General features: G+C 64.9%; 56 protein-coding genes, 1 tRNA gene and 3 pseudogenes (1 of these 60 running past the window's edge). 37 read left to right on the forward strand and 23 right to left on the reverse strand.

The features are described from left to right. From W823_RS58175 to W823_RS47580, 6 genes and pseudogenes are all read left to right on the forward strand, one after another. Window positions 1–586: pseudogene (locus W823_RS58175) on the forward strand (Fe-S oxidoreductase); the annotation flags it as partial. 39 nt (window positions 587–625) lie between these two features. Then, on the forward strand, window positions 626–1,879 hold the full coding sequence (locus tag W823_RS47560; protein WP_031332719.1) for a pyridoxal phosphate-dependent aminotransferase: 1,254 nt from the start codon (window positions 626–628) through the stop codon (window positions 1,877–1,879). Window positions 1,880–1,965: 86 nt separating this feature from the next. After that, window positions 1,966–3,759 carry an SDR family oxidoreductase gene (locus W823_RS47565; protein ID WP_023960070.1) on the forward strand — a complete coding sequence of 598 codons (1,794 nt, stop codon included), beginning with the start codon at window positions 1,966–1,968 and terminating at the stop codon, window positions 3,757–3,759. Between the two features lie 14 nt (window positions 3,760–3,773). Continuing rightward, window positions 3,774–4,652 (forward strand): metal-dependent hydrolase, encoded by an 879-nt coding sequence (locus W823_RS47570; protein WP_023960072.1) that lies wholly within the window; start codon window positions 3,774–3,776, stop codon window positions 4,650–4,652. Further along, window positions 4,649–5,785, forward strand: a complete 1,137-nt coding sequence (locus tag W823_RS47575) for a PDR/VanB family oxidoreductase (RefSeq protein ID WP_023960074.1) — start codon at window positions 4,649–4,651, stop codon at window positions 5,783–5,785. The genes W823_RS47570 and W823_RS47575 overlap by 4 nt, the downstream gene beginning before the upstream one ends. 26 nt (window positions 5,786–5,811) lie before the next feature. Next, complete coding sequence (locus W823_RS47580) at window positions 5,812–7,290, forward strand: NAD(P)/FAD-dependent oxidoreductase (RefSeq protein WP_023960076.1); 1,479 nt, start codon at window positions 5,812–5,814, stop codon at window positions 7,288–7,290. Here the strand turns inward: W823_RS47580 and W823_RS47585 are convergent. Beyond that, complete coding sequence (locus W823_RS47585; protein WP_023960078.1) at window positions 7,272–8,858, reverse strand: MFS transporter; 1,587 nt, start codon at window positions 8,856–8,858, stop codon at window positions 7,272–7,274. The genes W823_RS47580 and W823_RS47585 overlap by 19 nt on opposite strands. Before the next feature lie 121 nt (window positions 8,859–8,979). Here W823_RS47585 and W823_RS47590 point away from each other — a divergent pair, with 121 nt between their 5' ends. Continuing rightward, entirely contained in the window at window positions 8,980–9,573 is a 594-nt protein-coding gene (locus W823_RS47590) for a TetR/AcrR family transcriptional regulator (RefSeq protein WP_023960080.1), read from the forward strand. Between the two features lies 1 nt (window position 9,574). Here W823_RS47590 and W823_RS47595 read toward each other — a convergent pair whose 3' ends face one another. Further along, complete coding sequence (locus tag W823_RS47595; RefSeq protein ID WP_023960082.1) at window positions 9,575–10,621, reverse strand: hypothetical protein; 1,047 nt, start codon at window positions 10,619–10,621, stop codon at window positions 9,575–9,577. A gap of 200 nt (window positions 10,622–10,821) precedes the next feature. Here W823_RS47595 and W823_RS47600 point away from each other — a divergent pair, with 200 nt between their 5' ends. Continuing rightward, window positions 10,822–11,550: a MerR family transcriptional regulator gene (locus W823_RS47600; RefSeq protein WP_023960084.1), complete on the forward strand. Its 729-nt coding sequence runs from the start codon at window positions 10,822–10,824 to the stop codon at window positions 11,548–11,550. On the opposite strand, the gene W823_RS47605 is transcribed toward W823_RS47600, so the two are convergent. The 3 genes from W823_RS47605 to W823_RS47615 form a co-directional block, all read right to left on the reverse strand. Next, window positions 11,540–12,898 carry a UDP-glucose/GDP-mannose dehydrogenase family protein gene (locus W823_RS47605; RefSeq protein ID WP_031332721.1) on the reverse strand — a complete coding sequence of 453 codons (1,359 nt, stop codon included), beginning with the start codon at window positions 12,896–12,898 and terminating at the stop codon, window positions 11,540–11,542. The two genes, W823_RS47600 and W823_RS47605, sit on opposite strands and share 11 nt — an antisense overlap. Window positions 12,899–12,969: 71 nt before the next feature. Further along, window positions 12,970–13,539, reverse strand: a complete 570-nt coding sequence (gene dcd, locus W823_RS47610) for a dCTP deaminase (protein ID WP_023960087.1) — start codon at window positions 13,537–13,539, stop codon at window positions 12,970–12,972. A gap of 27 nt (window positions 13,540–13,566) precedes the next feature. Then, window positions 13,567–14,025 carry a carboxymuconolactone decarboxylase family protein gene (locus W823_RS47615; protein WP_023960089.1) on the reverse strand — a complete coding sequence of 153 codons (459 nt, stop codon included), beginning with the start codon at window positions 14,023–14,025 and terminating at the stop codon, window positions 13,567–13,569. Between the two features lie 94 nt (window positions 14,026–14,119). Here W823_RS47615 and W823_RS47620 point away from each other — a divergent pair, with 94 nt between their 5' ends. Next, window positions 14,120–14,998, forward strand: coding sequence for a sigma-70 family RNA polymerase sigma factor (locus tag W823_RS47620; protein WP_023960091.1), 879 nt, complete (start codon window positions 14,120–14,122; stop codon window positions 14,996–14,998). Here W823_RS47620 and W823_RS47625 read toward each other — a convergent pair. Beyond that, window positions 14,995–16,341: an HNH endonuclease signature motif containing protein gene (locus tag W823_RS47625; protein ID WP_023960093.1), complete on the reverse strand. Its 1,347-nt coding sequence runs from the start codon at window positions 16,339–16,341 to the stop codon at window positions 14,995–14,997. The two genes, W823_RS47620 and W823_RS47625, sit on opposite strands and share 4 nt — an antisense overlap. Before the next feature lie 126 nt (window positions 16,342–16,467). Between W823_RS47625 and W823_RS47630 the strand changes: the two genes are divergently transcribed. Continuing rightward, window positions 16,468–16,538, forward strand: a tRNA-Gly gene (locus W823_RS47630). Here W823_RS47630 and map read toward each other — a convergent pair. Continuing rightward, a complete protein-coding gene (gene map / locus W823_RS0129910; protein WP_031332722.1) occupies window positions 16,538–17,326 on the reverse strand; it encodes a type I methionyl aminopeptidase in 789 nt (262 codons plus the stop codon). The two genes, W823_RS47630 and map, sit on opposite strands and share 1 nt — an antisense overlap. Window positions 17,327–17,419: 93 nt before the next feature. Between map and W823_RS47635 the strand changes: the two genes are divergently transcribed. The 5 genes from W823_RS47635 (at window position 17,420) to W823_RS47655 (ending at window position 20,973) form a co-directional block, all read left to right on the forward strand. Next, entirely contained in the window at window positions 17,420–17,686 is a 267-nt protein-coding gene (locus W823_RS47635) for a helix-turn-helix domain-containing protein (protein ID WP_023960095.1), read from the forward strand. A gap of 169 nt (window positions 17,687–17,855) precedes the next feature. Further along, window positions 17,856–18,563 (forward strand): GAF and ANTAR domain-containing protein, encoded by a 708-nt coding sequence (locus W823_RS47640; protein ID WP_023960097.1) that lies wholly within the window; start codon window positions 17,856–17,858, stop codon window positions 18,561–18,563. A gap of 178 nt (window positions 18,564–18,741) precedes the next feature. Beyond that, window positions 18,742–18,963: a hypothetical protein gene (locus W823_RS47645; RefSeq protein ID WP_023960099.1), complete on the forward strand. Its 222-nt coding sequence runs from the start codon at window positions 18,742–18,744 to the stop codon at window positions 18,961–18,963. 15 nt (window positions 18,964–18,978) lie between these two features. Then, a complete protein-coding gene (locus W823_RS58460; RefSeq protein ID WP_023960101.1) occupies window positions 18,979–19,485 on the forward strand; it encodes a hypothetical protein in 507 nt (168 codons plus the stop codon). Next, a complete protein-coding gene (locus tag W823_RS47655) occupies window positions 19,486–20,973 on the forward strand; it encodes an NAD(P)/FAD-dependent oxidoreductase (protein WP_023960103.1) in 1,488 nt (495 codons plus the stop codon). Here the strand turns inward: W823_RS47655 and W823_RS47660 are convergent. Then, window positions 20,957–21,607 (reverse strand): nucleoside/nucleotide kinase family protein, encoded by a 651-nt coding sequence (locus W823_RS47660; protein WP_023960105.1) that lies wholly within the window; start codon window positions 21,605–21,607, stop codon window positions 20,957–20,959. The genes W823_RS47655 and W823_RS47660 overlap by 17 nt on opposite strands. A gap of 26 nt (window positions 21,608–21,633) precedes the next feature. On the opposite strand from W823_RS47660, the gene W823_RS47665 reads away from it, so the two are divergent. Beyond that, entirely contained in the window at window positions 21,634–22,284 is a 651-nt protein-coding gene (locus tag W823_RS47665; RefSeq protein ID WP_023960107.1) for a UdgX family uracil-DNA binding protein, read from the forward strand. Between the two features lie 2 nt (window positions 22,285–22,286). Here the strand turns inward: W823_RS47665 and W823_RS47670 are convergent, their stop codons facing one another. Then, window positions 22,287–22,856: a DUF4334 domain-containing protein gene (locus W823_RS47670; RefSeq protein WP_023960109.1), complete on the reverse strand. Its 570-nt coding sequence runs from the start codon at window positions 22,854–22,856 to the stop codon at window positions 22,287–22,289. Between the two features lie 108 nt (window positions 22,857–22,964). Between W823_RS47670 and W823_RS47675 the strand changes: the two genes are divergently transcribed. Together W823_RS47675 and W823_RS47680 are read left to right on the forward strand one after the other, a co-directional pair. Then, entirely contained in the window at window positions 22,965–23,819 is an 855-nt protein-coding gene (locus tag W823_RS47675; protein ID WP_023960111.1) for a hypothetical protein, read from the forward strand. Between the two features lie 209 nt (window positions 23,820–24,028). Beyond that, window positions 24,029–24,805, forward strand: coding sequence for a lytic transglycosylase domain-containing protein (locus tag W823_RS47680; RefSeq protein ID WP_023960113.1), 777 nt, complete (start codon window positions 24,029–24,031; stop codon window positions 24,803–24,805). Here W823_RS47680 and W823_RS47685 read toward each other — a convergent pair. Together W823_RS47685 and W823_RS47690 are read right to left on the reverse strand one after the other, a co-directional pair. Further along, a complete protein-coding gene (locus tag W823_RS47685) occupies window positions 24,799–25,404 on the reverse strand; it encodes an HdeD family acid-resistance protein (protein ID WP_023960115.1) in 606 nt (201 codons plus the stop codon). The two genes, W823_RS47680 and W823_RS47685, sit on opposite strands and share 7 nt — an antisense overlap. A 9-nt stretch (window positions 25,405–25,413) precedes the next feature. Next, window positions 25,414–25,677, reverse strand: coding sequence for a hypothetical protein (locus W823_RS47690; protein ID WP_023960116.1), 264 nt, complete (start codon window positions 25,675–25,677; stop codon window positions 25,414–25,416). Between the two features lie 77 nt (window positions 25,678–25,754). Here W823_RS47690 and W823_RS0129915 point away from each other — a divergent pair, with 77 nt between their 5' ends. The 3 genes from W823_RS0129915 to W823_RS47700 are packed head-to-tail and all read left to right on the forward strand — an operon-like array spanning window position 25,755 to window position 28,947. Continuing rightward, the gene (locus tag W823_RS0129915) at window positions 25,755–26,900 is read left to right on the forward strand and encodes a DUF418 domain-containing protein (RefSeq protein ID WP_023960117.1); all 1,146 of its coding nucleotides are present in this window, start codon (window positions 25,755–25,757) and stop codon (window positions 26,898–26,900) included. 59 nt (window positions 26,901–26,959) lie between these two features. Beyond that, on the forward strand, window positions 26,960–27,958 hold the full coding sequence (locus W823_RS47695) for an MBL fold metallo-hydrolase (protein ID WP_023960118.1): 999 nt from the start codon (window positions 26,960–26,962) through the stop codon (window positions 27,956–27,958). Continuing rightward, window positions 27,955–28,947, forward strand: a complete 993-nt coding sequence (locus W823_RS47700; RefSeq protein ID WP_023960119.1) for a fumarylacetoacetate hydrolase family protein — start codon at window positions 27,955–27,957, stop codon at window positions 28,945–28,947. Before W823_RS47695 ends, W823_RS47700 begins: the two co-directional genes overlap by 4 nt. A 2-nt stretch (window positions 28,948–28,949) precedes the next feature. Here the strand turns inward: W823_RS47700 and W823_RS47705 are convergent, their stop codons facing one another. Then, window positions 28,950–30,359: a YibE/F family protein gene (locus tag W823_RS47705; RefSeq protein ID WP_023960120.1), complete on the reverse strand. Its 1,410-nt coding sequence runs from the start codon at window positions 30,357–30,359 to the stop codon at window positions 28,950–28,952. 123 nt (window positions 30,360–30,482) lie between these two features. Here W823_RS47705 and W823_RS0129920 point away from each other — a divergent pair, with 123 nt between their 5' ends. The 5 genes and pseudogenes from W823_RS0129920 (at window position 30,483) to W823_RS47725 (ending at window position 34,531) form a co-directional block, all read left to right on the forward strand. Further along, complete coding sequence (locus W823_RS0129920; RefSeq protein ID WP_023960121.1) at window positions 30,483–30,917, forward strand: tetratricopeptide repeat protein; 435 nt, start codon at window positions 30,483–30,485, stop codon at window positions 30,915–30,917. A gap of 76 nt (window positions 30,918–30,993) precedes the next feature. Further along, complete coding sequence (locus tag W823_RS47710; RefSeq protein ID WP_023960122.1) at window positions 30,994–31,629, forward strand: GntR family transcriptional regulator; 636 nt, start codon at window positions 30,994–30,996, stop codon at window positions 31,627–31,629. Next, window positions 31,626–32,831 (forward strand): MFS transporter, encoded by a 1,206-nt coding sequence (locus tag W823_RS47715; RefSeq protein WP_023960123.1) that lies wholly within the window; start codon window positions 31,626–31,628, stop codon window positions 32,829–32,831. Before W823_RS47710 ends, W823_RS47715 begins: the two co-directional genes overlap by 4 nt. Before the next feature lie 64 nt (window positions 32,832–32,895). Further along, a pseudogene (locus tag W823_RS47720) lies at window positions 32,896–33,659 on the forward strand (acyl-CoA thioesterase domain-containing protein). 35 nt (window positions 33,660–33,694) lie between these two features. Further along, window positions 33,695–34,531, forward strand: coding sequence for an alpha/beta fold hydrolase (locus W823_RS47725; RefSeq protein WP_023960124.1), 837 nt, complete (start codon window positions 33,695–33,697; stop codon window positions 34,529–34,531). An 8-nt stretch (window positions 34,532–34,539) separates the two neighbouring features. Here the strand turns inward: W823_RS47725 and W823_RS47730 are convergent, their stop codons facing one another. Beyond that, window positions 34,540–35,706, reverse strand: coding sequence for an ATP-grasp domain-containing protein (locus W823_RS47730; RefSeq protein WP_023960125.1), 1,167 nt, complete (start codon window positions 35,704–35,706; stop codon window positions 34,540–34,542). A 118-nt stretch (window positions 35,707–35,824) separates the two neighbouring features. On the opposite strand from W823_RS47730, the gene W823_RS47735 reads away from it, so the two are divergent. Continuing rightward, on the forward strand, window positions 35,825–36,913 hold the full coding sequence (locus tag W823_RS47735; protein ID WP_023960126.1) for a DMT family transporter: 1,089 nt from the start codon (window positions 35,825–35,827) through the stop codon (window positions 36,911–36,913). 203 nt (window positions 36,914–37,116) lie between these two features. Here W823_RS47735 and W823_RS58965 read toward each other — a convergent pair whose 3' ends face one another. The 3 genes from W823_RS58965 to W823_RS47745 form a co-directional block, all read right to left on the reverse strand. Further along, on the reverse strand, window positions 37,117–37,716 hold the full coding sequence (locus tag W823_RS58965) for an HNH endonuclease signature motif containing protein (RefSeq protein ID WP_235189600.1): 600 nt from the start codon (window positions 37,714–37,716) through the stop codon (window positions 37,117–37,119). Beyond that, complete coding sequence (locus W823_RS58970; protein WP_235189601.1) at window positions 37,646–38,332, reverse strand: hypothetical protein; 687 nt, start codon at window positions 38,330–38,332, stop codon at window positions 37,646–37,648. The genes W823_RS58965 and W823_RS58970 overlap by 71 nt, the downstream gene beginning before the upstream one ends. A 259-nt stretch (window positions 38,333–38,591) precedes the next feature. Then, window positions 38,592–39,152 carry a TetR/AcrR family transcriptional regulator gene (locus W823_RS47745; protein WP_051406595.1) on the reverse strand — a complete coding sequence of 187 codons (561 nt, stop codon included), beginning with the start codon at window positions 39,150–39,152 and terminating at the stop codon, window positions 38,592–38,594. Between the two features lie 96 nt (window positions 39,153–39,248). Between W823_RS47745 and W823_RS47750 the strand changes: the two genes are divergently transcribed. Further along, complete coding sequence (locus W823_RS47750; protein ID WP_031332736.1) at window positions 39,249–40,175, forward strand: alpha/beta hydrolase; 927 nt, start codon at window positions 39,249–39,251, stop codon at window positions 40,173–40,175. Window positions 40,176–40,210: 35 nt separating this feature from the next. Here the strand turns inward: W823_RS47750 and W823_RS47755 are convergent, their stop codons facing one another. Further along, entirely contained in the window at window positions 40,211–41,290 is a 1,080-nt protein-coding gene (locus W823_RS47755) for a phosphatase PAP2 family protein (protein ID WP_023960129.1), read from the reverse strand. A 180-nt stretch (window positions 41,291–41,470) separates the two neighbouring features. Between W823_RS47755 and W823_RS47760 the strand changes: the two genes are divergently transcribed. The 3 genes from W823_RS47760 to W823_RS47770 all read left to right on the forward strand — a co-directional run bounded on the left by W823_RS47760 (window position 41,471) and on the right by W823_RS47770 (window position 43,828). Beyond that, window positions 41,471–41,686: a hypothetical protein gene (locus tag W823_RS47760; RefSeq protein WP_023960130.1), complete on the forward strand. Its 216-nt coding sequence runs from the start codon at window positions 41,471–41,473 to the stop codon at window positions 41,684–41,686. Window positions 41,687–41,768: 82 nt separating this feature from the next. Beyond that, complete coding sequence (locus W823_RS47765; RefSeq protein ID WP_023960131.1) at window positions 41,769–42,884, forward strand: DNA adenine methylase; 1,116 nt, start codon at window positions 41,769–41,771, stop codon at window positions 42,882–42,884. Window positions 42,885–42,979: 95 nt separating this feature from the next. Next, complete coding sequence (locus W823_RS47770) at window positions 42,980–43,828, forward strand: alpha/beta fold hydrolase (RefSeq protein WP_038253867.1); 849 nt, start codon at window positions 42,980–42,982, stop codon at window positions 43,826–43,828. Between the two features lie 18 nt (window positions 43,829–43,846). On the opposite strand, the gene W823_RS47775 is transcribed toward W823_RS47770, so the two are convergent. Further along, complete coding sequence (locus tag W823_RS47775; RefSeq protein ID WP_023960133.1) at window positions 43,847–45,247, reverse strand: wax ester/triacylglycerol synthase family O-acyltransferase; 1,401 nt, start codon at window positions 45,245–45,247, stop codon at window positions 43,847–43,849. 116 nt (window positions 45,248–45,363) lie between these two features. On the opposite strand from W823_RS47775, the gene W823_RS47780 reads away from it, so the two are divergent. Further along, a complete protein-coding gene (locus W823_RS47780) occupies window positions 45,364–46,137 on the forward strand; it encodes a deoxyribonuclease IV (protein WP_023960134.1) in 774 nt (257 codons plus the stop codon). A 4-nt stretch (window positions 46,138–46,141) separates the two neighbouring features. Here W823_RS47780 and W823_RS47785 read toward each other — a convergent pair whose 3' ends face one another. Then, a complete protein-coding gene (locus tag W823_RS47785) occupies window positions 46,142–46,897 on the reverse strand; it encodes a GTP pyrophosphokinase family protein (protein ID WP_023960135.1) in 756 nt (251 codons plus the stop codon). A 65-nt stretch (window positions 46,898–46,962) separates the two neighbouring features. On the opposite strand from W823_RS47785, the gene W823_RS47790 reads away from it, so the two are divergent. From W823_RS47790 to W823_RS47800, 3 genes are all read left to right on the forward strand, one after another. Then, the gene (locus W823_RS47790; RefSeq protein ID WP_031332739.1) at window positions 46,963–48,231 is read left to right on the forward strand and encodes an APC family permease; all 1,269 of its coding nucleotides are present in this window, start codon (window positions 46,963–46,965) and stop codon (window positions 48,229–48,231) included. 171 nt (window positions 48,232–48,402) lie between these two features. Further along, window positions 48,403–50,235, forward strand: coding sequence for an acyl-CoA dehydrogenase (locus W823_RS47795; protein ID WP_023960138.1), 1,833 nt, complete (start codon window positions 48,403–48,405; stop codon window positions 50,233–50,235). A gap of 152 nt (window positions 50,236–50,387) precedes the next feature. Then, complete coding sequence (locus W823_RS47800) at window positions 50,388–51,212, forward strand: CoA ester lyase (protein WP_023960140.1); 825 nt, start codon at window positions 50,388–50,390, stop codon at window positions 51,210–51,212. Window positions 51,213–51,306: 94 nt separating this feature from the next. Here W823_RS47800 and W823_RS47805 read toward each other — a convergent pair whose 3' ends face one another. Further along, window positions 51,307–52,083 (reverse strand): SDR family oxidoreductase, encoded by a 777-nt coding sequence (locus W823_RS47805; protein WP_023960142.1) that lies wholly within the window; start codon window positions 52,081–52,083, stop codon window positions 51,307–51,309. Window positions 52,084–52,207: 124 nt separating this feature from the next. Between W823_RS47805 and W823_RS47810 the strand changes: the two genes are divergently transcribed. Continuing rightward, a complete protein-coding gene (locus tag W823_RS47810; RefSeq protein ID WP_023960144.1) occupies window positions 52,208–53,188 on the forward strand; it encodes an iron-siderophore ABC transporter substrate-binding protein in 981 nt (326 codons plus the stop codon). 31 nt (window positions 53,189–53,219) lie between these two features. Here W823_RS47810 and W823_RS47815 read toward each other — a convergent pair whose 3' ends face one another. The 3 genes and pseudogenes from W823_RS47815 to W823_RS47825 all read right to left on the reverse strand — a co-directional run bounded on the left by W823_RS47815 (window position 53,220) and on the right by W823_RS47825 (window position 56,175). Next, the gene (locus W823_RS47815; RefSeq protein ID WP_051406608.1) at window positions 53,220–54,059 is read right to left on the reverse strand and encodes an ABC transporter ATP-binding protein; all 840 of its coding nucleotides are present in this window, start codon (window positions 54,057–54,059) and stop codon (window positions 53,220–53,222) included. A 45-nt stretch (window positions 54,060–54,104) separates the two neighbouring features. Continuing rightward, window positions 54,105–55,199, reverse strand: coding sequence for an iron chelate uptake ABC transporter family permease subunit (locus tag W823_RS47820; RefSeq protein WP_023960148.1), 1,095 nt, complete (start codon window positions 55,197–55,199; stop codon window positions 54,105–54,107). Then, window positions 55,196–56,175, reverse strand: a pseudogene (locus W823_RS47825) (iron chelate uptake ABC transporter family permease subunit). The gene W823_RS47820 and the pseudogene W823_RS47825 overlap by 4 nt, the downstream one beginning before the upstream one ends. A 379-nt stretch (window positions 56,176–56,554) precedes the next feature. Here W823_RS47825 and W823_RS57380 point away from each other — a divergent pair. After that, window positions 56,555–56,825: the start of a sigma factor-like helix-turn-helix DNA-binding protein gene (locus W823_RS57380; RefSeq protein WP_081729832.1), read on the forward strand. The gene runs 680 nt beyond the window's last position; only the first 271 of its 951 coding nucleotides appear in the window; its start codon is at window positions 56,555–56,557; the stop codon falls past the right edge of the window.

Genomic DNA, 56,825 nt, shown 5'->3' on the forward strand with positions numbered 1-56,825 from the left:
ATCGGTCACCGAAGAGCCGGCCACCACCGGCCAGGCCGGCGAGAAGCCGCCGGCCGCTCAGGTCAAAGGCCTGGCCATCGGCGGCGGTGCCAAGCGCCCCGGAGCCAAGCGTCCCGGGGCCCCGAAGCCGGGAGCAGGCAAGCCCGACGAGGATGTCGCACCCGCACCGGTGGCCGACGAGCCGTCGAAGGTGGACGAGCCAGAGGTCAGCGAACCGGCCGCGGAGGGTACTGCGGAGGGTGGCGCGACCGAGCAGTCAGCCGCGGTTCCCGTCAAGGGCCTGGCGATCGGCGGCAAGGCCAAACGTCCCGGAGCGAAGAAGCCGGGAGCCGCCAAGCCCGCCGCGGCTCCAGCGCCCGATCCCGAGCCCGAACCCGAACCCGCGGAACAGCCAGAGCCAGAGGCCCAGACCGAGGTTGTGGCAGAGCCAGAGGCAGATAACGAGACGACCGCTGAGAGCACCAACGGCGCAACTGCCACCAACGGCGACGCACCGGCCGACAGCCGGACGCTGGCCGAATCAGGGCCCTCCAAGGCCAAGGGATTCGGCATCGCAGCAGGCAAGAAGCGTCCTGGTAAACGCTGAACCCGAAAACGATTTGCGAAAGGCTGGCACCATAAGCAGGTGAGCAGACCACACGTGTCGACGGTGTACCGCGACCTCAAACCACTCGAGCAATCGGCGAAGCTCCGCAATGTCGCCTACGAGATCCGCGGACCGGTGACGGCCCACGCCGCTCGCCTGGAGGCGGAGGGGCATCGGATCCTGAAGCTGAACATCGGCAACCCTGCCCAGTTCGGTTTCGAGGCGCCGGACGTGATCATGCGCGACATGATCCACGCGTTGCCGTACTCCCAGGGGTACAGCGAATCCCTGGGGGTGCTTCCGGCTCGTCGCGCGGTGGTCACCCGCTACGAACTGATTCCGGACTTCCCGTACTTCGACGTCGACGACGTGATCTTGGGTAACGGTGTATCCGAGTTGATCACCATGACCATGCAGGCGTTGCTCGACGACGGCGACGAGGTGCTGATCCCCTCCCCCGACTACCCGCTGTGGACCGCGATGACGGCGTTGTCCGGGGGTAAGGCGATCCACTACCTCTGCGACGAGGAAAACGACTGGAACCCCGACATCGCGGACATCGAGTCGAAGATCACCCCGCGCACCAAGGCGCTGCTGGTGATCAACCCGAACAATCCGACCGGCGCGGTCTACAAACGGGAAGTCCTCACGCAGCTGGTCGAATTGGCCCGCAAGCACTCGCTGCTGCTCCTGGCCGACGAGATCTACGACAAGATCCTGTACGACGATGCCGAGCACATCAATCTCGCGTCGCTGGCGCCGGACCTGCTGTGCCTGACGTTCAACGGCCTGTCCAAGGCGTACCGGGTGTGCGGTTACCGGGCCGGGTGGGTGGCCATCACCGGGCCGAAAGACCACGCGAAGGGTTTCATCGACGGCATGAAGATGCTGGCGTCGACCCGCCTGTGTTCAAACGTTCCGGGTCAGCACGCCATCCAGGTCGCGCTCGGCGGGTACCAGAGCATCGAGGATCTTGTCCTGCCCGGCGGTCGGCTCCTGGAACAACGCGACATCACGTGGGAGAAGCTCAACGAGATCCCCGGCGTGAGCTGTGTGAAGCCGATGGGTGCGCTCTACGCGTTCCCACGCCTGGACCCCGAGGTGCACGACATCCACGACGACGAGAAGTTTGTCCTCGACCTCCTGGTCCGCGAGAAAATCCTTGTTGTGCACGGCACCGGATTCAACTGGCCCAACCCCGACCATTTCCGCATCGTCACGCTCCCGTGGTCGCGCGATCTGGGTGACGCGGTGCAGCGAATGGGCAACTTCTTGGCGAGTTACAAGCAGTAGAACCACATAACCGCAGCTCAGCACCTCTTGATTTAAGTGTGACGACTGGTAACGTCTAACTCACTCAATCACTCAAGGGGGAGTTGATGACTGCTATCGACAGCAATCAGAGGGCCGCCGAGCCCGCCTGGCGGTCACGCACCGTGATCCGCAGCGGCGTGGAGCTGGCCGTGTTCGAGCTGGGCGAGCGGTCATCTGACAACCCGACCGTGGTGCTTGTGCACGGATGGCCCGACACCCACCACCTGTGGCACTCGGTGGCGCCGATCCTCGCCGAGCGCTATCACGTGGTTGCCTATGACACCCGCGGCTACGGCGAGAGCGACAAGCCCGACGGCGACGCCGCCTACCGGCTCCCCGAGTTGGCAGCCGATCTCTTCGCGGTGATCGACGAGGTCAGCCCAGGCGAGGCAGTTCACGTCCTCGCGCACGACTGGGGTTCGGTCCAGACATGGGAAGCCGTGTGCACACCCGGCGCCAACGACCGGATCGCCTCGTTCATCTCGGTGTCGGGACCGAACCTCGACCACCTCGGCGAATGGTCGCGCGAGCGTTTGCGTCACCCGACCCCGAAGTCCCTGGGACAAGCGCTGTCTCAGGTGCTGTCGTCGAGTTACACGGCTGTGTTCCAGCTCCCGGTGGTACCCAAAGCGCTGTTCGGCGCCGCCATGCACCCCGCGACGTGGCAACGGCTGCTCACCGCCGTCGAGGGCACAGACCCGGCGAACCTCACCTTCGCACCGACTTTCCGTGCCGACGCGGTGTCGGGACTGCGGTACTACCGCGCCAACATCCGTCCGCGACTGGCGAATCCGAACCCACGCAGCACCACGGTTCCGGTGTTCGAGGTGGTGAACACGCGCGACATCGCTCTGCGCAGTGCAATCTTCGCCAATACCCCTCGCTACACGGACAAGCACTGGCGTCGCGACACCGAGACCGGCCACTGGCTGCCCTACACGAACCCCGGATACCTCGCCGAGATCGCCGGTGATTTCATCGAGACGATGCGCGGGGGCGAGGTGTCTCCCGTCATCGAGCGCGCCCGCCGGCGGGGCGAGAACACCTCTGTGTCCGGCAAGCTCGCGGTCATCACCGGCGCGGGTAGCGGAATCGGCAAAGAGACGGCGATTCTGCTCGCCCGCAACGGGGCCGAGGTCATCGTCGCGGACATCAACCTCGACGCGGCCGAGTCGACCGCTGCCGCAATCACTTCCAGCGGAGGCCTGGCCACCGCCTACCGGCTCGACGTGGCCGATCAGGACGCGTTCGCCGCATTCGCCGACGACGTGACCAAGCGCCACGGAGTTGCCGACATCGTGATCAACAACGCCGGTATCGGTTTCGCCGGACACGCCCTCGACGCCACCGACGAACAGATCCGGCGCCTGATCGACATCAACCTGCTCGGGGTCATCACCGGCAGCCGGGTCTTCGGCCGGGCGATGGTGGAACGCGGTCTCGGCGGCCAGATCGTCAACCTGGCCTCGGCAGCTGCATTCACACCACAGCAGGGCCTCGGCAGCTACGCGGCCACCAAGGCCGGGGTGCTGATGTTCAGCGAATCCCTCCGAGCCGAACTGGCCGAACATCACATCGGGGTCTCGGCCATCTGCCCCGGCATCGTCGACACCAACATCGTCGCGGCCACCGAGTTCGCCGGATCCACCGCGGACACGCAACAACAGTTGCGCGACAAGATGAGTGGGATGTACCGCCGCCGCGGCTACACGCCGGACAAGGTGGCGACCGCGATTCTCGGCGCGATCGAGAACAACAAGGCGGTGGTACCGGTGACCCCTGAGGCGCACGCCTGGTACCGCATCTACCGCTTCACACCCGGGCTCTCGCGTCTGATGGCCCGCGCAAAGTTGTTCTGAACAGGAGATCCGCGATGACCCACGCTTTTGATCCGGGACCAGTCGAACTGCATGCCCGCAACGTCGAGTTCGAGTGGAAGAACACCCCGCTGCACTGGATCCCGAACCATCCGGTGTCGTCCAATGTGATCAGCATGCTCAATCTGCTGCTGCCAGAGGGTGAACGCTGGTTCGTGCAGACATACAACGAGGCACTGCCCCTGGTGAAGGACGAGGTGCTCGCGGCTGCGATGCGTGGCTTCATCGGGCAGGAGGCGATGCACGCCGAAGCCCACGACCGGGTTCTGTGGGAGTTCCTCGACGAGAACGGTCTCGACCCCCGGCCGTTCCAGCGCCAGATGGAGTGGATTTTCCGTAAGATCCTCGGCCCCTCCGATAAGGGCACTGCGAAGGCACGGTACAAGCACCTCGTCGAGCGGCTCTGGCTGATCGCCGCCATCGAGCACTACACCGCAGTACTCGGTGACTTCGCCCTGAACAACAAGTGGGACGAGCACGGCGCCGACCCCATGATGGCCGACCTCTTCCGGTGGCACGGCGCCGAGGAGGTCGAACATCGTTGTGTGGCACATGATGTGGCCACATACTTCGGCGACAGCTACCTCAAACGTGGCCGGGCCATGCTGGTCGCCCTGCCGGCGTTGCTCTTTGTCATCCACCGCGGCATCCGCTTCATCGCCCACGGCGACCCGGCAGGCAAGGTGAGCTACCCCCGGTTGTGGCTGGGATGGTTCTCCGGCGCCCGAAACGGGCTGCTGCCCACCCTCCGGTCCATCGTCTTCGCGACCTTCAGTTACTTCCGGCGCGACTTCTCCCCGATGGAGGTGGGGTCGACGGCCCAGGCCGTCGCCTACCTCGCGACGTCACCTGCGGCCCGGACCGCGCACCCATGAATCAGCGCCACCACCCGCACACGACGTCGATGACGGCGCCGCCGCCGCATCTGTACAACCGGTATCAGCACGACCCGGCGATGCGGATCGCGACACTGCTCGGCAAGGTGTGGTTCCCGCTGTGGAGCACTCTCACCAAAACGCCTGTGCCGAAAGAGGTCCACCGCGTCACCACGGTGCGGATCGTCGGCCGCGAGGTGGTGGCCGAGGACGAGAACGTGGTGGCCCTGGCCCTCGCCGACCCCGACGGCGGCGAGCTCACACCGTGGTACGCCGGCGCTCACCTCGACCTGCTGCTGCCGTCCGGTCGCATGCGGGAGTACTCGCTGTGTGGTGACCCCGCCGATCGTGACCACTACCGGATCGCCGTGCGGCGGATACCGGACGGTGGTGGCGGATCTGTGGAGGTCCACGACCAGCTCCGGGTTGGCGACCTGCTGCGGATCAAAGGGCCGCGCAACGCCTTTCCCCTTGCGCTGCCCGGTCATGGGTCGCCGGCCCGCAGACTGCGATTCATCGCCGGCGGGATCGGCATCACCCCGATTCTGCCGATGTTGCAGGCCGCCGAGCGGCTGGGCCTGGACTGGTCGATGGTGTACACCGGCCGCAGCGTCGACTCACTGCCCTTCGTCGACGAACTGGCCCGCTACGGGGACCGGATCACGGTGCGCACCGACGACACCGACGGCATCCCCACCGCGCATGATCTTCTCGGTGGGGACGACGCCGACTCACCAGGAGTCTCGGGAACGTCCGTGTACTGCTGCGGCCCCGTCCCCATGCTGAACTCGATCCGTGCCGCGCTGGCGGGCAGAGCCGACATCGAACTGCACTTCGAGAGGTTCTCTCCGCCACCGGTTCTCGACGGTCGGCCATTCCGGGTGACCCTGGACCGCACCGGCGGTGACGTTGCGGTCGGTGCCACCGAGTCGACACTGGCGGCGGTTCGCCGGGTTCTGCCGTCGGTGCCGTACTCGTGCCAGCAGGGCTTCTGCGGCACCTGCAAGGTCCGGGTGCTCGAAGGCCAGGTCGAACACCGCGACAACATCCTCACCGAACCAGAACGCGACGCCGGTGTGATGCTCACCTGCGTCTCGCGGGCCGAGGGTGACCACCTTCGTCTCGACCTCTGAACCCGAACAGCAACGGAGACATCATCGTGCCCGAACCTCAATTCACCGTCGCCATCGTGGGCGCCGGATTCGGCGGGCTCGCTGCCGGGATCAAGTTGCAAGAGCGCGGAATCGACGACTACGTGATCTTCGACCGCAACGACGATGTCGGCGGCACCTGGCTGGCCAATCAATACCCCGGTGTCGAGGTGGACATCCCGTCGGTCACCTACTCCTACAAGTTCGCACTCAATCCGGATTGGTCCGCGGTGTTCGCGCCGGGATCGGAACTGCTGCAGTACGCCCGCGACATCGCCGAGCGGTTCGGGATCCGCGAGCACATCCGGTTCGGCACCGCGGTGACCGCGGCCGATTTCGACGAGACCACCGATCTGTGGACCGTCACCACCGCATCCGGCGAGACCGTCACCGCCCGGTTCCTGATCAGTTGCCATGGCGCGCTGTCCACCCCGGCCACACCCGCGCTGCCCGGTCTGGAGAACTTCTCGGGGAAGGTTCTGAGATCAGCATCCTGGGACCACGATTACGACCTGACGGGCAAGCGGGTCGCGATCATCGGCACCGGAGCCACCGGTATCCAGATCATCCCCACCATCGCACCCGACGTCGAACACCTGACCGTGGTGCAGCGCACGGCCATCTGGGTGTTGCCCAAACCGAACGCGCCGATCCCGGACCGCCTGCGCGGTGTGTACCGGTTCGCTCCGAAACTGCAGTTGCTGCCGCGTTTTCTGATCGACTCGACGTTCGAGATCGCCGAGACGCTCGGCGTGGTCTACAACAAGCAGTTGCCCGCCATCACTCGGGGAATGGAGAAGCTCTGCCTGCGTCACCTGCGGGGTCAGGTCAAAGACCCAGAGCTGCGCACCAAGCTCACCCCGCACTACGGCTACGCCTGCAAACGTCCGTCGTTCTCCAACGACTACTTCCCCACGTTCAATCGCGACAACGTCGACCTGGAGACGTCGCCCATCACCGAGATCACCGGTAGCGGAATCGTTTTCGCCGACGACCGACGTCTGGAGATCGATGCGCTCATCCTTGCAACCGGCTTCAAGATCTTCGATCTGCCTTACACCATCCGCGGAGTCGGCGGCCAGGATCTCGGCGACACCTGGGATTCGGAACGTATGCATGCCTACGAGGGCATCACCGTCCCGGACTTCCCCAACCTGTTCCTGGCGCCGGGACCCTACGGCGTGATCGGGTTCTCGTGGTTCGACACCATCGAACTCTGCGTAACCCACGCGGTGCGGGTTGTCGCCAAAGCCGTCGAGTCCGGCGCGGGCCGGGTGAGCGCAACCGATGAGCAGACCGAAGAGTTCGTCGAGAAGATGCGCAAGAAGGTGCGCAGCACGGTCTTTGCGAGTCCGCGCTGCGCCGGGTCGAACACCTACTACATCAACGCTCAAGGTGATTCGCCCTACCTTCGACCGACCAGCCGGGTGGAGTCGATCCTGTCTCTGCGCAAAGCCCTCAAGGACGGCTACGAGTACTCCGCCTGACGCGCATCGTCCTCCACCACCACCGCTGCACCGAGTTGTCTGGTCCGCAGGGTGATCCAGGCGATCGGCGCAGCGAGGCCCGCAGCAACGGCGGCCACTACCACCGAACCGTGCAGCCCGTTGACAAACGCGTCACGGATGACCTGGAGCATCTGCTGACCGCCGGGACCCGGGATGGCCGAGGCGACCTGCACACCGGCCATCACCGATTCCTTGGACGCGGCAAGGGCTTCCGGGGGCAGACCGCTGCCATCGAGCTTGTCACCGATCCCCGATGTGTAGACCGATGACAGCACCGAGCCGAGCACGGCAACCCCGAGGGTGCCGCCGATCTCACGCGTCACGTCGTTCACCGCCGAGCCCGCGCCTGCCTGCTGCGGTGCAAGGGAATTGGTGATGATGTTGGTGGCCGGCCCCTGCACCAGGGCAAGGCCCGCCGCCATCAGGCTCATCGACCAGATGATCAGCCCCCAGTAGGAGGCGTCCTTGCCTGCGAGGAGAACCAACGCGAACCCTGCGGCCATCGTCAATGATCCCAGTGCCGCAACCCGCCCGGGCCCCAGCTTGCGGGCGAACACCATGGCGAGCGGCGAGAATGCGGCCATCACGATCGCGAACGGCAGGGTGCGCAGTCCTGCCTCCAGCGGGCCGTAGCCCTTGACGGCCTGGAAGTACTGGGTGATCAGGAAGATGAACCCGAACAGGCTGAAGAATGCGACCGCGATCAGCCCCGAGGCCACGGCGAACGGCCGGTTGTTGAACAGGCGCACGTCCAGGATGGGATGGCGCGAGCACAGTTCGATATACACGAATCCGATCAAAAACGCTGCCGCACCGATGAATCCACCGATGGTCTGCAGCGATCCCCAACCATGATTCGGTCCCTCGATCAGCGTGTAGACCAGCAGGGTCACGCCCGCGATGGACGTCGCTGCGCCGGTGAGATCGAACGGACCCGGCTGGGCTTTGCCGCCGCTGGGCACCGCGAGGTAGACACCGACGAGCACTGCTGCGGCGATCGGCAGATTGACCCAGAACACCGACGACCACGAGTAGTGCTCGAGCAGCCAACCTCCGAGCACGGGACCGATGGCCACGGCGATACCGGTGGTGCCGGCCCAGATGCCGACCGCGATGGCCCGCTCCTTGAGATCGGGGAAGATCCCGATCAGGATGGCCAGGGTGGCCGGAAAGACCAGTGAGGCAAACAATCCGAGCCCCGCACGCGTGGCGATGAGCTGTCCGAGCGAGCTCGATTCGGCAGCGAGCACCGACACCGCCGCGAACCCGAGGATTCCCATGACCAGTACCTTGCGGCGGCCGAATCGGTCGGCGAAATGGCCTGCGGTGAGCAGTAGCCCGGCGAATGTGAGGGTGTAGGCGTCCACCACCCACTGCAGTCCCGAGTTGCTCGCGCCGAGGTCCCGACTGATAGTCGGCAGCGCGACGTTGACGATGGTGTTGTCGATCATCACCAGGAGCACGGCGCCACAGAGGGCGACCAGGCCCCACCAGCGATTGCGCGACCGGGCGGCGGTCTTGGGTTCGACCAGCTCTGTCTTTCTCATCGACTCTCTCCTGAATTAGGATGCTGTTCTAGTGTTGTAGTACGTTGTTCTATACAAGAAGAACAGCGTGCTACTGCGATGTCAAGAGGGATCGTGCGAGTGGTGTGAAAGGATCGACGACGTGGCATCGAAATCGCCAAGAACGGCATCGCGGACCCCTGCCGGAGATGTCCGAGGATTGCTCCTCGAAGCCGCCCTGCGCGTACTGGACACCCACGGCGTGCGTGGTCTGACGGTGCGTGCGGTGGCGTCAGAGGCCAAGGTCGCGCCGATGGGTGTCTACAACCACTTCGACGGCAAGGATGGTTTGATCAATGCCCTTGTCACGGAGGGCTTTTCGCAACTCCGAAAGATGATCGGCAGCGTTGTCGACTCCGACGCCGACGTCCGGTTGAACCGCGCCGGTCACACCTATCGTGCCTTCGCACACAAGTCACCGACGCTCTACCGGCTCATGTTCTCGGGCCAGTGCGCGCCCGAAGGCGAAGTCGGAGAAGCAGCCCTCGGGGCGCTCACCGAAATCGTTCGTTACGGACAGGCCGCGGGCACCATCCGGGCCGGGGAGCCGATGGACCTAACGCTGCAGATCTGGTCCTGTGTGCACGGCGCGGTGAGTCTGGAGCTCGATGGAGCCGGGCCTCCCGACACCACCAACCACTGGGAGTTCATCTACGCCCAGACCCTCGATCTGATCAGTCGAGGCGTCGCACCCTGACTCAGGGCAGCAGAATCGGAGGCAACCCCGGGATGGGGTTGGGGATCGTATTCGGCGCAGGCCGTGCCGGTCGCCGTGTTGTCGTCGGCGGAGGAGGCGGCGGGGGTGCGGTGTAACGCATCACCGGGGCGAGCGCGGCTTCGGTGTTGATCGGCGGCAGGGGCTGCGGGGTCGTGGTCGGGGCCGATGACGCGGTCGTGGGCGATTGCGCGGGGCCAGGAGTTGCCGACACCGTTGCGCTCGTCTCCGGGGTGCGCAGATACCGCTGAGACTGCGGTTGACCGGTGTCTTCGCTCCACGGCGCGACCACCAGGGTGGCGCCGCCGACAACAATCAGGCCGGCGATCAGCGCCGCACCGATCAGCACGAGCCGGTTCTGGCGCCGGTTGTCCACGGGCGGTGGCGCCGGTTCGGGTTCCTGCATGAGCTGGGGTTCCGATTCCGGTTCGACGACCGGTGCCGGCCGCGCATGCCGTCCCGGTACCGCCAGGGGTACGTCCGCATGCATCGCCAGGACGGGCAGATCGTGCAGTCCGGTGGTCAATGCCGCTTGCAGACCGGGCCAGATCACGTGATCGGGCATCAGGACCACTGCCGTGACCGGGGCAGGCGAGCCGGCGGCAATCGATCGTGCCACGCTGACCGCGCGCGCCACCGCGGGAGCCAGGGCGTCGTCGAGGTCGGTCCGGGTCACTCGCAGCATGCCGACGTACTCGTGGCCCATCACGAACGTCCCGTCCGAACGGCTGAGCGCCGAGCGGGCCTTGGTCATGAGGTCGAGCAGTTCACGGGCCCACTCGGCGTTCTCGGGCATCGGGGCCTTGCCGGTGCGAACCAGGTAGTCGGCCACCGAGCGGTCGAAAGCCCTGCCCTGCAGGTCATGGTCGTCGAGCTGCATCAGGCATTGTCCGGTGGCGGAGTCGACCGCGGCACCACGCAGACCGCCGTCGTCGAGATCGATCAGAGCAAACGCCGGTCCGACCTGGCCGGATGCTGAGTGCAGAAGGTCACGAACCGTGCGCAGAAGCGATGGGTCGAGCCAGATCACTGCTCTCGACCTCCTCGTCGTCGTTCACCATCAGCAGTCGTCCACCAGTAGCAGTCATTCACCAGTAGCAACCGTTCGATGGCCATTCTGCACGGGACTGTCCTGTATGTCTTGTTCAGCCGCCATCGCAGCGATTCGAGTGTCATTTGTCAATGTCACGGTCAGAACTGGCATCGTGACAGCCGGTTTAGAATCTCGGGGTGACCGAGTACCGGATCGACGACCTCGCACGCGCCGCGGGAACCACCACGCGCAATGTGCGTGGGTATCAGGACCGCGGGCTGCTGCCCCGCCCCACGCGTCGCGGACGGATCGCGATCTACACCGACACCCATCTCGCCCGGCTCAAGGTGATCAACGACCTGCTGCACCGCGGTTTCACGATCCGGCACATCGCCGACTTCCTCCTGGGTGTGCAACGCGGCGACGACCTCGTCGATGTCCTCGGGATCCGGGAAGTGGTGACCGAACCGTGGTCGAAGGCGCGATCGGAGACCATCTCGGCCGAGGCCCTCAAGTCATTGCTCAACTCCCGCAACCCGTCTCACTACAAGAGTCTCGAAGACTTCGGTCTGATCGAGGCCGACGGTGACGACTACGTGTTGCGCGACCGCGAGACCGTCTACGCCTTCGGACGGCTCACCAAACTGGGTTTGACGCTGTCGAAGATCCTCGACGTGCACGGCAAGGTCGAGAAGGAGATGGCCGCCGTCGCCTCCACCCTCATCTCAGCCGGCCGCGACGTGGTCGAATCCGAACGCGGTGAGGGCTGGGTTCCCTCGGAGGGTTCCGAAAGCGACTGGGCCGCAGAGTTGATCGGCGAGATGCGCCGCACCGCGACCATCTCGGCTCACAGCGCCCTCGACCGCGCCCTCGATCGCGACCTCGCCCACCAACTCGACGACTATCTCCGCAAGGCTACGGACTGACCAGTTCTGCGACTCCGGTGTTCGTATTGCCGCCGAGCGCGTGATACTGCCATCCCGCAGCGATCCACTGGCCGGCGTTCAGGCAGCGCCTGCCGTCGACGATGTTGGTCTTGCGCACCACTGGTGACAGCTCATCGGGTTCCATGTGCACGAACTCCGCCCATTCGGTGAGGACGAGTACGGCGTCGGCGTGCTCGCAGGCCTCGCGGGCGGACGAGGCGTAGGTGAGCGTGGGAAACATCTTGCGAGAGTTGGCGATTGCCTTGGGGTCGAAGACGTTGACGGTCGCGCCCTGCAATTGGAGTTGACCGGCGACGTTCAACGCCGGCGAGTCTCGTACGTCATCGCTCTCGGGCTTGAATGCCGCGCCGAGCACGGCGATGTTGGCGCCGAGCAGGCTTCCGCCACACACTTTGGTGGTCAGTTCCACCATGGCTGTGCGACGGCGCATGTTGATCGAGTCCACTTCGCGCAGGAAGGTCAGCGCCTGGTCGGCACCGAGTTCGCCGGCTCTGGCCATGAATGCCCTGATGTCCTTGGGGAGGCAACCTCCGCCGAAACCCAATCCGGCGTTGAGGAATCGGCGGCCGATGCGGTTGTCGTAGCCGATCGCGTCGGCCAGCATCGAGACGTCGGCCCCACTTGCCTCACACACCTCACTGATGGCGTTGATGAATGAGATCTTGGTTGCGAGAAAGGCGTTCGCCGAGACCTTGACCAATTCGGCGGTCGCCAGGTCGGTGTGCAGGAAAGGGATCTCCTCGGCGAGCAGGTCTGCGTAGAGTTCGCGCACCAGCTTCTCGGCATGGCTGCCGGCATTGGCGCGATCTGTGCCCAGCACGATGCGGTCGGGGTGCAGGGTGTCCTGGATCGCGAAGCCCTCGCGTAGGAACTCAGGGTTCCAGGCCACCTCGATGGTTGCCGCCTCATGCGCTCCCGCGGTGGCGCGGCGTTGCAGATCGGCGGCGGTTCCCACGGGCACGGTCGACTTACCGATGATGAGGTGCTCGCCACGCAGTCGCGGGACGAGCTCGTCGAGCATGCTGTGGACGTGCCGGAGGTCGGCGGCGTACTCGCCCTTCTTCTGGGGAGTTCCGACTCCGAGGAAGTGGATGGCGGCGAAGTCCGCCGCTTCGTCGTAGTCGGTGGTGAAACGCAGGCGTCCGTTGTCGAGGTTGCGGCGCAGGACCTCGACGAGTCCGGGTTCGTAGAAGGGCAGGTCACCGGCAACGAGGGTCGCGATCTTCGCCTCGTCGACGTCCACACCGAGGACTTCGTGTCCGAGTTCGGCCATACATGCTGCGTGGGTGGCGCCGAGATAGCCGCAACCAAAAACTGTCACCTTCATACGTTCGGTCATACCCATCTGCGTACGGACTATGTCTGTCTGGCCGGGGTGGTCGAGGTGACGAGTCGGGGTCAGTCGTGCGAAAAGTTGAGGTAGGCCTTCGACGGCGTCGGTCCGCGTTGCCCCTGGTACTTGGATCCGACCGAGGCACTCCCGTAGGGGAACTCTGCCGGGCTGGACAGCTTGATGAGGCACAGCTGACCGATTTTCATGCCCGGCCAGAGGGTGATCGGCAGGTTGGCGACGTTTGACAGCTCCAACGTGATGTGTCCGGTGAAGCCCGGGTCGATGAACCCGGCGGTCGAGTGGGTCAGCAGTCCGAGGCGGCCGAGCGACGACTTGCCTTCGAGGCGGCCCGCGAGGTCGTCGGGCAGGGTGCAGACCTCGAGCGTTGATCCGAGGACGAACTCGCCGGGGTGCAGGACAAACGGCTCCCCTTCTTCACGCTCGACCAGCGTGGTCAGATCGTCTTGGCGCTGGGCGGGGTCGATGTGGGTGTAGCGGGTGTTGTTGAACACCCGGAACAGGCCATCGAGCCGGACGTCGATGCTGGAGGGTTGCACCAGCACGGGGTCGAAGGGCTCGATGGCCAGGCGGCCATCAGCGATCTGGGCGCGGATGTCGCGGTCGGAGAGCAGCACACGAAGAGGTTAGCTGCCAGGGTGCGCTCACCAGGTGGTGCCTGCTGGTTCCTGAATCGTCACGTTGATGCGGTTGAAGAAGTTCGTGGTGGCGATCAGCAAGATGATCGCCGACAGTTCCTTCTCGTCGAAGTTGTCGGCAGCTTCGTCCCAGACGGTGTCGGGTACTGCGTGGCCGCGGGAGTCGGCCAGGCGGGTGGCGTACTCGGCGAGATTGAGCGCGGCGCGTTCGGGTTCGGTGAAGAAGGGCGATTCGCGCCAGACGGCCACGGTGGAGATGCGGTCGTCGCTTTCCCCTTCCGCCTTCAGGTTCTTGGCGTGGGCGTGGACGCAGGCGGCGCAGCCGTTGATCTGGCTGACCCGCAGTGCGAGGATTTCGCGGAGTGAGGCCGACAGACCGCCTTGGTCCATTGCTCCGAACAGGTGTGGGATGGCCTTGGTTGCCTGCGGCAGAACGGTGGCGGGGTTGGTCAAGCGTGCGGTCATTGCGGACTCCTTCATCGGGGCGGCGATGTTGTGTCACATCGGCCGTGTCGGGCGGTTCATAGCTCTGACACGACGGAGAAGGGGAATGTGACCGATGGAGACAAACGATTTTCTGCTCACCGAGTTCGAGGCGAATCGCGGGCATTTGCGAGCGGTGGCCTATCGGATGCTGGGTTCGCTCAGCGAGGCCGAGGATGCTGTTCAGGAAACCTGGCTGAAGGTGGCCGGCGCCGACACCGATGAGATCTCGAACATCGGGGGCTGGTTCACCACGATCACGTCGCGGGTGTGTTTGAACATGTTGCGGTCGAGGCGGACTCGCCAGGAGGAGTCACTGGAGATCGCCCATGTTCCCGACCCGATCCTGGCTCCGCTCGATGCGCCCGACGGTCCGGAAGGCCAGGCGGTGCTGGCCGATTCGGTGAGTGTTGCGTTGTTGGTGGTGTTGGAGACGCTGAGCCCGAGTGAGCGTCTGGCGTTTGTTCTGCATGATCTGTTCGCGATGCCATTCGATGAGGTGGCGCCGATTGTCGGCAAGACGCCGGCGGCTGCTCGCAAGTTGGCCAGTCGTGCGCGTTCTCGGGTGCAGGGGGCGACGCCGCGGTCGCAGGGTCTGGCGCAGCAGCGGCGGGTGGTGGAGGCCTTCACGGCTGCGGCTCGGGGTGGCGATCTGGAGGCGCTGATGGCTGTGCTGGATCCGAACATCGTCATCCGTACCGACGTGGCCGCGGACCGCGCACCTGTCGAGGTGCTGGGTGCCGAGGCTGCGGCCCGGGGCGCGATCACGTTCCAGCGGTTCACCGAGCGGACGCAGATGGTGCGGATGAACGGCGGCATCGGCGTGCTGGCGTTCTCGGGCGACACGGTGTCGTCGATCGCCGCGTTCACGGTGTCCGATGGCCGTGTGGTGACGATGAATATCGTGGCCGATCCAGAGCGGTTGGCGCAGCTCGATTTCTCGGGCGTCATCTAGCGGACCGCAGCTTTGGTCACGACCTGTTGGCCGGCGCGGGTGCTGAACCAGATTGTCCTGCCGCGCTGCAGGACCACCCGGATGATTCCGCGGGTCTTCATATCGTGGTGCTCCTTGCACAGGCATTCGAAGTTCGCCTCGATGGTCCAACCTCCGGCCAACGGGTTGGCATGGTTGAACGGGACGACATGGTCGAGTTCGCACTTGTCAGCGGGCACGGTGCAACCCGGATAGCGGCAGTGCCCGTCGAGGGCGCGAACTATTCGGGCGAGCTTCGACCCGGGTCTGTATCGCAAGGCGCCGGGCGGCGGCGTACTCCAACCGCCGTGCCCGTCGGGGGTCGGCGGCGCCTTGATCGGCGGTGGTGGGCCAAGATTTCTCTCTCCCAGAACTATTCGATCTCCGCCGTCGACCGAGTTCATCAAGGCGGCCGTGAGGTCTTCGCTGGTTACCGGCGCATCGCCGGCAGAGTTGATGAGTTCGAGAACGGCGGTGAGCGCGTTCTCCCCGATCGTCACCAGGCCCTTCCACCGCGATCGGCCCGCCAATGACCGCGACTGCTCGCAATCCAGCGGCCCATATCCCATCAGGTAACCGGGGTTCGTCGACAGCCCCAAGACCGTCGGCAGATCCACCACCAGCTCGGTCCATGCGCGTTTGTGTCGATCGGGGGAGGTCGGGGTCGGCGCCGTGTCGGCGGGCTCAGCCGTGTCGGCAAGCGCGGCGGCGTCGGCGATTGCATCGAGCACCGCATCCACCTGCGCCGCACGATCATCGGGTGCAATCTCCTCGAGCTGAGCCTTGGCGCGCACTGCTTCCTCCGCAGTGCAGGCCGTGATCAGACTCGCCATCCCGCCTGCTCGCCGGCGCACCACCACCCGGCGGGCCGGATCCACGAAGTCACCATCGTTGGCCACGTCCGGCTCGAATGGCATCAGATGCCGGTCCAGTTCCTCGGCGAAGACGTAGTCGCCCAAGAGCATTGCGTCTTCGGCGAGTACACCGTCCAGATCCATGAGCGCATCCCGATAGCCGCGCGAAGCGCGGTGATAGATCGCCTTGAGCTTCTCTATGCTCAGCTCGCCACAGGCAAATGCGTCCGCCAGCGACGGCAGATGGTCGAGCAGTCTCCGACACCGCAGCAGATGGTCGGCCTGCCCGGTGGTGCATCGCCACGCGACTGCGATCTCGCACGCCGCCGCCCGCGTGCCGTCCTCGTCGTCGTTGCTGGAGACGTACCGGTAATACTCGAGGCCGTCGTCCAGCCGCTGAGCCCACGCCCGGTTCACCTCGCGAGTCCCAGACTGCACCCGCGACAACAACTCTGACGCCTCAGCGTCCATCGTGGTGGCCCCCCGCCCAACTCATGAATCGATCATACGTTCGAGGTCTGACAATTCATCAGACCGAGCGCCGACCACCCCCACCGCGCGCGCTGTTAACATCGCTCTCGCGGCCAAACGCCGCACGCCGATGTAGTTCAATGGCAGAACGGCAGCTTCCCAAGCTGCATACGCGGGTTCGATTCCCGTCATCGGCTCAAATCGCAGAAGCCCTATCCCGACCCAGACTCGTCAAGATCACCGGTCCATCGTCGGTCACAGCAATCGTGTGTTCACTGTGGGCGGTGCGCGACCCATCGGCCGAACGGATGGTCCAACCGTCTTTGTCGTAGACGATCTTGTCGGTGCCCTGCGCCAGCCACGGTTCCAGTGCAAGGGTCAGGCCGGGCTTCAGCTTGAGACCCCGCCCTGCCCGTCCCACATTCGAGACATGCGGGTCTTCATGCATGGTGCGTCCGAGGCCATGACCACCGAACTCGGTGTTCACAAGGTATCCGAAATCTGTTGCCACACCGCCGATTGCCGCCGAAATGTCCCCCAGACGGTTCCCGACGACTGCTGCGGCAATTCCTGCTGCCAGCGCCGTTTCGGTGGCCTCGATGAGCCGTTTGTCCTCAGGACGCGGGGTACCGACGATCAGGCTCCGCGCCGAATCGGCAACCCACCCGTCGATCGACACCGCGATGTCCATGCTCAGCAGATCGCCATCGCGCAGCACGTAGTCATGCGGTAGCCCATGCAGCACAGCATCATTGACCGAAAGACAGATGACGTTGCGGAACGGTCCGCGGCCGAACGACGGCGAGTAGTCCCAGTAGCACGACATGGCGCCGCGCTCGTCGATCAGGTGACGGGCACGATGTTCGAGATCAAGGAGGTTCACTCCCGGGGCAGCACGCCCGGCGAGGTCGTCGAGCAGTTCGGCGATGAACAACCCCGTGACACGCATTGCCTCGATCTCCCGTGGCGTCTTCAGTTCCAGCACAGATGTCCCTCTCGCAAGCACAGGTTCGGTATTTAAATACCAGCCTAAACCGTCAGGTCGGTATTTTCATACCGGCCCCGGTAGACTCGCCGCATGGTTCGCCTCCCGTTGACTCCTGCCCAAGTCGCCACCGGCCAGCGCCTGGGCGCATACCTGCGCCAGGCCAGAGGCGAGCGCACCCTCATCGACGTCGCACAAGAGGCGGCCATATCGCCGGAAACGCTCCGCAAGATCGAGACCGGCCGGATGCCGACTCCCGCGTTCACCACCATCGCCGCACTGGCCCGGGTACTGGCCTTACCCCTCGACGATCTGGCGAACATCTGCCTCGTGCGCGAGGACCTTCAGAAAAGCGGCTGAGCACCACTTTCATCCCCGACAGCGTCAATCAAGGGGAATATGCCCTCGAAGCACGTCCACGGGGCCGATGTTGGTGAAGTCGCGATCGTCGTCCAGACGTAGCCGACAGGACTACAGTTTGTTCCATATCGTGCATCTTGCTCGGTGGCAAGCGGATGGAGCTCAAGCAATGAGCACCGAGAACAACGATGCATACAAGCGGATAGCCGAACTGGCCCGCGACATGAGCGAGCATCTGCCCAACGATTCAGCGACCGCTCTCGGTGAGCTCATTCACAACGCCGTGGACCACATCCCGGGTGCAAGCTATGCCGGGATCACGGTGGTCTCCAGGCAGAACAGAGACGTCGCCACGCCGGCGGCCACCCACGAGGTTCCCCGGACACTCGACGCCCTGCAGCAGAAGCACCGCGAGGGGCCTTGCTTCGACGCGGCGGTGGAACACGACAGCTACTACATCAGCAACCTGTACGGCGAGGAACGATGGCCCAGGTTCTGCGCGGACGCCATCGAGCAGACGCCGATCCAATCGATCGCGGCGTTCCAGCTCTTCACCACGCGAGACGCAGTCGGCGCCCTCAATCTGTACTCGGAGATCCCTGGCGCGTTCGACCAAGAATCACGAGATCTCGGGTACATCTTCGCCGCACACGCCGCCACGGTCTGGGGCGCATTGCAGCGAGGCGAACAGTTCCGCAGCGCGCTGGCCAGCCGCGACACCATCGGGCAGGCCAAAGGCATGATCATGGAGCGCTACAGCGTCAACGCGATCCAGGCATTCGACTTGTTACGCAAGCTGTCTCAGGAATCGAATATCCGTCTGTATGACATCGCACGGCAGTTGGTCGAGAACGACCATCCATCTGGCGCCCGATGACGAACTCCGGGGGCACAAGGCGGCGCCCCCGCCATATGTTGTGAAACCGGGGGCGCCTGATCAACGACGCCTCCGCGGTGACACCGTTGCCTTGCCTCCGACTACCCAGCGCGATGGATCGATAACCTATTCGGCGATCCGCCGGAACAGGTGCACGCTCTGTGGAACCATCGTGAACATGACTTTGCATCCAGAGATCACAGCTCTCATCGAAGAGGCGGAACGTACGCGGCAGCGTGCGCTCGAACACGGGAGTACCGAACTGGCCGATCAAACACAACGCTTCATCGATGACCTGCGCGAGAAGGGCAATGCCCTGTCCGAGCCCGACGCCGAGGCGAATCAGGTACTCGAGGAAGCCAAGAGCAACCTCGCCCGACTGTCGGACGAGGGAAAGTAGAGCGGGCAACGCGCAGTGAGACTCGATGAGTTCCGGCGCATCGTCCAGGCCTCCGACCCCGACGACTGGTACGTGATCAAACACCAGGGCCCGAGCTATCACGATTGGCTCGCCGGGACCGTCTCGAAAGACGGCTACCGCCTCGAAGTCAACACCCACTACGCCACGGCGTCGTACAAGCCCGACATCAGCCTCACGGTGGGCTGGGGCATGAGCCTGGACTTCGAACACCACGGCGAACGCGCGCACGACCGCACATACGAATGGTCGAAGGTGCTGTCGGACAGCCGGGTTCGTCTCGCCTTCGCCGACTTCTTCTGGTGCGGCGCTCTCGTCGACCGGTTCACCTACGTGGTGGCCGATGGCGGCCGGGCCGTACTGCCGTGGGCGGTGGAGATCCAAGGTCTCAAGACCACACAGTGGGAACACGACACCGCGAAGCTGCTGCATCACCTCGGCGACCACATCGAGGGTTTCGAAGAGTACTTTCGCAAGGTGGGTTTCCAGATCGATGGCACGTAGATGCGCGGTGGGGTGAGCAATCCCCGCGTCGTGGTGATCGGTGCGGGCATGTCCGGACTCGCGATGGGAGTCAAGCTCAAGGCAGCCGGTTTCGACGACTTCACCATCCTGGAGAAGGGCAGTGACGTTGGCGGGGTGTGGTTTTGGAACCGCTACCCTGGGCTGGCGTGCGACGTGCCGTCATTGCTGTATCGCTATTCGTTCCAGAACAAGACCGATTGGCCGAAGGTCTTCTCCGCCCGCGACGACATCCAGCGTTACCACCGCGGAGTCGCCGACACCCACGACCTCTGGCCGTACATACGGCTCGACACCGAGGTCACGGGCGCGCGCTTCGAGGACGGTCAGTGGCATGTCGAGACCGCGGTCGGCGACCGGCTTACCGCCGACTTCCTCGTCGCCGCCACCGGCGTTCTCCATCACCCGAACACACCCGACATCCCAGGTCTCGACGACTTCACCGGCGAGGTGGTGCACACCGCACGGTGGGACCCAGACCTCGAGACCGACAACAAGCGGGTTGCCGTCATCGGCGGCGGGTCCACCGGCGTGCAGATCACCGGTGCGTTGGCCCCGACCGTCCGATCGCTCGCGGTCTTCCAGCGCACACCTCAGTGGGTGTTGTGGGCGCCAACCACAGTGCGTCAGCCGAGAATCCTGACGGCTCTGTTCAAGCGATATCCATCCGCTGCGCAAGCCTCATATCGAGCTTCCGTCCGGGCCAGCGCATTGTTCACCGACCTCACCATCCATCCGGGGTTCAAACGCACCGCTGTGCAGACCTATGCGCGGCTCTGCCTCCACCTCATCCGCGACAAGGAACTCCGCGAGCGCCTCCGGCCCGACTATCAGCCGCTGTGCAAACGCCAAGTGTTGTCCGGCAACTACTTCCGGGCCATCCAGCGTCCCGATGTCGAGGTGATCACCGACAAGATCGACCATGTCGACGCCACCGGAATCCTCACCGTCGACGGCAGGCATCACGATCTCGACGTGATCGTTCTGGCCACCGGATTCCGAGCCCACAACTACATGCGGCCGATGTCGCTAACCGGCCGCGACGGCATCACCATCGATCAAGCCTGGGACTCGGGCCCGCATGCGTTCGCGATGACAAGCATTCCCGGCTTTCCGAACTTCTTCACCATCCTCGGACCCAACAGTCCGGTGGGCAGTATCCACCTGCAGACGGCCGCGGAATTGACGTGCGACCACATCGTGGCGTGGGTCAAAAGGCATGCCCGCGGTGAGATGGCCACCGTCGAGGTGACCACCTCGGCCACCGAACGATTCAACGTCGAGGTGCGCAGTGCGCTGGAACCGACGGTGTGGAACACCGGGTGCCAGAGCTGGTACTTCAAAGAGGACGGCAGTGTCGATCTGTGGCCATTCGATCTGGCCACCCTCAAGAGTTATCTCGGTACCCCGGACATGGCGGACTACTCGCTGACCCGTCCCCGCGCCCGATCGCTCACAGAGAGCGACTGAACGCGAGCACGTCGATCGTCTGATCCGCGGCGTCCCGGGTCCCTCGGATGAACTGGGCGTTGGTCTCATCCGGCCCGAGTGCCCACCGCCTCGCGTGCTCTGGGGTCTTCCCGAAACGTATGTGCCGCTTGATGAGTCGTTCCACCCGGACGTCCGCGGGTGTGTCGAGATACCAGATCTCGTCGACGAGTTCGCGAAGACGGTTCCACGGTTCGTCCTTCGCCAGCAGATAGTTACCCTCGGTGATGATCACCGGCGTATCGCTGGGGATGGCGATGGCCCCGGCGATGGCTTCCTCGATGTCGCGGACGTAGTCGGGCGCGTAGACCACGGACTCCGCTCGTGCCCGCAGGCGCTGCACGAGGTTGACGAATCCGTGTGCGTCGAAGGTGTCGATGGCACCTTTCCGGTCGGCCCGCCCGAGACGCTGCAGTTCGTTGTTCGCCAGATGGAAGCCGTCCATCGGCACAGTGACCGCCGCTGCATCCAGCCGGTCGATCAGCGCCTGGGAAACGGTGCTCTTACCGCTGCCCGGCTCCCCGACCACACCGATGATGATCCGTTCACGCCCCTCACGCAGACGCGCCACATGAGCCAGCAGGTCTGCGATGTCGGTGATCACGACGTGTCCCATCCGATTGATGTGGGTATTCGGCTGCGGTGAAAGCGCCAGGTGCTCAGGAGTTCGTCCCAGACACCCACGACCTGAAGGTACTAGCGGACGCCGCACGCGGCTGTCGCGGATGCCAGCTCTATCAGGACGCCGATCAAACCGTGTTCGGTGCCGGATCGGCCCGAGCCCGCATCATGTTCGTCGGTGAGCAACCCGGAGATCAGGAAGACCGAGCCGGCGCACCTTTTGTGGGTCCGGCAGGCAAGTTGCTCGACAAGGCGCTGGCCGCAGCGCACATCGACCGGACGACCACCTACGTCACCAATGCGGTGAAGCACTTCAAGTTCACCCGCGCCGACGGTGGCAAACGCCGTATCCACAAGAAGCCGGGACGAACCGAGATCGTCGCCTGCGCACCGTGGCTCACGGCCGAGATCGAGACCGTGCGGCCCGAGGTCCTGGTCTGCCTCGGTGCCACGGCCGCTCAAACGTTGCTGGGCACCAGCTTTCGGCTCACCGAGCACCGCGGCAAGGTGTTCGATCTGGATGCCGACGGTGCACTCCCGGGTATCACCGCGACGACGAGTGTTGTCGCCACCATTCACCCGTCCGCGCTGTTGCGGGGGCCATCCGAGGACCGCGCACAAGGTTTTGATGCGCTGGTCGCAGACCTGAGGGTGGCCGCAGAATTGCTCTGACCTCAGCGGCGGTTCGCGCGGACGGGCAGCGAATCGTCTCGGCGTAGCGAGAAGAAGTAGGGCTTGGCCGAGCCACGCAGGTCCATCAGCCCGAGCACCGTGTCGTCCGAGACGCGACGGAAGATGTCGTTGATCGGCTGCGCGTCGTAGACCATCGTCGCGGTGTCGACGCCGCGGTACTGCGTGGTCCGCAACCTGGCCTTCGGTTTCTTGGTCTGCAACAACGGGCGTGCGGCGTTCACCAGTCCACCGAGTGAGCGGTTCTCCAGCGACGGCAACGGCGCGTTGAGCAGCACGCCAACCGGGAGGCGCTTGGGGTCCAACGCCCACAGAGCCTTGCCGTCCGCGGTCGGGAACAACAACGGGTGCACGGTCTCCCCGTCGACGAACTGCTTGCCCCACCAGCCACTGGCGACGAGCATGCCGTCCATCGGGTGACCGGTCTGGACTTCCGCCCCGCGCCAGGTGCCGATCATGAAATCTGTCTCGACGGGCTCGGCCGCGTCGAACACCGCGAGGGCCTCCTCGGTTGTTGCGCGCTCGTCCCTGATCATCTGCTCCGCTACCGACATGGACCTCAAGGTAGCGAATCGGAGAGTAATTCGTGCCGGCAGTGGGAACAACTGACATCGGTAGCCTGGAAGTACTGCCGTTGGTTCGTCACGATCGAGAGGCCCCCGATGGAATTGATCCTGTTGATCGCGGTGATCGTTGTGGTGATCGGAATCGTCGCACTCGCCCGCAACCAGGGCTCGACTCGTCGCCGCGCCGACGAAGCCATTCTCGCCGACGCGAAAGCCGATGCGAGACAAGCGATCGAGCGGCTCGGCGGCCAGGTCTTCAACCTCGTCGGCTCCAATGAACCGGCCAAGTCCGCTCTTGCCGACGCATCCGAACGTTTCAACGCAGCCGGGTCGCAGATCGAGCAGGCGGCCACCCCCAGACAAGCCGAGCTCGCCAAACAGACTGCGCTGGAAGGCCTTTACTACGTGCGAGCCGCCCGGATAGCGATGAACATGGACCCGGGACCCGAGATCGGCACGCTGGTGGGCCAGAAGAGTTCGGGTGAAGTCAGCGAGAAGCGGGAGATCGAGTACGAAGGCCGCCGGGTTGCCGCGTCACCCCAGCCGTCGGACCAGACACCGAACTACTTCCCCGGCGGACGCGTCGCCGGCCGCCCAGTTCCCGCCGGCTGGTACTCCGAGCCGTGGTGGAAGCCGGCCCTGGTCGCCGGTGCTTGGGGCCTGGGATCGGTGCTGCTGTTCAATGCCATGTTCAGCGGCATGGCCGGCGTCGGATACGACGCCCAGGCCTTCGAAGGCGGTTATGGCGACGGGTACCAAGACGGTCTCGACGCAGGTGACGACGGTACCGACCCCGGCGACCCGGGAGACCCAGGCGACTCCGGCGATGCGGGTACCGACTACAGCGCGTCCGGGGACGACTTCGGCGGTGACAACTTCGGCGGCGGCGACTACGGCAACAGCGACTTCGGGGGCGGCGACTACGGGGGCGGGGACTTCGGCGGCTTCTGACCGACCGCGGTTCACCAAGTACGTCCGCCCGATCGTATGGCGAGGATCACAAACTTCGATTTGCTAACGGCTTACCTGCGAAGACCCCGGCTCACGCCCCGGCGTCATGGCCAATTGGTCACGGATCGATAACGGTTAACGCCGTGTTTCGGGTACCGTCGGCGCGGTCGTAAAAGGCCTAGACAAAGGCCATATCAGGAGGTCCCCGATTGGGTAAGCATTCAGCGCCGAAGAGAAAGTCGCGTTCACCTTTCGCTCTGGCAGCTCTCGTACCCATCGGATTGGTCACCGCGGCAGCAACCGCCGAGGCCGATCACCAGCTGACCGACGCCACCAAGCAGGTGGCCGAGACCCGTCAGGCCCCGCAGTCGTCGACGCCGGCTCCCGCTCCCGCTCCGGTGGTCGAGCCGGTTGCCCAAGTTGCCGCGCCTGCGCCCGCACCGGCACCGGCCCCTGAGGTGGTTCCCGCAAGCGTCACCAGCGGTCAGATCCCCCGCGTCAACTACGAGGCCTATTTCGCCGCCGGGTCGAAGCTGGCGCAAGAACTACCGGGTTGCGGTATCTCCTGGCAGCTGATCGCCGGAATCGGAAGGGTCGAGTCGACCCACGCGAACAACGGCAAGGTCGGCGTCAACGGCGAGCTCCTCGCGCCCATCCTCGGCCCGGTACTCGACGGCAGCCTTGCCGGGAACAACGTCATCCACGACACCGATGGCGGTCAACTCGACGGCGACCCCAACTACGACCGCGCGGTCGGGCCGATGCAGTTCCTTCCCGAAACCTGGAAGAGGTACGCTGCGGACGGCAACGGCGACGGCGTGATCGATCCCCAGAACCTGTTCGATGCCGCCCTGACCACCGGTCGTTACCTGTGCGACGGCGGACTCGATCTGCGTGATCCCGAGCAGCAGGTCGCCGCAGTGCTCAGGTACAACAACTCGATGGAATACGTGTCCGACGTGCGGGGCTGGGCAGCGGGTTACTGAGTCTGGTTCGGGGTGTGGGCCGCTCGCGGCAGTGTCAGCAGCGTGACCACGCTGACCACGACGAGCAGGATCGCACCGACGATGAGGAACGTGGCGATCGCGGCGCCCGGCAGGAACAGCACGATGATGCCCGCGATCACCGAGAACACACCTGACCCGATCAGGAACCACTTCGGCGCGTAGTGCGCACCCGCCAGACCGGCCGCAATTTCCTGCGCTCCCTGGAAGATCCAGCCCACGCCGATCACGATGGCCAGCAGCACCAGCGACTCACCGGGGTTGAACAGGCAGATGATGCCCGCGATCAGGACGATCGCGCCCATGATGCCGAAAAACACCCTCATCGAGGTCGGCAGCAGCTTGGCCGAAAACGCCACGGTCAGCCGATACACGCCGGTGAAGATGAGCGTGATCCCGAACAGCAGGGCCACAACCAGCAACGTCGGTTCCGGCCACACCAGGGCCACGATCCCGACGATGATGCCGATGACGGCGCTGGCGATCAGCCCTGCCCGCACGGCATTGCGGAGTTGATCGGGAAAGGACTGAGGGACAAAGGCGTTGGTGCGGGAAGAGGTGGGCCCGGTGGCGTTGGTCATGGGGAGAACTTACAACGAGCGCGCAAACGCGTCGATCTGTTCTTTTGCCTCCGAGAGACTGACCCCGGTCCGCTGATGCCAGAGTTTCAGAGCGAGTGGCATCTTCCCCGCCCGGATTGCGTCGGCGATCTCAGGTGGAATGGTCTCGGCGGTCGGCGCCGCTGGTGCCGGCGGCCCGTCCAGGCCCAGCCTGCGGTATAGGTCGTCGATCAGTTCACCCTGTCGCTGCACCTGCCGCCTGAGGTCGGCAATGTCCTGCGCGTCGCTGCTCATGACAGCGGACGCTAACAGTGGCCCAGCTAGGTGTCCACGGAAAACCACGGGCACGCGCAGTAAGTGAAGATGATTGGATGACGGCCAATCGATCGGCGCGCATACCTGGCGTCGACATCGCGCGGGCCCTGGCGGTACTGGGCATGTTCGCAGCGCACATCCTCGACCTCGGCGATCTGCGGTGGACGCAACCGGAGACGTGGGGTTCGGTGGTCAACGGCCACTCGGCCGTCACCTTCGCGGTGTTGGCCGGGGTCTCGATCGCCCTGGTGACCGGCGGCACCGCCCCTTTCGGCGCCGAACAGCTTGTGGTCGCGCGCCATCAGCTCCTAGTTCGGGCGTGTTGCATCTTCTTGCTGGGCGGATTGCTCCAGATGCTGGGCACCCCGGTCCTGATCATCCTGGTGATGTACAGCTTCCTGTTTGTCATCTCGCTGCCGCTGCTGCGGGTTTCGTCGCCCACGCTGTTCGTCGCGGCCGGTGTGGTGGCGGTGGTCATGCCGTTTCTGGTGCCGCTCATCCACGCCGCACTCGGGGCGTGGGGATCTCCGTTCAACGCGCTGACCGACATCCTCATCAGCGGCGGATACCCGGGGCTGATCTGGGCGGCCTATCTGCTTCTGGGACTGGGCATCGGACGGTTGGACCTCCGGTCGCCGATGGTCGCCCGGCGACTTGCCGGCTTCGGTGCCGGCATCGCCGTGGCCTCCTACCTGCTCTCCGCGGCGTTGTCGGGTTTCGACGACGGAACACACCAAACGCCGTCCCAGTTCTACGCACCCTCAGAGAACCCGGGTGGAGGCTTCCTGTGGGAATGGGCCGACCTGCAGGCGATGCTGGGCGCCGAACCACATTCGGGCACCCCGTTCGACGTGTTCGGTTCGGCGGGGATCAGCATGCTGGTCATCGGGCTGTGCCTGTTGCTCTGCCGACGGCCCGGACGGTTCAGTTTCCCGCTGCGCGCCACCGGGTCCATGGTGCTCACCGTGTACAGCGCGCACATCGTGGGCATCTTCGTCCTGTGCCAGTTCTCCGAGCGCGGTCGCGACGGCGTGTACCCGTGGCAGGGGCTGCTCACCTGGATCGTCTTCGTACTGGTCGCGGTCGCATTCTCGACAATATGGATTGCCCGGTACGGTCGCGGTCCGGTGGAAGGTCTCATCTCATCGATCGCCCGGCGGAGCTCGGGTAGTCGCCGAGTACCAGCGCGATCCGGGGTCTGATCGGTACAGTCGAGTCATTGCACTGCCGCCTCCACCACCGCCTCTCGCAAGGACCACCGATGCCAGTTCGGCAAGACAGCCTCACCCAGATCGACGGTGGCACTTATGCATTCATGCATCTCCCCGGCGGCTGGGGCCAGACCAACACGGGCCTGGTGGTGGGCGACGATGCGTCGATGGTGATCGACACGGTCTGGGACACCTCACGCGCGGAGTCGATCGCGCAGGCCTGGCCGGATCTGGTCGGATCGGCGGCCATCACAGAGGCAGTCAACACCCATTCCGACGGTGACCACTGGTGGGGAAACGACACGTTGCCGGCGTCGGCGCGCATCACCACATCGGCGTCGGCTCTACACGCCATGAAGGAAGACACCCCACCCGCGACGGTGGCGCGATTCTCGAAGCTCGGGTCGGTGGCGTCGGCGCTGCCCGGGCCGGCCGGAGCACTGGGTTCCTACATGAGCCGGGTCACCGGAGGAGCATCGCTTCCCACCCGGGTACCCCGGCTCCCGGATCGCACATTCACCGACACCGACACCATCACCGTCGGGGGACGCACCGTGTTGCTGCGGGATCTGGGTCCCGCCCACACGCCCGGTGACGTCATCGCACATGTGCCCGATTCAGGGGTGGTGTTCACGGGCGACCTGCTGTTCATCGGGGCCACACCGGTGATTTGGCATGGCCCACTGAGCAATTGGCAAGACGCCCTCGACCATCTGCTCGGTCTGGACGCGGCGACGTACGTTCCCGGCCACGGCCCCATCTGCGGGCGTACCGAGATCGAGCTGCTCCGCGACTACTGGTCGTGGCTCGACCGAGAGGGGCGTGCTCAGTTCGACGCGGGCCGGTCCCCCATCCAGGCCGCGCGAACACTCTTGACCAGCAGCGACTTTCGTCCGTATGCGCACTGGGACTCCCCGGAGCGGATCGTCCTGAACCTCAGCACCCTCTACCGGCTGTGGAAGGGCGAGGCACCAGCTCCACCCACCTTCGGGCGCCGCGCCCGCGCCTTCTCCGATGCCGGGAAATTGTTACGCGAACGCAGCCGATGAAGATCCGCCGTCTCACCGAGTCCGCGTCGCTTGCCATCTTGCATGAGCCCACCGAGACGTGGATCAGCCTGCGCGCCGCGCTCGATTCCCGCGGCCGACTCGACGAGCTGTCCCACCTGCCTGCAAATCTGCTCGCCCTGCTCGCGACCGGCGAACGGTCTCGGGCCACCGTCATCGACATCGTCGACCGTGCTGCACGTAAGGGGGTCGGCGTGGCCGTCGACCCAGCGCCGTCGATCCCGTATTACCCGAGTTCGCTGCGATGTTTCCTCGGCTGGGAGGAACACTGGACCAAGGCCGCCCACGGCTTGGTGCAACGCAACCTGCCCGCGACCCGCCCCCTGATCCGCGGCTATGAACGGTTGACACACAGGGTGTTTCCGCCGCTGCGACCCAATTCCGCTTTCTACGACCATCCCGTCTACTACACCGGCAATCACCTCACGGTGATCGGTGATGGTGAACCGATGCCGTGGCCGGCCTACAGCAGCGAGCTCGACTTCGAACTGGAGTTCGGCATGATCATCGCCCACCCGGTGCGCGACGCCACCCCGGAGAAGGCTGCGGCAGCCATCGGGGGTTTCGTGGTGTTCAACGACTTCAGTGCGCGTGACGTGCAGTGGGACGAGCAACGTCGTGGCGTCTTCGGACCCGTGGTGAAGACCAAGACATTCGGTAGTTCCATCGGGTCCGTGGTGGTCACCGCCGATGAGGTGCTGTCCGAGATCGACCAGCTCGAGGCCACCGTTTCGGTGAACGGCGAGGTGTGGTCGTCCACCAGCACTCACGGATTGCGTTACAGCCCAGGCGAAGTGGTCGCCTACGCAAGTCAGTCAGAGAATCTGCACTCGGGTGAGCTGATCACATCGGGCACCCTGCCGATGGGGTGCGGCCTGGAACTGGACCGCTGGATCGCGCCGGGCGACGAGGTCACCCTCACCATCGACCGCATCGGTTCGGTCACCAACACGGTGTCAGAGCCCGCCTGAGCTCACTCCGGTAGCCAGTGCCTCCCGTGCGCCGGTGGCTGCTCGGTAGGTTGTTCGGCCGACCGTTCGATCGCCTGGGCAACCGACTCCTTCTCTTGACACGCCCCCGGTGTCGAGAGCAGCACGGCGACCGCAGTGGTCAGCGGGACAGACAACGCAATCGCGATCCCGCCGACAAACGAGCGCGCCAGTTCCACGGCGACCATGTCGGTGGTGATGAGTGTCGAGAACGACTGCCCCGACACCGAGAACAACAGCAGCAGCGGCAAAGTGCTACCCGCATAGGCGAACACGATGGTGTACACCGTGCTGGCGATGTGGTCGCGGCCCACCCGCATCGCGGCCTTGAACGTGTGCAGGGGCCCGGTCTGGTCCACTGCCGAGAGCTCGAACACCGCGGAAGCCTGGGTGATCGTGACGTCGTTGAGCACGCCGAGCGCACCGATGATGAATCCTGCGAGTAGCAGACCGTTCAGCGAGATGGCGTTGTTGTAGATCTGCAGATTGGTGGTCTGTTCCTGAGACAGGCCGGAGATGTGCATGGTCTCGATGGACAGCCAGGACAACAACGCCGCCACCATGAGCGACGCGAGGGTGCCCAGCAACGCCGCACTGGTTCGCAGACTCACCCCGTGCGCCAGATAGATCACCACGAAGAGGATGGCCGCCGACGACACGATGGCCACCGCCACCGGCGATTCCCCGTCCAGCATGGCCGGCAGGGTGAACCCGAACAGCACCACGAATGCGAACACCAGGCCGATGACCGAGCGAAGGCCGCGCCATGCCGCGACCGCAACGATGGCCAGGACAAACACCGCCGCCCACACCCATATCGACGTGGACCGGGCGAAGTCGAAGAACGAGTAGTTCTCCGAACCGTCCACACTGGCCGCTCGAGACAGCTTGATCGAGTCGCCGACAGCAAGGTCGGGCTGGCCCGGTTGGGGCTTGCTCAGCTGGGCGTCACTGAGGTCGTCACTCCCGGAGTCCTGTTGCAGTCCGGCCTGCACCCGGTTGGTCGGGACCTCGATCAGCGTGTGGGCACCTTTGTTGGGCCCGGACGTCAGTTCCACCGTGTTCTGGATGCACGGGCCGTCTTTGACGGTCGTCACCGTCGCGGCACCCGCAAAAACCTGCCCCGCCTGTGAGTTCAGGCAATCCGCCATCGTCTGTGAGACCACCTGCCCGGTCTCGATCTCCACCGAGCCGCCGCCCGACGACTGGAATTGCACCGGTATGTCGTGGTCACGGTCGCTCGGCCAGAGCATCACCAGACCCGCGACGACCGCGATCGCACATGCCGCCAGCAATCCCACCACGAGTTTGGCGACCGCCGGATGCAGGTCGACGGCCGCGAGACCGTGGTGATGGTGCCGATGGGAATCGCCGGGGTCTTGTGGCTGCGTCACCCGGTCACCTTAGGCAGAAACCACCGCGTTGCCCTACGTGGCCCGATTTGACCCAGATGGCCGTTTCGGACCGTCTTGCCCGTTTCGGCCCAGCACAGCGGGTCCGGACGGCAAACTGAATGGGTGCTCGACGAGATGCAGCGTGAGGCCACCGAACTGTTCCAGGCAGGCGAGTACACCCATGCGCTCGCGGAGTTCTCGGTACTGCGTGAGATCCGCGCGCGGCGCGAAGGTCCCTACTCGCTGATGTGCCTGTGCAACCTGCACGACGTCATCCGCTGTCTGGTGCATCTGGGCAAGTGGGAGGCGTGCGAACCACTGTGCCGGGACCTGCTCGCCAAATACATGTTCACCCACGGCCCCACCGACCCCGACACCGTCGACGTTGTCGGGCACATGGCCACCACCTTGTCCGGCCTCGGTCGGCACACCGAAGCCGCGGAGCTGTACGGCCGCACCGCGGACGCCCTCGCTGCCGCAGGTCAGCACCGGAAAGCTCTCGTCATGCGTGACGCAGCCGCAGCCGCTTTGGCAGGCGCCCCCACCGCCCGGCCCTGATCGCCCGGCTGACCAAGATCACACATCGCCTCCCTGGTCTGACCGCACGCATCCTGCTTGGATACAAGTTGTGTCCATGAACCTGTCGGCCGCCGAGCGCGCCTACCGCGACGTCAAGGGCCGGATTCTCTCCGGTTCGCTGGCGGGTGGCGAACTCATCAGCGAGGGCGAGGTCGCCGCAGCCCTGGGCATCTCGCGGACACCGGTCCGAGAGGCTTTCCTGCGGCTCGAGACCCAGGGGTGGATGCGGCTCTACCCCAAACGAGGGGCATTGATCGTGCCGGTCCCAGCAGACGAGGCAGAACACGTGATCGGGGCCCGCCACGCGGTCGAGACCGCCGCGGTCCGCGCATTGGCGCACACCGATCGGAGCGCGATCGTCGAGTCGCTTCGCCAGAGCATCGCCCGGCTCGAGAGTCTCGCCGAGGCAGCCGAGGTGGACCAGTTCACAATCGAGGACGCCGGTTTCCACCGCTTGTTCGTGCAGGCCGCGAACAATCCGCTGCTGTCCGGCTTCTACGACACCCTGCACGATCGCCAACTCCGGATGACCAGCACGTCGGTGTTGCGCGACAAAGCCCAGATGGAGCGAATCATCAAGCATCACAACGAATTGACCGATCTGATCGAGGCGGGTGACACCGACGGTTTCGCCGCCTCGCTGGCAGCACACCTGGCGGCAGTGCACGATCTGCGCAGGCCTCCGGCATGAGGAACTGGCGCGGCGTGAGCGCCGCGATGTTCGCCATCGCCTGGGGCGGAAACGAGTTCACTCCCCTGCTCGTGTTCTACAAGAGCGAGTACGAGCTGTCCGGTCCCACCGTCGATGTGTTGCTGTTTGCCTACGTCCTCGGGATGATCCCGGCGCTCCTGATCGGCGGGCCGTTGTCAGATCGGTTCGGACGCCGGCCGATCATGCGCCCCGCCGCGCTCATCGCCGCAGCCGGATCGCTGGTGCTGGCAGCCGCGGCCGACCAGGTCGCCCTCCTCGCCGTGGGCCGCATTCTGTGTGGCATCGCGATCGGCCTGGCGATGGCGGTGGGGACGAGCTGGATCAAGGAACTGTCCGTCGACAACGGCGCCAAGCGGGCCGCGATGAGCTTGACCGCGGGGTTCGGCGTCGGCGCGGGGCTGGCCGGAGTGCTGGCGGAGTGGGGGCCCTGGCCTCACGTGCTGTCCTATGCCCTGAACGCGGGCGTGTGCCTTCTCGGCGCGGTGTGGGTGTGGAATGTTCCCGAAACCCGTCAGCGAGCCACTGCACCGACCCGCCTACGAGATGATCTGAAGATCCCTTCGCTGGGCCATCGCCGGTTCCTGTACGTCGTTGTTCCGTTGGCGCCGTGGGTCTTCGGCGCAGCCATCGGATGCCAGGCCATCCTGCCCACCCTGATGGCACCGAAGGTCGGCGGCGCCCCCATGGCGTTCGCAGCGCTGATCTCCGTGGTGACACTCAGCTGCGGGTTCGGCATCCAGGCCCTCGCCCGCCGCATAGACCGTCCCGACTCGGCGCGGGCCAGTCAGGTGGCTTTGCTCCTGCTCGTGGCAGGCATGGCGTTGGCAGCGCTCGCCTCCTCGATTCTGACCATCTGGGCGGTGCTGGTCGCCGCTGTTGTGCTCGGCGCCGGTTACGGGATCGCCCTCGTGGCGGGACTGTCCGAGGTGCAGCGGATCGCGCAGCCGGGCGATCTTGCCGGCCTGACAGCGGTGTACTACGCCCTCACCTATCTCGGGTTCGCGGTCCCGGCCACGCTGGCATATCTGCACGACTACATCCCCGGGGTCACCTATCCCTGGATGTTCGGGTTCGGTGCCGTCGCTGCCGCAGCCACACTCGCGATGATCAGTCGTCGGTCACGCCGCGACCTGCCGTCCGCGTCGTCCCTACCCGCCCCGCTCGCATCGGCCCAGCTCTGACACTATCGATCTCGTGCCCGAACCTCGCAGCTTTTTCGTTCTCGGTGACAACGACAGCACGCTGATGCCCACCAAGTGGTCCAGCAGCGCCTGGGGCCCGGATCAGCTGAACGGCCCAGCCGTCTGTGCTGTGGCGGCGCGCGCCATCGAGCGTGAGTTCGCCGATCCGGACTTTGTGCCCGCCCGGATCACGATCGACCTGTTCAAGGCCGCCCGTAACCGGCCCACGGTGGTCACCACGGCGCTGGTCCGCTCGGGCCGACGCATCATCGTCGCCGACGCCGAGGTCCGGCAGGATGACGTCACCGTTGCACGTGCCACGGCTGTGTTCCTGCGGCGTTCGGCGCCACCCCCCGGCGCCGAATGGCAACCGTCGGGCACGTTCAGCCCGCCGACCGACGAGGCGGAGGACATCACGCTACGACACCCGTGGCTGCAGTCAGGCGACGCCGACTGGACGCGGGATATCGGTAGCCACCAGAACGCCTCGCGCAAACGAGCGTGGAGCACCGCGATGCCGGTGCTGCCGAACGAGCCCGCCTCACCGTTTGTCCACGCGGTGCAGTCCGCGGAGTCGACAAGTCTTGTCACCAACCTGGGCACCGACGGAATCGGCTACATCAACTGCGACCTCACCATGGCGTTGTCGCGCATGCCCGAGGGCGCGAGCTCGGCATCGAGGCGGACAGCCACATCACCGCCGACGGGATCTCTGTGGGAACCGCCACCCTGTACGACCGGAAGGGTCCGTATGGGACCGGGATTGTGACCGCGGTCAGCAACCCGGCTGCGCAGATCGACTTCTCCAGCAAGTCTCGCTTGGTATAAACCATGTCCTGGGGCGCACTGGGAAAGGGCTGATCATGGACGCGACGACGCTGCCGAACGGGACCGTGCTGGGCGTGACCAAGGTCGGAGAAGGACCGGTTGTGCTGCTCAACGGCGGCCTGGGGATGCCGTCGATGGTGTGGGACATCTGCGGCCTCGCCCCGGCCCTCGCGGACGCCGGATTCACCGTGATCAGTTACAACGCGCGCGGCCTGGCTCCGTCCTCGGCGCCGCCTTCGCCATACTCGGTGGCCGACCTCGCCGACGACGCCGCGGCACTGCTCGAACATTTCGGCGTTGACGACGCACTCGTCGTCGGATACTCGATGGGCTGCTACACAACTCAGGCCATGCTGCGCAGGCGTCCCGAATTGGTCAACGCTGCAGTCCTTTTCGCTGGGCTACAGCCCAGCCCGATCGGTGCACTCGTCGGCGAGATGGAGCTGAGCCTCATCGAGCAGATCGGCGAGATACCCCGAGCAGTACTGGTTTTCGAGCAACTGATGACCACGTTGCACACCACGTTGCTGCAGGACCCGGCCACCGTGTCTGGCTGGCGGGACATGCTCAGCGGTTCCGATGGAGGCTGGGCGAGTCCGGACGGCTTCACCGGCCAGCTGACCGCATCCTACGAGTGGATCAAGTCCGGCGAGCCGCTGCCCGAGCACCTGGCCGCCATCGATGTGCCGACCCTGGTGTTGGCGTTCGAACACGACCTGTTCTTCCCGCCCGAGCTGTCCCGAGCCACTGCGGCACACATCCCCGGTTCGGCGTTCGTCCAGATCGACGGCGCGGGCCACGGCGGGTTGTTCACCGGTCCCGGTGACAGCGTCGAGCGGATCGTCGAGTTCTGCCTTCAGCACTCGGCCTGACGGCCCGATCAGATCTGCTCGCCGTCCCATTCATGGTCGTGCATGAAACCTTCCGCCAAACCAACGCGATACTTGAGTGAGTTCGTGAGGATATTGCTCAAGGCGAAGGGGATGCCCAGAAAAGGACCGATGTCGTCGCGTCGGGTGATGATCTCGTCGGTATGGCGGAAATCCCTAGCGAACCCGCGCAGCGTGTTGCCCTCGAGTGCAGATTTGCGCCAGCCGTAGAGGAGCATTCCCGGCCCGACCATTTTGCGAACGTCGAGATCGGGGGTGATCACGTCGTCGTTCTCGGCGAAGAATGCGCGGTCGACTCTGTTATGGGGTTCGAACATCAAGATTCCACTAGTAGAACGCGGGTTGCATTCGATGGTGAACAAACCCCGTTCCGGGTGTTCGATGAAATCGAAGCCGATCTGACCGGTGAAATTGATTTCTTTCACCCGTTCGGTCACCCAGTCTGTGATTCCGGAATGTTCCACCGGCTCGTAACTGAGGCACGACTGGCCATTGATTGCATATCGCACAGGGTAGATCGCATGTGCGTAGACCCGCCCCTCGTGGCACACCGAATAGGTGCAGTACTTGTCGCCTTTGAGCCACTCTTGCGCCAGCCACGGATTGAGCGGATCAAATGTGAGACCGTCGGGTATTTCTCCGGGATTCACTTTATAAACCTGCTGTGAACCTCGCGAATAAACCTGCTTCAGCGCGAATGGACTTTCAAAATCCAGCGCGGCCAACTCGGCCTCGTCGCGAACCTGTGCGTACTTCAGGGTGGGCACGCCCAGGGTCTCCAGCAGCACCTGGTACTCGTATTTGTTGTGCAGCCGGTTTTCCGTCAGGAAATCGGAGAGCAGCAGGCGGCACTCGGGCGGGAACTGATCTTGCGCCATCGCAAGGATGTCGGTCTCTTCGTGGATCGGTATGACGAGGTCGATCGATTCAGCCCGCACGATACGCGCAATTTCGTCCACATATTCGCGCGGCTCGAACTTAGGCCGCGGTACCCGGAACACTTTTTGCACTGAATTCGAGAAGCGCGTGATCGGAAATGGAATCGAATCGGCGATGAATACATTGTGCCCGCCGGCATTCATCAATCTCGCGAGATCAAGAGTGAGAAATGAACGCCCGAAAGTGATGAGAACATTTTTTCCGCTGCGAGTGGTCATCGTGCCTCGCTGCCGAACCGAAGAATGGCTTTCACCAGCGACATGGTAGCTTATATTCGCCGTCGGACAGGCGCCGGGTGGGCCTCGAATATTCCGGGCGGCGACGGAGGGTGTCGGGGTGTTCCTGATCGGTGTCTTGTTCGCCAGTGCGGCTGCCGTGGCCTACGGTCTGTCGACTGTGCTGCGCGCCCTCGGTGCCCGCAAGGCGGCAGTCGCGGCTCGCGAGCACGACAGAGAACACCAGCTGACCACCGAAGGTGGCCCGTCGGTCTCCTCGACGGTCGACACTTTCAAGACCCGCGAGTTCATCCTCGGCACGTCGCTGGTGGTGATCGGCTTCGGCGCCGGCGCGGTTGCCGCTCGGTTCCTTCCTCTCTTTCTGTCGCAGACCATCGTTTCGGCCAACCTCATCGTCACCGCCCTCGTCGGCACCGCTGTACTGGGGATTCGACTGCACGGTCGCGACTGGGTCGCGATGTGCGTGGTGGTGGCGTCACTGTGTGCGCTCGGGTTGTCGTCGTCGCATGAAGGCGGCGGCGGCGAACAACGCAGCTTCCACTACGGCCTGCTTTTCGCCACCTGCGTTCTGGCCGGACTGGCGCTGCTCGCTGTCTACAAACTCGGCAAGCGTGGCGCGATTGTCGGCGGTGCTGCCGCCGGCCTGCTGTTCGGTGTCATCGCGATCTCGGTCCGCATCCTGCGCGGAATCGATCCGTTCGACATCGTCACCCTTCTCACCGACCCCGCGGCGTGGACCATCGCCATCGCCGGTGCAGTCGGCTTCTACGTCCACACCGTCGCCTTGCAGCTCGGTCAGGTCAACGGCGTCACCGCCGTGCTCGTGGTCGGCGAGACGGCCGGCCCCGGAATCATCGGCGTGGTCTTCCTCAACGACAGCGCAAAGCCCGGCCTGGCCTGGCTTGCCGTCATCGGGTTCATCGGCGCGGTGGTGGGTGCAGTCCTGGTCGCGTTGTACAGCTCTGTGGACGCCGACCACTTCGGCGAGTCCGACACGGACAACGGCGGCTGGCGCCTGCGCAAACGTGGCAACGCGGACAGCCTGGGCGCCGGAGACAACTTGGGCAAGGGCGACTCCCACACCTCGCCGACGACCGCTCCAACGGACAGACCAGATCAAGGCAACCCGCCGAATCAGTCGGATCGGCCAGATCGGTCGCACAGTCAACGCAGCCGACGGACCACCTGACCCGCGTCCGAACCTTCCACTGCCCGACCTTGAACACGGCACGTCCTCCACGCGACAGCGACGTTCACGCGGCAGCGACGTTTACGCGTCAGATCGGTTACGCCGCAGGGTCTTCACACTATGTAGTTGTCAGGGTGCGTCCGCGGTCCCGGCGATGTGTCGGGTGCGGTGTTGTGCTGGCTGCGTGGGTCAGGCAGCCTGAGTCAGGCTGCGTGGGTGAGGGTTCGGCGGTTGTAGGCCGGTAGTGGTTGTCGGGTGGGGTCGATGTCGGCGGGCGGGATCAGCCAGGGATGCCCGTCGGTGCCCATGGTGATGTCCCAGTCGGTGTGGTGCACGGCCCGATGGCACGTCCGGCACAGCAGACACCCATTCGCGAGTGTGGTGGGTCCGCCGTCAGCCCAGTGGACGATGTGATGACAGTCCGACCAGGTCGCCGGTGCCCCGCATTTGATGCAGCAGGTATCGCGGATCAGGATCGCTTTGCGCACTGGTCCGGTGAACAGCCGTTTGGGTGGGCTCAGGTCGATCGGCACCTGCTGCCCGTCCAGGGTGACCGAGGTGATGGTGGCATCACACGCCAACGTGGCTGCGGTTGCTTCGGTGACCGGACCCATCCACCGCAGTGACGCAAGGTCGGGATGATCAGCCGGAACCGTCACAGCAACTTCCGTTTTCGGTGCTGACACCAGGCCCTGCCCACCGCCACCGCAGTCGAGGAGTTGGTGCAGGGCATCAGCTCGTCGTTGCGTCGGCGTGCGAGTATCTGCGCTCCCGTCCGGTTCGGGACGTGGCCTGGACCACACATCCCAGCGCGGACATCATCTTTTCCCCGATCACCGCATCCACATCAAACCTGCCCGACAACCGGCCATCGCCGGTGACGACGTAGTCCAGAGTGTTCAACGAAGCGTCTTCGGCGGCCGGCACCCCACCCTGTTCTCCGGCGACCTCATTACCCATCGCCCGGGCAATCCTTCCGATCTCCGCGGGCGGTGCACCAGAGAACGCATGAGCCACGAGTGTTCCCTCAACCTCACACCGGAAGTCGTCACTCATCACACCCACGAAGCGGCCCCGAACATGGCTGATCCCTCGAACCACCGCATCGACATGCTCGGCGGAAAGGAACCCGTCCCGAAAATACCCGTCCGTACGATCCAACCCCGCCAGCCCGGTGCCGATCCGTAGCCACCGCGCCGCCGTCACCGGAGCAGCACCATTGGCCTGCAACATCTTCGACGTCGTCGATCCCGCCCGTTTCGCCAACCCCAACCGGTCAATGATCGCCGCCCCGGCCGCCAACCGCGCCTCCACGGCATTACGCAACGCGATCAAGTCCTTCACCAAGCCCACGATGCCGGCCGGATCATCCGGAAACTCCACCCCGATGACCTCATCAACCAGATCAACAACAGACATCACCACACCCCCTCCAAGACAACAACACTGAGACAACAGAATTGGGACAGCCGATCACAATGGTGGCGTAGTCACACGTATCTCAGAGTCAGGTCTAGCGGACGATCAGCGTGCCACCAACCTACCCAATCGAACACCTGTTCGTATATAGATCGTTTGGGTGAATCCTTTCGACACCCGACCGCGTCCAACCTTCATGTGGGTGAAAGTCGATCTCCAGGGCCGTTCGGGCGTGCTGTCCAGCCGCTCTGGGCTGGCATCACAACGGCTGGTCGGTCGCCGTCAGACCTGCAATGATGGCGGCGCACAATCGTTCTCGATCGTCGGCAGTGATGGCGGTCGCAATCAACTGATGCACTTGCCCGTCGATGGAGGCCGCCAGCAGGCGGGCTTGCAGAGGGGCGTCCGCAGATGGCGTGCCGGTACGGATGAGGTGCGGCACGAGTCGCGCGGTCATATCAGCGGCGAGGGCAGTGAACGCCTTGACCAACTCGGGAGTTCGCGGCGTGTGTTCACGCAGGACCGCAAAAGTGCGGGGATGACTGCCGTTGAGCCGCACCACCGTCTCGACCATTGTGGTCACCATCTCGACGCGATTCGGCGCCGTCGTGTCGAAGCGGTCGCACAACGTCGAGAGGGCTGCCTGCGACTCCTCGAGATGCCTCCACGCCAGCGCCGCCATGATCGCGTGCTTGTTCGGGAAGTACTGGTACAGCGATCCGATCGACACTCCGGCCACATCGGCGATGCGGTTGGTCGTCCCGGCTGGACCTTCGCTGTCGAAAACGCGAGTAGCTGCCTCCAGGATCACGTCGACCATGAAGCGAGATCGGTCCTGAACAGGCGTTTTCCGGGCGCGGCTCATGAGACCTCAATGCGAGTTGCCATGCCCTCGACCTCCGTTGATGCTCAAAAGATGAACGAAGTCGAATATAGCGACGTCGCCGAATACGCCCGATTCCTTCCGCCGCGCTATCGAACGGCGATGCAGGCACCGGTCGCCACCTGGTGGCCGTGGGGTCGTCACCGCGTGCACGTGGCAAGGGCGAAGAACCCTTCTGCGGCGGCGCGAGTGCTGATCATCCACGGCGCCGGCGGCCATTCGGGTGCGCTGTGGCCATTCACCGCGGTAGCGACCCCCGGCGACGCAGACGTACTGGCACTTGATCTTCCGCTGTACGGACGCACCGAGACCGTCGACCCGGCGAAGGTCCGCTACCGCGACTGGGTTGATCTGCTGTGCGACTTCGTGACAGAGGAGACCCGGGCCGACCCGAGACCCCTGGTTCTGTTCGGCGCAAGCATGGGCGGCATGCTGGCCTACGAAACGGCCAGTCGCACAGGCACTGCCGCAGCTGTGATTGCAACCTGTCTGCTCGACCCGACGGACCGCTCCGCTCGAGGAGCCGCATCTCGCTGGGCGCCGCTCGGCATGAGCGCTCCACATACGCTCCCCTTGTTGTCGCGATGGGCGGGCGACGTGATGGTGCCGATTCGATGGCCGGCCCGGATGAGCGCCATGAGCAACAACGCTGGACTGACCCGGCTGTGCGCGGCAGACCCCCGAGGAGGTGGCGGTCGCGTACCGCTCGGATTCCTTTCCGACTGGTTCACCTACCGACACACCGCACCGGCGCAGTACGGCGGCCCAGCGATCACACTGGTACACCCGGGAGCCGACGGCTGGACCCCGGCCGCGCTCAGCGAACGGTTCTTGGAGAAGGTACCGGGCCCGAACACCGTTGTCCGACTGATCAATTGCGGGCACTACCCCATCGAGGAACCTGGATTGACCCAACTCGAAGAGGCAGTCCGCGTGGTGATCGATTCAGTGTCCACATGAGGCCACCACCCCGAGCTGTCGAACGGCCGAGCCACTCACTCCGACTGCGGGACCGGCGATCGATTCCTTCTGGCGATCAACCGCTTGTCCACAACATCGACGCCCACCACCACGGCAGCAGCGAGCCCCCATCCGAGGAGGATGTCGAGCACATAATGTTCGGCCGTGTAGACCAACGTGAAGGCCATCGCAACGGCGTAGCCGAGGAACAACGTTCGCCCGAGTGCACGCACGCGGGGCCACATGAACAGCGCCAGGAACATGGTCAACCCCGCATGCAACGACGGGATCGCGGCAACAAGATTGGCTTTCGCCTGACCCAACTGGAGCAGGTTGGAAGCGGCGTGGATGTCGAGCACTTCCCACCCGCGCGCGGAGATGCGTTCGACGTAGGGCTGGGCGCCCGCGTTCTGCGGCTCCAGCTCCCCGAGCAGTCCGCCATCATCGGCATAGAGCTGATTCATACATTCGGGTGCGCGCGGATAGTCCGCGACCTGCTCCGAGGTGCACCGGGCGGCGGCCCATGGCGGCGCGGCGGGAAGCAGGGTGTACCCCACCAGCGCCACAAACGTCATGATCAGGAAGCCGGCCGCGTACCGTCGCCACGCGTGGCGATTGCGCAGCCACAACACTGCGGCAGCCGCATACGGGATGATGAAGTACGACATGTAGACGACGCTGGTGAAGACCTCCCACCAAGGCGTGTCGGGTTGCTTCAGACGTTCTTGCAACCACACCGTCGGATTCACCCCGAACAACATGTGGTCGAAATCTGCGGCGAGCGACCAGTGCGTCGGCATCCCCATCCACTGGGCGATGTTCCGGGTGAAGTCGTAGAGCAAGAGTATCCCGGCGAACGGGAGCCAATCGATGATCACCGTGGTGACCCGTCGCCGCCCGATACTCGCTGCGGCCAGACCCAGGCACATCAGCAAGATCAAGCGGGTCCGGTCGAACGCGAGGCCGAGGAAGATCAGGTGCGCCACGACGACGCCCAACCACAGGCTTGTCGCAACCCAACGCCATACCCGCAGATTGCGCCACCAAGGCATCGGCGACCGTTCCACGGCGCCCTCCGACGCCACGTCGAACCGCTCGACCTCCTGTGTGCTCATCGTCGAGGCCCCCGCATACGCATTCGATACCCGCTGTTCGCCCAGAATTCGCAGAATGTTCCCACCAACAACCTAGGCGAAGTCTGCCGGATCTTGCCGGATGAAACCGGTGAACACATTTCGTGGTCTGAGTCACACTGAACGTGGACGGAACAGATCAAGCCGGTGGAGGTTACCCGCGTGCCCAACAAGTATCTGCGATACGGCGACCAGCGCTACATCATCAACAACGAGGCCGAGGCGCGGCTCAACCGCACACTCGAGGCGGTCTACGCCGATGGCAGCCGCGGGCACCAATGGCTGAACCTCTACCGCGACTCCGAGGCCCCCTGCCGACTGCTCATCGCCACGGGCGTACCCATCAGCATCGAAACCGAACTCTGCCTCGACGACTGACCCACCGGCAAACCCAACACCGAGACACAGCCGCGTCGAGACAATCCCGGAGCCCCCACAGGTGAGCGATAGGCTTCGGGCTGTGTCCGTGGCCCCTTCTCCAGATGACGAGGTCATCTACCGGACCACCCAGCTGATCACCTACCTCGGGAACAAACGACAGCTACTCGGTTTGGTCGACGACGCTCTGGCGTCGGTCCAACAACGGCTCGGCCGGCCCCTGGTGACACTCGATGCGTTCTCGGGTAGCGGCGTGGTGTCCCGGCTCGCCAAAGCCCGGTCGGACGTCGTGATCAGCAACGACCTCGAGAGCTACGCTCGCGTCATCAGCGAATGCTATCTGACCAACAAAGGCGAGATCGATGACGAGGCGATCCGGTCCGCCGTCGCCGAGATCAACGCCGAGGTCGAATCAGGTTTCCGCACAGACGGTTTCATCGCCCGTCACTACGCACCCGCCGACGACAGCCGAATCGCGCAGGGTGAGCGGGTCTTCTACACCACGGACAACGCCCGTCGACTCGACGCGTACGTCGCGCTGATCCATGCCCGGCCGCAGCCGATGCGGTCGCTGCTCCTCGGACCGCTGCTCTCGGCTGCGTCCGTGCACGCCAACACTTCCGGGGTGTTCAAGGGCTTCTACAAAGACCGCGGAACGGGCATCGGGAGGTTCGGTGGTACCGCCGCCGACGCCTTGGGCCGCATCACCCGACAGATCGTCCTGACCCCGCCGGTCTTGAGTGTTCACCACGCCGAACGCCAGATCCTGCAGGCCGACGCCGCCGATCTGCCCGACCTCATCGTGCCGGTGGACGTGGCCTATCTCGATCCCCCGTACAACCAGCACCCATACGGTTCCAACTACTTCATGCTCAACCTGATCGCCGAGAACCGGGAGCCCGCGCAGATGAGCCGCGTATCGGGCATCCCGCGCGACTGGAATCGCTCGGGGTACAACGTGCGGTCCACCGCCGGCCCGTTGCTGGCACGTCTCATCGACGACCTCGACACCAGGTTCGTCCTGATCTCCTACAACGACGAGGGATACATCTCGCCGGAACAGATGCGTGAGATCCTCGCTGATGTCGGTCCGGTCACCGAGATCACGCAGCGCTACAACACTTTCCGTGGTAGTCGAAACCTCGGCGGTCGGAACACCCACGTCACCGAGCACCTGTATCTGGTCGAGAAGACCTGACCGGCCGACCGCTGCGACCGTTTTCCCGTAACGTCGGTGCGGTGCGAAATGTGCTGCAGTCGGTCCGCAATCAGGTCCTGTCGCGCGTCGACAAGATGATCGAGCCGTACCCCGTACACGACCTCCCCCACGGCCACATGATTCACCTGCCGGGGCGTGGCTCCACATTTGTCACCGACTCCGGACCCAAGGACGCGCCGGCAGTCTTCCTGCTGCATTCGGTCCTCACCACCGGCCTGCTGTGCTGGTATCCGCTGATCCCCCAGCTGAACCAGGAGTTCCGGGTGATCACCCTCGACCAACGCTGGCATGGCCGCGGTATCCGCAACAAGCCTTTCGACCTCGACGACTGCGCAGACGACGTCGCCGCGCTTGCCGACGTCCTGGGCATCAACACCTTCACGGTCGCCGGCTTCTCGATGGGAGGCGGTATCGCGCAATTGGTCTGGCGACGACATCCGGGCCGGGTCACTTCAATGGTGCTGTGCTCCACCGGGCCGTTCTTCGGCAGCCACGACCCACAGCGGCAGACCAACATGTCGAACATCGGCAGGTTGATGAAGTTGATCCATCCACCGCATGTGCAACCCCAGGCCGCCAAACTCGACGACCGTTCGGTGCCCGACACCGTGTGGGCGCTACGCCAATTCCTCTCGACCCCGGTGTCGCGGCTGGGCACCCTCGGAGACGGCATGAGCTACTTCGACTCTCAGCCGTGGCTGGGCGAGATCGATGTGCCCACCGCAGTCCTGCTCTCGCTGAAGGATCGTGTGATCCCGCTGTGGCGCCAACAGCTGCTGACGGACAACATCCCCGGTGTACTCACCGTCGAGGTGAACGGCGGACACGCGTGCTGCGTGCTCGAAGCCGACGAGTTCATCCCGAAGTTCCTGGACGCAGCACGGCGCGTCACCGCACACGTGAAAGAGACCGCCCCGGTCTAGCCCGGCGGCATCAAGGGGTCACGGATCGCAGGCTTCGAGCAGCGCCTTCACCTCGTGTTCGAACGCGTGCATCAGCGGCCACGGGTCGGGCACGTGCTCTTTGCAGGCGATGGCTCCGATGTTGAGGTGCCCGTTCTGCGAGAAGACGGTGATGTTGACGCCCGAGCCGTGGAACACCGGCCCGAGCGGGTACATCGCGTCGATCTTGGCGCCGAGGTAGTACAGCGGGAAGTCGGGCCCGGGAACGTTGGAGATGACCAGGTTGAAGACCGGCGGGTGATGCTCGGCCAATTCGTTCGACGAGTACAGCTTCATCGCCAGACCCATCGTGGCAGGTGGGATGAACTGCGCCCAGCCACGCAACAGGTTCGAGTCCATCGAGCCGTGATGGTCCTTTGACTTGCGCACCTGCTCACCGATCGTCGTGATGCGCTCCACCGGATCGGCCACGTCGGTGGCCAGCTTGGTGAACATGCCGGTCACCTTGTTGGTTCCCTGAGTGACGAGGTCGTCGTCGTTGTCGCCGTGCACCGACACCGGGACCATCGCCACCAGCGGCTGTTCCGGCAGTTCACCCCGGTCGTCGAGGTAGTTGCGCAGCGCACCGGCACACACGCTGAGCACCACGTCGTTGAGTTTGACCCCGAAGTGATCCTTGATCCGTTTGAGGTCGGTGAGTGACACCTGTGTGTAGGCGATGCTGCGATGTGGGGTGATCGACCTGTTGAACGGCGTCCGTGGAGCCCGGAACGGAGCCGGCATGGCCTCACCGCGCAACGCTCGCGACACCCACTCGAACGGAACCTGCGCGGTCTTGGGCAGCAGCCGCGCAAAACTGAGCGGCCGCCTGGCGATCTGGAGAGCGCCGTCGGCGGCGAGGCCTAGGAGCGAGGAGTCGCCCGCGGTGCGAGACAGGGAAACGTCGTCGAGTTCCGGTGGTTCCGGTGTGAGAGTGCACAATTGGGCCAGCAGGTCCGAGGCGGTCACGCCATCGACACCGGCGTGGTGCATCCGGAGCAACACCGCGATCTTGCCGTCGGCCAGCCCCTCGATGACCCACATCTCCCACAACGGCTTGCTGCGGTCCAGTGGGACCCCAGCGATGTGCGCGCAGAAATCGGCGAGCTCCTGCTGACCACCGGGCGCGGGCACCGCCACCCGGTGCACATGCCGTTCGATGTCGAAATTGCGGTCCTCGACCCACACCGGATGGTCGAGGTTCAGGATCGAGTCCCGCACCTTTCGACGGAACGTCGGCAACGCCCCGATCCGTCGTTCCAGCTCGTCGCGCATCTTCGCGAACGAATAACCCCCTTGCACCGTCTCGGGATCCAGCTCGATCAACCCGATGATGTGCATCAACTGCGACCGCGTCTCCAGATACAGGAAGGACGCGTCAAGACCACTCAACCGTTCCACGTCTAACACCTTTCGAAGAAAAGTTGCTCCACCCCATTGACCAGTCCCACTCTGCTCGCACCGGCAGAGAAATACCTGTGGTTCTGCGATAAGGGCAGACGCCATAAGGTGGACGCATGCGCATTGGTGCCCACGTACGACAAGACAACGATCCCATCGGCAGAGCCGAAGAACTCGGCGCCGAGGTGTTGCAGATGTTCGTCACCGATCCACAGGAGTGGGGTAAGCCTCATCCGCACCCCCTGGCCCAGCAGATCCGGGACTCCCCGATCGACGTCGTGGTGCACAGTTCGTACCGCATCAACGTCGCCAGCCTCAACAACAGGCTGCGGATGCCGTCGCGGCAGGCGGTCATCAACCAGGCCCAGGCGGCCGCCGACCTCGGCGCATTCGGGCTGGTCGTGCACGGTGGACACCTCCGCGACGACGAAGACGCGGCAACCGGATACGAGAACTGGCGCAAGCTCTTTGAGCGGGCCGCCGACAAGGGTGGCTTCCCCGTCCCGATCCTCATCGAGAACACCGCCGGTGGTGACAACGCGTTGGCCCGCAGCCTCGAGAACATCGAGCGCCTGTGGGAGGCCGTCGGCGATTTCGACAACGCCGGCTTCTGCCTCGACACCTGCCACGCATGGGCCGGAGGCGAAGACCTCGTGGACATCGTCGAACGGGTCAGGGCGATCACCGGCCGCATCGACCTGCTCCACCTGAACAACTCCCGCGACGAGTTCGACTCGGCCCGCGACCGGCACGCCAACCTCACGTCTGGTCACATCGATCCCGACGTTCTGGTGGCCGTCGCCAGGGCCGCCGACGCGCCGGTGATCTTGGAGACCCCCGAAGAGGGTCTCGCCGACGACGTGCAATATCTACGCGAAGCCCTCAGCTGAGGATTCAACGCTCACCGGTCACACCGTGGATCTCGTTGCGGATGGCCTGCATCCGCTGATCGAGCACGTTGGCGGTGCCGGCCGCGACGGTCAGTTCGTCGAGCAGGTGGGCCGGCACGGTGCGGTCGTACTTGTAGTAGATCTTGTGCTCGAGGCTCGCCCAGAAGTCCATGGCGATGGTCCGAACCTGTAGTTCCACCTTCACCGGCAATTGGCCGGTGCTGAGGTTCACGGGCGTCTCGACGATGGTGTGCAGGCCGCGGTAGCCATTCGGCTTGGGCTCTGCGATGTAGTCCTTGGTCTGTAGCGTCCGCACGTCGGGCTGCGCGCAGAGCAGCTCGGTGAGCCGGTACGCATCAGAGATGAAGCTGCAGGTCACACGCACGCCGGCGATGTCGTCGAGACGGTTGGCCAGCGATTCGGGGTCCACCGGGATGTCGCGGCGTCGGGCCTTGGCCAGCAAGCTCTCGGGGGTCTTGACCCGCGAGCTGATGTGCTCGATCGGGTTGTAGTCGTTGAGGTAGGCGAACTCGTCGCGCAGGATCTCGATCTTCGTGACGATCTCGTTGATCGCAAACTGGAACGGCAGCATGAACTTTCGCAAACCGTGACCGATCTCGATGAGATCAGCCGGCGCCAGATCACGCTCCACGCCTTCGGCGGTGAGCCATCGGACCAGCGGTGTGTTCGCGTGGCCTGTCTCATCTCGTCCGGGCAGATCAGTTCGGGGCAGATCAGAGCGGTCGGTCAGGTCGGTCATGTGTCCATCGTGCCTGAGCCGTGCGGCATACTGACCCACATGCGGCTCGGGGAGGATCCGGCATCATGACCGTCACACCGCAATCTCCGGAGTTGCGTCGCGAACTCGGACTCTGCGACGCGGTTGTCACAGGACTCGGCGCGATGCTCGGCGCGGGTATCTTCGTCACCCTCGCCCCAACCGCGGGCGCTGCCGGATCCGGCCTGCTGATTGCGCTGGCCATCGCCGCCGTCGTCGCCTACTGCAATGCGAACTCGTCGGCGCGACTGGCCGCGCAGTACCCGTCGGCAGGCGGGACCTACGTGTACGGCCGTGAGCGCCTCGGCATGTTCTGGGGTTACCTCGCGGGCTGGGGTTTTGTCGTCGGTAAGACCGCGTCGTGCGCGGCGATGGCGCTGACCGCCGGTTTCTATCTGTGGCCCGAGCACGCACACGCCGTTGCGGTCGCCGTGACGCTGGCACTGACCGCGGTCAACTACGTCGGAATCCAGAAGTCGGCGTGGGTGATCCGGCTACTCGTTGCGGTTGTGCTGATTGTGCTTGTGTCCGTGGTGGTCGCAGTCGCGGCCTCACCCGATGTCGACGCCGCACGCCTCGATCCCACATCGGGTCTGTCGGCGACCGGTCTCCTCGAGGCCGCGGGCTTGTGGTTCTTCGCGTTCGCCGGTTACGCCCGCATCGCCACCCTTGGCGAGGAGGTGCGCGATCCGGTCCGCACCATCTCGAGGGCGATCACGATCGCGCTGGCGGTGGTGGTGGTGATCTATGCGCTCGTGGCGGTGGGGGCGCTGGCCGTCATGGGCGCCGGTGCGCTCAGCGACTCGAACGCCCCGCTGGTGGACGTGGTGCGCGCTGCGGGCGCGCCGGCCCTGGTCCCGGTGGTCACCATCGGCGCGGCCCTGGCTGCGCTCGGCGCGTTGCTCACCTTGATCCTCGGGGTTTCGCGGACCACGCTCGCGATGGCTCGCGACGGCAATCTGCCCCGTGCCCTCGCAGCGGTCCATCCCCGCTTTCACGTCCCTCATCGCGCCGAGGTGGTCGTCGGGATCGTTGTCGCGGTGCTGGCCGCGACGTTCGACGTACGCGACGCCATCGGATTCTCCGCGTTCGCCGTTCTCATTTACTACGCCATCGCAAATCTGAGCGCTCTCACTCTCGAGGGTCCACGGGAGTGGTGGCGTAAAGCTGTTCCGGTGGCCGGGCTGATCGGCTGTCTGGTGCTCGGATTCAGCCTGCCGGCCACCTCGGTGATCGCGGGGGTGGGCGTTCTCGCGATCGGCGCCGCGCTCTATGGGCTGCGGTTGCTCCGCCGCCGGTCAACCGCAGATCACTGATCGCCCGCGCAGTGGTGCAAATCATCTTTTCTCTTCGACACAGCGTTTGTGCGTCGTGGTATGCGGATGTATATTTGAGTTGTTACTGGTGAGTAACTTAGCGTGCAACGAGCCCATGGGCGCTCACTCGCCACTCTCAACGGCAGTTTTACGATTGCAAAGGATTCTGCAATGGGGCATTACAAGAGCAATCTCCGCGACCTCCAGTTCAACCTCTTCGAGATGTTGAAGCTCGATGAGGTCCTCGCGAGTGGTGAGTTCGGCGATCTCGACCGCGAGACCGCCATCGACATGCTGCGGGAGGTGAACAACCTCGCACAAGGCCCGCTGGCCGACTCGTTCACCGAGTCCGACCGCAACCCACCGGTCTTCGATCCCGAGACCCACTCGGTCACCGTTCCAGAGGCCTTCAAGAAGTCGTACAAGGCCCTGACCGACGGCGGCTGGGACAAGCTCGGCATCGACGAAGAACTCGGCGGCCTGCCGACCCCGCGGTCGCTGTACTGGGCCATCGGCGAACTGATCCTCGGCGCCAACCCGGCCACGTTCATGTACGCCGCCGGCGCCGGCTTCTCCAACATCTTCTACAACAACGGCACCGAAGAGCAGAAGAAGTGGGCTGCCATCAGCTCCGAGCGCGGCTGGGGCGCCACCATGGTGCTGACCGAGCCCGACGCCGGTTCCGATGTCGGCGCCGCCCGCACCAAGGCCGTCAAGCAGGACGACGGCACCTGGCACATCGACGGCGTGAAGCGCTTCATCACCTCCGCCGACCAGGACATGACCGAGAACATCATCCACCTGGTGCTGGCCCGCCCCGAGGGCGCACGGCCCGGCACCAAGGGACTCTCACTGTTCTTCGTGCCCAAGTTCCACTTCGACCACGAGACCGGCGAGCTGGGCGAGCGCAACGGCGTCTACGTCACCAACGTCGAGCACAAGATGGGCCTCAAGGTATCGGCCACCTGTGAGCTGACCTTCGGTCAGCACGGCGTCCCCGCCAAGGGCTGGCTCGTCGGCGAGGTGCACGACGGCATCGCGCAGATGTTCGACGTCATCGAGCACGCACGAATGATGGTCGGCACCAAGGCAATCGCGACTCTGTCCACCGGTTACCTGAACGCACTCGAATACGCCAAGGAGCGTATCCAGGGCGCCGACATGACCCAGATGACCGACAAGGCCGCACCGCGGGTGGCCATCACGCACCACCCTGATGTTCGCCGATCGCTGATGCTGCAGAAGGCCTACTCCGAAGGCCTGCGCGCGGTGTACCTCTACACCGCATCGCACCAGGATGTGGTTGCCGCACAGCTCGTCTCAGGTGCCGACAAAGAGATGGCATTCCGCGTCAACGACCTCCTGCTGCCAATTGTCAAGGGCGTCGGCTCCGAGAAGGCATCCGAGCAGCTCATCGGATCGCTGCAGACCCTCGGTGGCTCCGGCTTCCTGCAGGACTACCCGATCGAGCAGTACATCCGCGACGCGAAGATCGACTCGCTCTACGAAGGCACCACCGCCATCCAGGCGCAGGACTTCTTCTTCCGCAAGATCATCCGCGACAAAGGCCAGGCACTGGCCCACGTCGCCGGACAGATCAGCTCGTTCATCGAGTCCGAAGCGGGTAACGGCCGGCTCAAGGCCGAGCGCGCTCTGCTCAAGACCGCACTCGACGACGTCCAGGGCATGGCCGCCACCCTCACCGGCTTCCTCATGGGAGCCCAGGAGCAGCCGACCGAGCTGTACAAGGTCGGACTGGGCAGCGTTCGCTTCCTCATGGCCGTCGGTGACCTCATGATCGGCTGGCTGCTGCTGCGCCAGGCCGAGGTCGCCCTTGCCGCACTCGACAACGGTGCATCCGAAGCAGACACCGCGTTCTACAACGGCAAGATCGGCGTCGCCAGCTTCTTCGCCAAGAACGTCCTGCCCGAACTGACCGCCGCACGCGGCATCATCGAGAACATCGACAACGACGTGATGGAGCTCGACGAAGCCTCCTTCTAGTCCGAAGCGTTGAAAAGAGTGGGCCGCACCGTCAGGGGGCGGCCCACTCTTTTCGATTGTTCCTGCATCGCGCGCGGCCCAGCCCTCCGCTCACGGGTGAACGTAATGAACTCAAAGTGCGACCGCTCCGGCGCCGGCCGCACACTAGGGGCATGCCCTCCACGATCGCCCGATCCGTCACCCCCGAACTGTCCCGCTCGTGGATGTTGGTCAACGCCGCCCAGGGCGACTTCGACGCCGCCGCCAGATCGGACGCCGACCAGGTGATCCTCGATCTCGAAGACGCCGTCGACCCGCGCGGCAAGGGCGCAGCGCGCGAACGGGTGTGTACCTGGCTCGACACCGCCACGGCCTGGGTACGGATCAACGACAGGACCACGCGGTTCTGGTCCGACGACATCGACCGGCTACGCGGAGCACCGGGTCTGGCCGGTGTGATGCTGGCCAAGGCCGAGACTGCCGCGCAGGTGAGCGAGACATTCGACCGCCTCGGCGGCCACACCCCTGTCATCGCACTCATCGAGTCGGCGGTCGGGGTGGAGAACGCCGTCGAGATCGCCCGCGCCCGCGGCGTCCTGCGCCTTGCGTTCGGCAGCGGCGACTATCGCCACGACACCGGCACCGCTGCAGACGACGCCGTGATGGCGTACCCGCGGTCGCGGCTGGTGGTGGCCAGCCGGGTCGCCGAATTGCCAGGCCCCATCGACGGTCCGGCGGTCACCGACGACGCGGCCGTCCTGGAGGCGAAGACAGCGACATCGGTCGCGTTCGGACTCACCGGAAAACTGTGCCTCAACGCCTCGCAGCCGGCGGTCATCAACCGCGTCGCCAGCCCCAGCTCGGAAGACACCGCCTGGGCCACCGACTTCCTGTCGGAGTTCGAGGCCCGCGGCCGGGTGGTTCGCGACGGCAGCGATCCGCCCCGCCTCAAGCGGGCCGAGAAGATCGCGCGACTCGCCGCCGAATACACCAGCTGACACACAGAAATCGTCCCCCTGACCGCGCACCGAGGGAGCAATTCCCTCAGCGGCCGTCCAGGGGGACGATGTTGACCGATCCCTAGCGCACGAGTTACTTCGGTGGCATCCGGATGCCGCCGTCGACGCGGATGACCTCTCCGTTCATGTAGGAGTTGGTGATCAGTTCGATCACCATGGACGCCAGTTCGTCCGGGGTACCGAGCCGCTTCGGGAACAGGACGTTCTCTCCCAGCTTGGCCTTGAACGCCTCCGACTCGGGACCCGTTCCGTAGATCGGGGTCTCGATCAGGCCGGGGGCAACGGTGTTGTTCCGGATGCCGGCAGCGGCGAGGTCACGTGCCACGGTGAGGGTCAGGCTCACGATGCCGCCCTTGGATGCCGAGTACGCAGCCTGGCCGATCTGGCCGTCGAACGCCGCAACGCTGGCCATCGACACGATCGCGCCCTTGTCGCCGGTTTCGGTGGCCTCATTGCGACTCATCGCGGTCGCGGCCAGCCGGGTCGCGTCGAAACTGCCGATCAGGTTGATGTTGATGACCTTTCGGAATGCGTCCAGGTCGTGGGCCGACGAGAACTCGCCGTCACGCCCGATGGTGCGCTGCGCCGAGCCGATGCCCGCCGAGTTCACCAGTGCCCGAAGCGGTCCCAGCTCGGTCGCCTTGTTCACGGCGGCCTCGATCTGCTCGGTCTTGGTCACGTCGACGCTGACGAACACCCCGTCGATCTCCTTGGCGAGGGCCTCACCCTTGTCCGCCTGAAGGTCGGCGATGACAACCTTGGCTCCCAGTCCGGCGAGCTGGCGCGCGACTGCGGCGCCGATCCCCGATGCGCCACCGGTAACTACTGCACTTGCTCCATTGATATCCACGGACGCAGCCTACGACCGAGCGCTTGCTCGGTTCAAGTGTTTGCGTAAGGCCGCGCCGGGCGAGCAATTCATCAGGTGCCAAGCCCGTTGGTGAGCCTCGCTAAGCATAGGCTAGCCTCATCCCATGTTCCGCCGAGTCCTAGCTGTGTTCAGCATTCTCGCCCTTCTGTTCGTGGCCGCCTGTTCCGATGAGAGCGATCAAGAGCAATCCCCGACATCCGGTACGTCGACCGGCGCGTACCCGGTCACCGTGGCCACCAAGTTCGGCCCGGTGACGATCGAGAAGCCGCCGACCCGGGTGGTCGCTCTCGGATGGGGCGACGCCGAGACCGCGCTTGCCCTCGGTGTGCAGCCGGTGGGAGCAAGCGACTGGCTCGACTTCGGCGGCGAGGGTGTGGGCCCATGGGCCGAGGGACTCTACGACAACCCGCCCGAGATCATCGGAACCCGGGAGCCGTCGTTCGAGCAGATCCTCGCACTCGAACCGGATCTGATCCTCGACACCAAGAGCTCGGGAGACCAAAAGAGATACGACACGTTGGCCGAGATCGCCCCGACCGTTGCGTTGCCCGCCGGCGCCGACAGCTACAAGACCACCCTCGAACAACAGGTGACGATGGTGTCGCAAGCACTAGGAGTCCCGGAGAAGGGAACCGAACTGGTCGAGCAGCTCAATGGCCGGTTCACCGAAGTTGCCGGGCAGAACCCCGAGTTCCGCGGCAAGACGGTCACCGTGGCAGCTCGTTCCGGGACGGGGTGGGGCGCTTACTCGCCCGACACCGAACGGGTCGAGTTCCTCGTCAAACTGGGCTTCTCACCCAATCCCGCCATCGATCCTGCTGACGCCAAGGGATTCTCGGTCCCCATTGCGGACGAGAACCTGCGGTTGCTCGACGCCGACATGGTGGTGGTCTTCCCGATCCAGCGCACGGCCGCCGAGGTGGAAGGCGACCCGCTGTTCAAGTCGGTGCCCGCCGTCGCCGCCGGCCGCTACCTCGTCTTCGACGACCTCACGATCTCGCGGGCCTACTCGACGAACTCGGTGCTGTCGATCCAGTACGCGCTCGACACGGTCGTGCCCCTGATCGCCGAGCGCGTACAGTGACGCACCGCTCGGCCGCCCGTTCCTGCAACATTTAGCGTCTGACGAGCGGGATCACAAGGGGCGTATGCGATTCCGGGTCGTCGATGATCCGGCATGGGAGGCCGAACACATCGCGGACAAGATCGGCCGTGATGATGTCGGCCGGTCGACCCTCCGCCACAATGGCACCGGCCTTCATGGCGATGATGTGGTCGGCGTAGCGGCACGCATGGTTGAGGTCGTGCAACACCGCGACAAGCGTTCGACCGCCCGTCTTGTTGAGCTCGGCACACAACTCGAGCAGGTCGATCTGGTAGGCGATGTCCAGGAACGTGGTCGGCTCGTCGAGCAGCATCAGCGGAGTCTGCTGTGCCAACACCATTGCCACCCAGACCCTTTGACGCTGTCCGCCCGAGAGTTCATCGACCAACCGCCCCGACAGCTCGGTCACTCCGGTCGCCGTCATCGCCTCGATCACGGCGGATTCGTCGTCGGCCGACCACTGCCGGATCAACTTCTGGTGGGGATAACGCCCGCGGGCGACGAGGTCGGCGACCCTGATGCCGTCGGGCGCGATGGATGACTGCGGCAGGAGACCGAGCCTGCGCGCCACCTCTTTGGCCGGATAAGAACTGATCGCCTTACCGTCCAGCAGCACCGAGCCCTTGGTGGGGGCCAGAAGTCGCGAAAGAGCCCGCAGCAGAGTCGATTTGCCGCAGGCGTTGGGTCCGACGATCACGGTGAAGGCGCCGTCTGGGATGTCGACGCTCAACGATTCGCTGATCACCCGCTTGTCGTAGCCGATGGTGACGTCCTGAGCCTGCAACCGGGTGTGCACCCCGTCGCCGCGAGGGGTCGCGGACGGTACTTCTTGGTCCGCGAATTTGCTCATGTCCACTGTTCGCACCTCGTCATCGGACGTCTCGAGATTGTTGGGTCATTGGCGACGCGCCTCTCGGGCGAGCAGCCACACCAGGTAGAGGCCACCCACCGACACCGTGACAACTCCCACCGGAAGCTGGGTGGGTGTGAAGGCGCGCTGGGCGATGAGGTCACTGGCCACCAATAGCAATGCGCCCATGACCGCCGCCGGGAGCATGGCCACGCCCGGCGTGCGGGTCAGCCTCCGGGCCAATTGTGGTGCGGCCAGCGACACGAAGGCGATGGGGCCCGCCGCTGCGGTCGCAACGGCGGTGAGCGCGACACCGAGGACGATCAGCACCAATCGCGTCGGTTCCGCGCGGATGCCCAACGCCTTGGCGGCGTCATCGCCCAGATCGAGCATCGGCATCCGGTAGGACGCCAGAACCAGCAGCGGGGTGAGGACCGCCAACAGGATGAGGGCAGGGCGGGCCTGCGTCCAACCCAGTCCGTTGAGCGATCCGGCACCCCACACCGCCGCAGACATCGCATCCTCGAGGTCCGCTCGCAGGATCAGCCAGGCGTTCACCGACGACAGGACCGCGCTGATGGCGATTCCCACGATGATGAGCCGAAATCCCTGGACACCACGCTTGAAGGCCAGGAGGTACACCAGGAGTGCGGTGATCATGCCTCCGACCAGTGCGCCCACCGCGGTGTCGTAATAGCCGCCGCCACCGATGATCAGCAGAACCACCAGTGCGCCCGTATAGGCGCCCGTGTTGAAGCCGATGATGTCGGGGCTGCCCAACGGGTTTCGGGTGATCGACTGGAACACCGCCCCGCTGACGCCCAGTGCGGCCCCGAGGATCAGCGCCAGCAGCACCCTCGGCATCCGCCATTCCATCACCACGAGCTCTTCGATCCGGGATCCATTACCGAAGATCGCCTGAACCACCCGGTCCGGGGACACCGGGTAGTCCCCGGTGCCGAGCGCAAAGACCGCAACCACCAGCGCAGCGGCCACCAGCATGACGATCACGGCCACGGCGCGAACGTCGATCCGCCCCGACAGCGTGCCACCCTGCACGCGCAGCACGGCGACCTTACGTCCGAAGTCGATATCGCCAGGAAGCGCCGGCTTGTCCTGGTTCTGCGCGTCGACGCTCACAGGCCGCTCGCCTTGCCTCGTCGAACCAGGAAGATGAGGACGGGTGCACCGACAAACGCGGTGACGATCCCGACCTGCATCTCGCCCGGCCGGATGATCACACGTCCGATCACGTCGGACAGCAGGAGCACGATCGGCCCACCCACGAGCGTGTACGCCAGGATCCAGCGTTGATCGGGCCCGACGATCCAGCGGGCCACGTGCGGAACCATCAGTCCCAGAAAGCTGATCGGGCCGGCGGCCGCGGTGGCGGCGCCGCAGAGCAACGTCACCGCGATGACTCCGATGACCCGGGTGCGGGCCACGTTCGCCCCGAGTGACCGCGCGAGGTCGTCACCCATGGCAACAGCGTTGAGCGGACGGGCGATGACAAACGCGAGCACCAGCCCGACCACAACAAACGGCGCGACCGCACCCGACACCTCGAGTCCGCGACCCGCGATCGACCCCGCATTCCAGAACCGCATCTGGTCGAAGGCTTCCGGGTCGAGCAGGATGAGTCCCGACGTGATGCCGGTGAGCACGGCACCGATGGCAACTCCGGCCAACGTGAGACGGATGGGTGTGGCGCCCCCTCTGCCGATCGACCCCAGCGCGTACACGAAGACCATCACCACCACCGCACCGGCGAATGCGAACCAGATGTACGCCCAGATGCTCGCCACTCCGAACACCCCGACCGCCAGGGCGACGGCGAACGCGGCGCCGGCGTTGACGCCGAGAATCCCGGGATCTGCCAACGGGTTTCGCGTGATCGCCTGGATGAGGCTCCACCGATCCCCAACGCGACCCCGACGATCAGGCCGAGGATGGTGCGCGGGATACGCAGGTCGCGAACGATGATGTGGTCGCCGGAGTTGTCGTACGACCACAGCGCATCCCACACCGTCGAGAACGGCACGTCCTTGGCGCCGATGGCGATGCTGAGCATACAGACCGCGGCCAGGACGACGACCCCGGCAACCCAGCCGAGCATCCGCCTGGTGTTGGTCTGCGCCAATCCCTGAGCACGACGGCGCGCCGCCGAACCATCTGCGCTCTTTGTCAGGTCCACCCGGAGGCCGGGGTCGGCACCGACAGTCACGTCCGAGCCCGGCACGCGTTGTCCTGCATCTCAGCCCCATCTATCAGTAGGTAATGCTCACCTTAGTGCCAATAGCAGGGTCCCATACCGCAGCCCGCCCGTTGTCGGCATCGTCGCAGTTCGGGCGGCTTTTGAAGCGTCGCGCCGGAGCCTCCCGTTCGGCAACTTTGCGGCAACTAACCAGGTTTACAGATAGGCTAATCTTCCGTTACCGCCCATCTCGACCGGCCACTTCGTGCCGTGACCGCAGCCCACGAAAGGCCCACTGCTGATGCCCGACTCGAACGCGGCGCAGCCGTTCTCGAAGACGGCTTGGCCCATGCTCCTGCCGTGGCTCGAGGAGTACCGGTCAGGGCCATCGATCCTCGCCAGCGACGAGCTGATCCCCAACGCCTGGCTGGACGGGAGCCCAGCAGAGGCATTGAACGCCAACAACTTCCGTCGCTTCTGCGAACTCGTCGCGCTGCGGCATGTGACCGACCGCGCGGACATCACACTTGCCGACGACTTCCCGACTGTCTCCGGAGGCACGCCCGTGGCCG

The organism is Williamsia sp. D3 (assembly GCF_000506245.1).
GTDB lineage: Bacteria > Actinomycetota > Actinomycetes > Mycobacteriales > Mycobacteriaceae > Williamsia > Williamsia muralis.

What these genes read in the sequence shown, in the direction of transcription:
- W823_RS47565 (WP_023960070.1), top strand. Translation starts at nt 1,966, where the DNA reads ATGACTGCTATCGACAGCAATCAGAGGGCCGCCGAGCCCGCCTGGCGG.
- W823_RS47570 (WP_023960072.1), top strand. Translation starts at nt 3,774, where the DNA reads ATGACCCACGCTTTTGATCCGGGACCAGTCGAACTGCATGCCCGCAAC.
- W823_RS47575 (WP_023960074.1), top strand. Translation starts at nt 4,649, where the DNA reads ATGAATCAGCGCCACCACCCGCACACGACGTCGATGACGGCGCCGCCG.
- W823_RS47585 (WP_023960078.1), bottom strand. Translation starts at nt 8,858, where the DNA reads ATGAGAAAGACAGAGCTGGTCGAACCCAAGACCGCCGCCCGGTCGCGC.
- W823_RS47605 (WP_031332721.1), bottom strand. Translation starts at nt 12,898, where the DNA reads ATGAAGGTGACAGTTTTTGGTTGCGGCTATCTCGGCGCCACCCACGCA.
- W823_RS47615 (WP_023960089.1), bottom strand. Translation starts at nt 14,025, where the DNA reads ATGACCGCACGCTTGACCAACCCCGCCACCGTTCTGCCGCAGGCAACC.
- W823_RS47620 (WP_023960091.1), top strand. Translation starts at nt 14,120, where the DNA reads ATGGAGACAAACGATTTTCTGCTCACCGAGTTCGAGGCGAATCGCGGG.
- W823_RS47625 (WP_023960093.1), bottom strand. Translation starts at nt 16,341, where the DNA reads ATGGACGCTGAGGCGTCAGAGTTGTTGTCGCGGGTGCAGTCTGGGACT.
- W823_RS47635 (WP_023960095.1), top strand. Translation starts at nt 17,420, where the DNA reads ATGGTTCGCCTCCCGTTGACTCCTGCCCAAGTCGCCACCGGCCAGCGC.
- W823_RS47640 (WP_023960097.1), top strand. Translation starts at nt 17,856, where the DNA reads ATGAGCACCGAGAACAACGATGCATACAAGCGGATAGCCGAACTGGCC.
- W823_RS47645 (WP_023960099.1), top strand. Translation starts at nt 18,742, where the DNA reads ATGACTTTGCATCCAGAGATCACAGCTCTCATCGAAGAGGCGGAACGT.
- W823_RS47655 (WP_023960103.1), top strand. Translation starts at nt 19,486, where the DNA reads ATGCGCGGTGGGGTGAGCAATCCCCGCGTCGTGGTGATCGGTGCGGGC.
- W823_RS47660 (WP_023960105.1), bottom strand. Translation starts at nt 21,607, where the DNA reads ATGGGACACGTCGTGATCACCGACATCGCAGACCTGCTGGCTCATGTG.
- W823_RS47670 (WP_023960109.1), bottom strand. Translation starts at nt 22,856, where the DNA reads ATGTCGGTAGCGGAGCAGATGATCAGGGACGAGCGCGCAACAACCGAG.
- W823_RS47675 (WP_023960111.1), top strand. Translation starts at nt 22,965, where the DNA reads ATGGAATTGATCCTGTTGATCGCGGTGATCGTTGTGGTGATCGGAATC.
- W823_RS47685 (WP_023960115.1), bottom strand. Translation starts at nt 25,404, where the DNA reads ATGACCAACGCCACCGGGCCCACCTCTTCCCGCACCAACGCCTTTGTC.
- W823_RS47690 (WP_023960116.1), bottom strand. Translation starts at nt 25,677, where the DNA reads ATGAGCAGCGACGCGCAGGACATTGCCGACCTCAGGCGGCAGGTGCAG.
- W823_RS0129915 (WP_023960117.1), top strand. Translation starts at nt 25,755, where the DNA reads ATGACGGCCAATCGATCGGCGCGCATACCTGGCGTCGACATCGCGCGG.
- W823_RS47695 (WP_023960118.1), top strand. Translation starts at nt 26,960, where the DNA reads ATGCCAGTTCGGCAAGACAGCCTCACCCAGATCGACGGTGGCACTTAT.
- W823_RS47700 (WP_023960119.1), top strand. Translation starts at nt 27,955, where the DNA reads ATGAAGATCCGCCGTCTCACCGAGTCCGCGTCGCTTGCCATCTTGCAT.
- W823_RS47710 (WP_023960122.1), top strand. Translation starts at nt 30,994, where the DNA reads ATGAACCTGTCGGCCGCCGAGCGCGCCTACCGCGACGTCAAGGGCCGG.
- W823_RS47715 (WP_023960123.1), top strand. Translation starts at nt 31,626, where the DNA reads ATGAGGAACTGGCGCGGCGTGAGCGCCGCGATGTTCGCCATCGCCTGG.
- W823_RS47725 (WP_023960124.1), top strand. Translation starts at nt 33,695, where the DNA reads ATGGACGCGACGACGCTGCCGAACGGGACCGTGCTGGGCGTGACCAAG.
- W823_RS47730 (WP_023960125.1), bottom strand. Translation starts at nt 35,706, where the DNA reads ATGACCACTCGCAGCGGAAAAAATGTTCTCATCACTTTCGGGCGTTCA.
- W823_RS58970 (WP_235189601.1), bottom strand. Translation starts at nt 38,332, where the DNA reads ATGTCTGTTGTTGATCTGGTTGATGAGGTCATCGGGGTGGAGTTTCCG.
- W823_RS47745 (WP_051406595.1), bottom strand. Translation starts at nt 39,152, where the DNA reads ATGGTCGACGTGATCCTGGAGGCAGCTACTCGCGTTTTCGACAGCGAA.
- W823_RS47750 (WP_031332736.1), top strand. Translation starts at nt 39,249, where the DNA reads ATGAACGAAGTCGAATATAGCGACGTCGCCGAATACGCCCGATTCCTT.
- W823_RS47755 (WP_023960129.1), bottom strand. Translation starts at nt 41,290, where the DNA reads ATGAGCACACAGGAGGTCGAGCGGTTCGACGTGGCGTCGGAGGGCGCC.
- W823_RS47770 (WP_038253867.1), top strand. Translation starts at nt 42,980, where the DNA reads ATGATCGAGCCGTACCCCGTACACGACCTCCCCCACGGCCACATGATT.
- W823_RS47780 (WP_023960134.1), top strand. Translation starts at nt 45,364, where the DNA reads ATGCGCATTGGTGCCCACGTACGACAAGACAACGATCCCATCGGCAGA.
- W823_RS47785 (WP_023960135.1), bottom strand. Translation starts at nt 46,897, where the DNA reads ATGACCGACCTGACCGACCGCTCTGATCTGCCCCGAACTGATCTGCCC.
- W823_RS47790 (WP_031332739.1), top strand. Translation starts at nt 46,963, where the DNA reads ATGACCGTCACACCGCAATCTCCGGAGTTGCGTCGCGAACTCGGACTC.
- W823_RS47795 (WP_023960138.1), top strand. Translation starts at nt 48,403, where the DNA reads ATGGGGCATTACAAGAGCAATCTCCGCGACCTCCAGTTCAACCTCTTC.
- W823_RS47800 (WP_023960140.1), top strand. Translation starts at nt 50,388, where the DNA reads ATGCCCTCCACGATCGCCCGATCCGTCACCCCCGAACTGTCCCGCTCG.
- W823_RS47810 (WP_023960144.1), top strand. Translation starts at nt 52,208, where the DNA reads ATGTTCCGCCGAGTCCTAGCTGTGTTCAGCATTCTCGCCCTTCTGTTC.
- W823_RS47815 (WP_051406608.1), bottom strand. Translation starts at nt 54,059, where the DNA reads ATGAGCAAATTCGCGGACCAAGAAGTACCGTCCGCGACCCCTCGCGGC.